A 41584-nucleotide genomic window follows, 5' to 3' on the forward strand; every position below is an offset into this window, starting at 1 on the left:
GTGCCGCGCGCTTCCTGTACATCGACCCGCCCAGGGACGGCAAGGTCGTGCTGGACTTCAACAAGGCCTACAACCCGCCGTGCGCGTTCACTCCGTTCGCCACCTGCCCGCTGGCGCCGCCGGAAAACCGTTTGGATCTGAGAGTGACGGCCGGCGAGAAAAAATACGCTGGCGCGCATTGACAGTTATCGGCGATGGTGGGGCGTGACCTCGCAAATTGCGCTTGACAATTTCGATTGACAGAACTAGTGGTTGCCACGGGTAGGCGTGACTACATGGCTTGCCGGTTTCTTTGAAGTGAGGGATTACTCATGAAACGCGCTGTAATTCTGTTGTCGATGGTGGCTTTTTTGCTGTTCATGGGATCTGCCATCGCGTTTGATTCGCCTGCCTCTGGAGCGCAAGTGGTCCGCATCACTACCACGCGCCATATTGCGGCTGGAACTGCCGAGTACGCACAAGTTCAGGCTTTTCTCCAACATCCAGACATGGATCTTCGAACCAGCCAGAGTGCCATGGGTGACTTCACGCAGCTGGGCGATTTTGTGGTCACATGGTCAAGGCAGGTGAATGGACCTACATTGGTCGGGACAATCAGCCCTCAGGCTTCGGTGCCTGAGCCGCCATTTCCACCCCCGGGAGGTCATCATGCCGTCGGCGATACCTACAAGGTATCGACTTGTCTCTCGGGATATACCCAAGAGTGGGAATACACGTATGTCCATTATCCTGATGGATCGTCCGGTTGGGAGTTGACGGAATACAAGAGGAACGTGACCAACTCCTGCTCGCGTGCGACATAAGCAGATTTTGCGAAACGAGTTGCGGCTCAGCAAAGCGGAGGCCCTGTTGTCTGATGCCCTGATGTAAAGCGGAGGCGCTACCTGCCTTGCGAACTGCGCCTCCGCTCTTGTCACTTGTCCTCGGCGGTTTCAGCGTCCCTTGAACTCGGCCTTGCGTTTCTGCAGGAACGCCGTGGTGCCTTCGAGCATGTCCTCGGTGGAGAACGCCAGTGCGAAGCCCTGCGTCTCGAACTCCAGGCCCTGGTCGATGGCGCTCTCGCCGCCTTGCAGCACGGCGTCGAGGATGCCGGCGGCGGCCAGCGGCGCGGCGGCGGCAAGCTGGTCGGCCAGCGTGGTCACGGCGTCGTCCAGCGCCTCGGGCGCCACCACGCGAGTGACGATGCCCAGCTCGTACGCGCGCTGCGCGCTGATCGGCGCGCCGGTCAGGCACAGCTCCAGCGCGGCGCCACGACCGGCCAGCCGCAGCAGCCGCTGGGTGCCGCCGAAGCCGGGGATCAGGCCGAGGTTGATCTCCGGCTGGCCGAACCTCGCCTTCTCGCTGGCCACGCGCAGGTGGCAGGCCATTGCCAGCTCCATGCCGCCACCCAGGGCGAAGCCCTGCACGCGCGCGATCACCGGCTTGCCGAGCCGCTCGATCGACGCCATCAGGCGCTGCCCGGCGCGCGAGAAACCCTGCGCCTGCACGCTCGTGTAGCCGTTCATCTCGGCAATGTCGGCGCCGGCGACGAAGGCCTTTTCGCCCGCGCCGGTCAGCACCACCACACGCACGGCGTCATCCTGCGCGGCCTGCGCGAACACCAGGCTCAGCTCGTTGAGGGTGTCGCGGTTCAGTGCGTTGAGCTTGTCCGGGCGGTTGACGACGATCGTGCGGACGGCGCCGCGGTTGCTGATTTCCAGATTGCGGTAGGCCATGGGCCGGCTCCTGACGGTGGTTAGTCCGCGATGGTAGCAGTGGGAACCTTTGCCGCCGCGGGGTTTCTCAAGCCACGAACGCCGGCGCTGCACGAAGCGCGCTGACCGCTTAGGATGAACCGTCAGGATCGACTGTCCGATAGGGAAGGGCCCGGTGGAGAAAGGCATGACACATCTGCGTTGCGGGTTGCTCGGCGCAGCGCTGTTGCTGGGCGGCGCGGCACATGCGCAGAGCGCCGCGTCGGCGCCGGCAACGAAGCCCGACAAGGTGAAGTTGTCGTACGCGATCGGCTACCAGATCGGCAGCCAGTTTGCCGACGGCAAGCCGGACGTGGAAATCCCGGTGCTGCTGCGGGCGATCCAGGATGCCTACGCCAGGCGCCACCCCAGCGTGTCGATGCAGGACATGCATCAGCAATTGCAGCGGCTCGACCAGCAGATGCACGCCGATGCGCTGGCCGAGTTCAAGCGGGTCGCCGCCGCCAACGCGCGCAAGAGCGCGCAGTACCTGGCGCAGAACCGGCAGCGGCCCGGCGTGGTCCAGCTGCCGTCGGGTATCCAGTACGCCGTGCTCAGCGCGGGCAGCGGCAAGGCCAGCCCCACGGTGACCAGCACGGTCACCGTGAACTACCGCGGCATGCTGGTGGACGGCACCGAATTCGACAGCACCTGGGCGCATGGCGCGCCGGTCAGCTTCACCGTCGACAAGGTGATCCGCGGCTGGCAGGACGTGATCCCGCGCATGCATGTGGGCGATCGCTGGAAGGTGGTGATCCCGCCGCAACTGGCCTACGGCGAAACCGGCGCGCTGCCGCGGATCGGGCCGAACGAGGCGCTGGTGTTCGAGATCGAGCTGCTCGCGATCAAGCCGGATACGGGCAAGCCCTGAAAGCCGACGCCAACCCCGCGGTGGTAGCATGGCGGGGCATGTCGAACACCCCGCATCCCGCCGAACCGCCGCCCTTGACGCCCTGCATCGGCACCTGCCGGCTGGACGCGCGCGGCTATTGCGTCGGCTGCCGGCGCACCGGCGAGGAGATCGGCCGCTGGCGTGCGATGGGCGACGCCGAACGGCTGCGCGTGATGCGCGAGATCCTGCCGCTGCGCAGGGTGCCATGATCGACCAGCTGGTCAGTGCACTGCGGCCGTTGTCGACGCCGCCGATCGGACCGGGCTGGAACCACGCGGACATGTCCCGCTTGCTCGGCAACAGCGAGCGCCTGCCGGCCGCGGTATTGATGGGTTTTCGCGAAGGCGTGCAGCCGCGGCTGGTGCTGACCGTGCGCACCGACCACCTGCAGGCGCATGCCGGCCAGGTGGCGTTTCCCGGCGGGCGCAGCGATCCCGGTGACGGCGACGCGCTGGCCACCGCGCTGCGCGAAAGCGAGGAGGAAATCGGTCTCGATCGCACGCTGGTGACGCCGCTGGGCTACCTCGACCGCTTCGAGACGATCAGCGGCTACTGCATCACCCCGGTGGTGGCGCGGATCGCCGCCGAGGCCAGGTTGTATCCGGCGCCGGCCGAGGTGGCCGAGGTGTTCGAGGTGCCGCTGGCGTTCCTGCTGGAACCGGCGAACCTGCGCCGCTACACCATGGAGTTCCGCGGCCATCGCCGGCCGATGGTGGAATTCGTCCACGGCGGCCACCGTATCTGGGGCGCCACCGCCGCGATGCTGTACAACCTGCTCGAAAGGATGGGACGGACATGACGCTGAAAACCACCCTGATCGACGTCGCCGCGCTGGCCGCGTTGCCGGCGAGCGACGTGCTGATCGTCGACTGCCGCGTCGACCTGGTCGACCGCGCGCAGGGCGAGCGCAGCTACCTGGCCGGGCACGTTCCCGGCGCCGTGTTCGCCGACCTGGAGCGCGACCTTTCCGACATGTCGCGCGTGCCCGCGGGACTGGGCCGGCATCCGCTGCCGACGGCGGCGGCGTTCAGTGCCGTGCTCGGCCGCTGGGGCTGGGTGCCTGGCCTGCAGGTGGTGTGCTACGACACCGGGCCGGGCGCGTTGGCGGCGGCGCGGCTGTGGTGGCTGCTGCGCCTCGCCGGCGTACGGGAGGTGGCGGTGCTCGACGGCGGTTTCGCCGCATGGCAGGCGGCCGGGCAGCCGCTGGAAACCGCCGCCCATCGGCGCACGTCCACCGCGGTGGCGCTGGCCTGGGATGCGCGGCAGGTGATCGTCGATCACGCCGCCCTGCATGCCGCGCCGGCGCCGCTGCTGCTCGATGCCCGCGCCGCCGCGCGCTACCGTGGCGACGTCGAGCCGCTGGATCGCGCCGCCGGCCACGTGCCCGGCGCGCGCAACCGGCCGTACCTCGACAACCTGTGCGCCGACGGCCACTTCAAGCCGCCGGCGCAGCTGCGCGAGGAATTCGCCGCGGTGCTGGGCGATACCGCGCCCGACCGGGTCGTGCATATGTGCGGCTCCGGCGTCACCGCCTGCTACAACCTGCTGGCGATGGAACACGCCGGCCTGCACGGCTCGCGGCTGTACACGCCGTCGTGGAGCGGCTGGGTCAGTGATCCGTCGCGGCCGGTAGCGACAGGCTGACGGGCAGGAGCGCAGCCTGTCCCCAAGGGACTTCCTTCGCTCGTGCGCGATGCTCTGATGTCGATCGGAGCGAAGAGCATCGCGCGCCGGGTGCGCTCCTGCAGCGCATTCATTTCTTCTCTTTGAGCCGCGCGACCAGTTGCTGCAGCACCGCCTGCGTCTGTGGATGGAAGAACGCGTCGACGAAATCGTCCAGCGGCAGCGCGTCCATGTCGGCGTAGGCGGCGGCGAGGTCGGCGCGGGCCAGCGCGCGGGTGGTCAGCATCGCGTGCGAGGGCAGCGCCAGCAGGTCGCCGAGCCAGCGGATCGCGCGGGTGGCGACCTGGTCGACGCCGGTGAGCTCGTCGACGAAGCCGCAGGCCAGCGCCGCGGATGATTCGATCATTGCGCCGGCGACCAGCAGCCGTTCGGCGCGGTAAGTGCCGACCACGCGGCGCAGCGCCAGCTGGATCGCCTCGGGCACGATCAGCCCAACCTGCACCTCGTTGAGGCCGATCCGGTACGGCCCTTCGGCCATCACCCGGTAGTCGCAGAACAGCGCCAGCACCGCGCCGCCGGCCGGGCTGTGGCCGGTGATCGCCGCCACCAGCGGGATCGGCGCACGGGCGAGCGTGCCGCACAGTGCGAAGAACTCGCGCCAGTATTCGCGTACGCCGGCGCGGTCGCGCTGCAGCAGGGCCGGCACGTCGACGCCGGCGGAGAATAGCCCCGGCGCGCCGGACAGCACGATGCCGCGCACGCCGCCCTGCACGGCATCGTCGACGGCGGCACGCAGCGCGCGCAGCAGTTCCAGGTTCAGTGCGTTTACCGGCGGGCGGGCGAGCTGGATCTCGCGGATGCCGTGGTCGTGGTTGCCGAGGTTGAGCATGAAAAACTCCGGTCGGGGTTATTGCGGTTGTTCGTCGGCGGTCCAGCGGTAGCGCACCGCATAGTCCAGCGCGGCCTTGCCGCCGGCCGGCACTTCGATGCGGAACTCCAGCGTGTCCGGCGTCTGTGCGCTCGGCTTGCTGCTGGAGGAGACCAGCGTCCACTGGCGCCAGCGGCCGGGATGCTCGCGCACGGTCACCGTGCGGGCGCTGTCGCCGGCGTTGCCGAGGGTGATGCGGAACGTCTCGTCCAGCGTGCGGCCGGCCTTGTCCACCTGGAAGGCGGTGCGCTCGCGTGTCGCGCGCAGGTCGAAGGCGGTGCCCAGCGTGATGCTGGCGTCGCTGCCTTTCGGGGTGTCCTCGATGCGGCCTTCGCCGATGAATTGCGGCGTGCCGTGGCGGTCGGCGGTGAGCACGCGCAGGTAGCCGGCCGGCAGGCTGTCGAACGCCTTCAGCTTCAGCGTGCTGACGATGGCGCTGCCGCCGCCCGGGTTGTAGTCGCGTTCGAGGATCGGCCGTGGCGGCTGGTAGCGGTTGCCGTTTTCGTACAGCGCGGTGCGTTCGCAGTCCAGCGTGCGGTCGACATACAGCGGCACCTGGCTGACGCTGCCGTCGGGCAGTTCGACCGTGCCGGGCAGGGTGTAGCTGCGGTAGTCGCCGAGGCTGTCCTGCTGCGGCAGGGTTTCGGCCTTCGCGCTGTAGCCGCGCGCCATCGACGCCATCGGCCGCGGTGCCGAGGCCTTGGCCATGTTCGGTTCGCCGGCAATCAGGGTGACTTGCGCATCGTGCCAGTCGCGGCCGCTGCGGTTGGCGATGCTGGCGCGCGACTCGAAGCGCATGCGGCAGGCTGCGCCGGGCTGCAGCGTGGCCACGTACGCGGCGCGCCAGCCGAGGCCGGCGGTGGGGTAGCTGAGCACGGCGCGGGCCTGGCCAGCACGCGCAGCGTCCACGCGCAGGCTGAGGCTGGAGCCGAGCGGAAAGCCGCCTTCGGCACTGCGCACGGCGGCGTAGTCGCGCACCAGCGTGGTGCCGGTGGTGCCGCGCACCAGCAAGCCGTTGCCTGCGCGCAACAGGGTACCGCCGGCCAGCGCTTCGCCGCTGCCGCCGAGCACGCTCACCTCGTGTCCGACCAGACCGCTCAGCGCTGCGCCCGCACCTTGCGCCAGCAGCAGGCGCTGCGAGATCACCTTCGCGTTGCCGTCGGGAAAGCCCAGCGCCAGCGCCTCGGCGTCGAGCGCGTTCGGCAGGTCGCCGACCACCACGTCGTGGACGCCGGCGGCGAGGTTCAGCGAACGCTGCTCGCGTACCACCGCGTAGCCTTCGTCGACGTCGCCGCCGCCCTGGCTGGCGTACAGTGCAGGGCTGTCGCTGCGATACAGGGTGAGTGCCGTGCTGTCGGTGGCCCGTGCCGTCGATGCGCCGGCCAGGGCGGCCAGGCAGGCGAGGGCAAGAGCGGGGCGATGTGCTGTCGTCATGAGGCGCCTTCCATCGTGGGGACCGAATCGCCATCATAGCGACGGCGCGGGCAGGCCGTGCGTCGATCGCGTCACGCGTGTCCGGGATGCGCCCGGCCGCGGGCCCGGTGCACCGCCGGTCAGGATTGTCCAAGCGTCGAGGGCACCGATTCACTATCGTGCTGCGCGAATTCCCACCGGCGAGCGGACATGCCTGCACCTTCGACGATCGACATTGCGCCTGCCCGCCTGCCGGACGACATCGAGCTCGTGCGCGGCTTGTTCGCGGAATACATCGCCGGTCTCGGCGTTGATCTTTCCTTCCAGGATGTGGGCGCGGAACTGGCGCAACTGCCCGGCAAGTATGCGCCGCCGCGCGGCGTGATCCTGGTTGCGCGCGACGACGCGGGCGCGGTGCTGGGCTGCGTGGCGTTGCGACCCCGGCCGCAGCCAGGCGTGTGCGAGATCAAGCGCCTCTATGTCAGGCCTGTGGCGCGGGGGCAGGCGCTGGGGCGGCGACTGGCCGAGGCCGTGATCGCCTGGGCCGCGGAGGCCGGCTACGCGCGCGTGCTGCTGGACACCTTGGCTTCGATGCAGGCGGCCCGGCATCTTTATGCCGCGCTGGGTTTTCGTGCGGTGGCGCCGTATTACGACAACCCGGTGCCGGGCACCCTGTACATGGCGCTGGAACTCACGGCCGGAGCGGCCTAGGCGACCCTGGCCCAGCCTGCGCGGAAGGCGGCCGGGGTCAGGCCGAACGTCCTCACGAATTCGCGGTTGAGATGGGCCTGGTCGTAGAAGCCGGCATCCAGCGCGGCCTCGACGATCGACGCGTGGTGGCGCAGCCGCGCCTTTGCCTCGTGCAGGGCCAGCAGGAGGTGGAAGTTGTGCAGGCTGCTGCCGGTCGCGCGACGGAACGCGCGCGCCAGGTGGCCGACGGAAACCGCGCAGGCCTGCGCGATCGCTTCCACGTCGGTACGCAGCGAAGGCCGCCCGGCCAGCAAGGCCATCGCGCGTGCGCCGAGCGCATCGCGGCAGCCGGGCGTCGCCGCGTCGTTCGCCGTGGGCGGCACGAAGCGCGAACTGAAGGCCCAGCCGCTGCCGTCCACCGGCTCGAAACGATGGATCACGCCGGCCGGCACCACGACGGTGTCGCCGGCGGCGACTTCGCGGCAGGCATCGGGAAGGCGCAGTCGCGCCCGCCCGGTCAGCACCTGCACGACTTCGTCGCCGGCATGGAAGTGCGGCCGGAAACGCCAGGCATGGCGCGCGCCGGCGATCGTCTCGACCGGGCCGGATCCGCCCAGGCTGACCGCGAACGACGTGCGGGCGCGGGTGGTGTGCACGGGTCGCCTACGCCACCGCGCCGCGGATCGCCTCGGGCAACGGCACCGGCTTGCCGCTGGCCGGATCCATCCACACCATCACCACGTGGCCGTCGCAGTACAGCTGGTCGGGGTGTTCGGCGTCGAGCACTCGATGGGTGATCGTCATCGAGCTGTTGCCCATGCGCTCGCAGAACAGCTGCACCTGCAACTGCGCCGGCCAGGCGATCGGGCGGCGGTAGTTGACCTGGCTGGCGGCCATCACCGGCATCGCGTGGTCGTCGAACCACGGCCCGGGTACATGGCTCAGCCACTGCAGCCGAGCCTCTTCCAGGTAGGTGAGGTAGTTGGAGTTGTTGACGTGGTTGAACGCGTCGAGGTCGCGCCAGCGCACGCCGAGCGAGGCGACGTACAGCGGCTTGCCGGTTTCGGCTTCTGCCGCGGCAGTGCTCGCCGCATCGGCGACCGTGGTGGATTTGCGTGGATTCATGAACGCTTCTTCTTGCTGCCGCGCATCGGTTTGTACTTGTCGGCCGAGGCGATGTGCCTGGTGGCGGCCTTGACCCGCGTGGCGGCGCCCGGCTTTTTCGGCTTGGCCGGTTTCAGGTGCGGCGCGAGGAAGTGGCCGGTGTGTGATTCGGGCGTAGCGGCCACGGTCTCCGGCGTACCGGCAACCAGGATGCGGCCGCCGCCGGCGCCGCCCTCGGGGCCGAGGTCGACGACCCAGTCGGCGGTCTTGATCACGTCCAGGTTGTGCTCGATCACCACCACGGTGTTGCCCTGGTCGACCAGCTGGTGCAGCACGTCGAGCAATTGCTCGATGTCGTGGAAGTGCAGTCCGGTGGTGGGCTCGTCGAGGATGTACAGGGTGTTGCCGGTGTCGCGCTTGGACAGTTCCTTGGACAGTTTCACGCGCTGCGCCTCGCCGCCGGACAGCGTGGTCGCGCTCTGGCCGAGCTTGATGTAGTCGAGGCCCACCGCGCGCAGCGTGTCGAGCTTGCGCGCGATGGTCGGCACGTTCTCGAACAGCTTCAGCGCGTCCTCCACCGTCATGTCGAGCACGTCGGCGATGGTGTGGCCCTTGTACAGGATCTCCAGCGTCTCGCGGTTGTAGCGCTTGCCGTGGCAGGCGTCGCAGGGCACGTAGACGTCGGGCAGGAAATGCATCTCGACCTTGAGCATGCCGTCGCCCTCGCAGGCCTCGCAGCGGCCGCCGCGCACGTTGAAGCTGAAGCGGCCCGGCGTGTAGCCGCGTGCGCGCGCCTCGGGTACCTGCGAGAACATGTCGCGCAGCGGAGTGAACAGGCCGGTGTAGGTGGCGGGGTTGGAGCGCGGCGTGCGGCCGATCGGCGACTGGTCGATGTCGACCACCTTGTCGAACAGCTCCAGCCCGGTCACCGACTGGAACGGCGCCGGCTGCGCGCTGGCGCCGTTGAGTTCGGCCGCGGCAAGGCGGAACAGGGTGTCGTTGACCAGGGTCGACTTGCCCGAGCCGGACACGCCGGTGACGCAGGTGAACAGCCCGGCCGGGATCGCCAGGTCGACGTTCTTCAGGTTGTTGCCGCTGGCGCCGTTCAGGCACAGCCAGTAGGCGTCGTCGTTGGGCAGGCGGCGCTGTTTCGGCACCTCGATCGCCCGCTCACCGGAGAGGAACTGGCCAGTGACCGAGCGCGGCGAGTCGAGCATGTCCTGCACGCTGCCCTGCGCCACGATCTCGCCGCCGTGCACGCCGGCACCGGGGCCGATGTCGAGCACGTGGTCGGCCATGCGGATCGCGTCCTCGTCGTGCTCGACCACGATCACCGTGTTGCCGAGGTCACGCAGGCGGGTCAGCGTGCCGAGCAGGCGTTCGTTGTCGCGCTGGTGCAGGCCGATCGAGGGTTCGTCCAGCACGTACATCACGCCGACCAGGCCGGCGCCGATCTGGCTGGCCAGGCGGATGCGCTGCGCCTCGCCGCCAGACAGCGAGTCGGCCTGGCGGTCCAGGGTGAGGTAGTTCAGGCCCACGTCGTTGAGGAAGCTCAGCCGCTCGCGGATTTCCTTGACGATCTTCACCGCGATCTCGCCGCGCCAGCCGGCGAGCTTCAGCTCCTCGAAGAACGCCAGCGCGTCGTCGATCGAGCGCGCGGTGAGCGAGGGCAGGGCGTGGTCGGCCACGAACACGTTGCGGGCCGAGCGGTTCAGCCGCTGGCCGGCGCACTCCGGGCAGGGCTGGTCGCTGATGTACTTGGCCAGCTCTTCGCGCACCGCGGCGGATTCGGTTTCCTTGTAGCGCCGCTCCAGGTTCGGCAGGATGCCCTCGAACGCGTGCTCGCGGGTGACCTTGCCGCCGCGTTCGGTGATGTAGCGGAACGCGATCCTGTCCTTGCCGCTGCCGTACAGGATGGCCTTCTGGACGTCCGCGGGAAGCTTGTTCCACGGCGTGTCCACGTCGAAGCCGTAGTGCGTGGCCAGCGACAGGATCAGCTGGAAGTAGTGCGCGTTGCGCCGGTCCCAGCCGCGCACCGCCCCGTTGGACAGCGGCAGTTCGGGGTGGCCGACCACGCGCGCCGCATCGAACACCTGGGTCACGCCCAGGCCGTCGCAGGACGGGCAGGCGCCGATCGGCGAGTTGAACGAAAACAGCCGCGGCTCCAGCTCGGGCAGCGAGTAGTCGCAGACCGGGCAGGAATAGCGTGACGAGAGCATCTGCTCCTTCGCGTTGGCACCGGCGTCCATGTTGGCCAGGATCACCAGTCCGTCGCCCAGCCGTAGCGCGGTCTCGAACGATTCGGCCAGGCGCTGCTTGATGTCCTCGCGCGGACGGAAACGGTCGATCACCACCTCGATGGTGTGCTTCTGCCGCAACGTCAGCGGCGGCACCGCATCCAGGTCGAACACGGTGCCGTCGACGCGCGCGCGCACGAAACCCTGTGCACGCAACTGCTCGAACACCTGCACATGCTCGCCCTTGCGCTCGCGGATCACCGGCGCCAGCAGCATGTAGCGCTGCTCAGGGTCGAGCGCCAGGGTGGCGTCGACCATCTGGCTCACCGTCTGCGCCTCCAGCGGAATGCCGTGATCGGGGCAGCGCGGCGTGCCGACGCGGGCGTACAGCAGGCGCAGATAGTCGTACACCTCGGTGATCGTGCCGACGGTGGAGCGCGGGTTGTGCGAGGTGGATTTCTGCTCGATCGAGATGGCCGGCGACAGGCCTTCGATGTGGTCGACGTCGGGCTTCTCCATCATCGACAGGAACTGCCGTGCATAGGACGATAGCGACTCGACGTAGCGGCGCTGGCCTTCGGCGTAGATGGTGTCGAACGCCAGCGAGGATTTGCCGGAGCCGGACAGGCCGGTGATCACGATCAACTGGTCGCGTGGCAGGTCGAGGTCGATGTTCTTGAGGTTGTGCGTGCGTGCGCCGCGGATGCGAATGGTGTCCATGGACGCCGGATATGGGGGGGAACGCGCACTATACCAACCTGGGCAGGTCAGTTATTGCCGCTTCAGCCGGAAAGTTCCGGTGGGCGGCGGCGTATGGCCTAATGCGAGGCTTCCCGGCCGCCACGCCGCTACCTCGGAGATCACTGCCCATGCGTACCCGGATCCGGATCGGCGCCTTGCTGTGGCTGCTCGTCAGCTGCGGAGCGGCCACGGCTGCCGTGACCGCCAGCGAGCAGCAGGTGCGTGACCTGTTCAAGGTGATGCGGGTGGAACAGACCCTCGGCCAGATGAACACGCAGATGGCCGCGCAGATGCGGCAAAAGCTTCCCTGCGTGCCGGCGGAATACTGGCAAGGGTTCGTCGACGGCGACGGCGCCACCGCCGTGGTGCAGCGCATGGTCCCGGTGTTCCAGCGCCATTTCAGCGGCGAGGAGATCGACGGGCTGCTCAAATTCTACCGCTCGCCGCTGGGCCAGAAGGTGCTGACCGAAATGCCGGCGGCCATGGCCGAGGCGACCCAGGCCGGCCAACAGTGGGGGCAGGAGCGCGCCCGCACGATGCTGCAGGAGCTGCAGAAGAAGGGCAGCCTCGACGCACAGGGCCGCTGTCCGGCGGCGCCGGAGGCGGCCGACGAGGGCGAGGCCAAACCCGCGGCCCGGCCGGCGAAGAAGCATGTCCGGCACAAGCCGGTGCACCATCACAAGCCGGCAGCCGAGCCCAAGCCGGCGACACCGGTGCCGGTGAAATCCGCGGCGCCGGCGGCACCCCAGTCCTGACCGGCTGGTCAGGAATTGACCAGCAGCCGGTGGCCTCGCTATACTTCTGCGTTCGTTCCGGCCGGTTCGGGGCGAAACACCCAAGAGAATAACGACAGAAGGGCATTTCCATGAGTTATGCAGTCATCAAGACCGGTGGCAAGCAGTACCGTGTGCAGCAGGGCGACGTGCTGCGCGTGGAGCTGCTGACCGCCGACGAAGGCGCCACGGTCAGCTTCGACCAGGTGCTGCTGGTCGGTTCCGGCGAGTCGGTCACCGTTGGTGCGCCGGTCGTCGAAGGCGCCACCGTCAGCGCCACCGTGCGCAAGCACGGTCGTGCCGATAAGATCCGCATCATCAAGTTCCGCCGCCGCAAGCACTACAAGCGTCAGCAGGGCCATCGGCAGCATTTCACCGAAATCGAGATCACGGGCATCAACGCCTGATTCAGCCGGAGTAGAAAGTCATGGCACACAAGAAGGCAGGCGGTTCCACCCGCAATGGTCGCGATTCGAACCCGAAGTACCTCGGCGTGAAGATCTACGGTGGCCAGGCCATCGAGGCCGGCAACATCATCGTGCGTCAGCGCGGCACCCAGTTCCATCCGGGGGCCGGCGTGGGTCTGGGCCGCGATCACACCTTGTTCGCACTGGTCGACGGTACCGTCCAGTTCAAGATCCGCGGCGCGAAGAATCGTCGTTTTGTCGACGTCGTCCAGGCGTAAGCCTTCCGCGATGCGACAGCGAAGGCCCCGCTTCGGCGGGGCTTTTGTTTTTTGTCACGGGATGTCGAGATTCGGGCCTCGCAGAAGCCAGCACGCGTCCCGTCCCGTACCATGTCCACGATGGGCTGCTCTTCCCAATCCCCAATCCGGAATCCCGGTTCTCCAATGAAATTCGTCGACGAAGCAAACATCAAAGTCCAGGCCGGTGACGGCGGCAATGGCTGTATCAGCTTCCGCCGCGAGAAGTTCATCCCGTTCGGTGGCCCCGACGGCGGCGATGGCGGTTTCGGCGGCTCGGTCTGGCTGGTGGCCGACGAGGGCCTGAACACCCTGATCGACTTCCGCCACCAGCGCAGCTTCAAGGCGCAGCGCGGCGAGAACGGCATGGGCAGCCAGATGTACGGCAAGGGCGGCGAGGACACCACGATCCGCGTGCCGGTCGGCACCATGATCACCAATGTCGACACCGACGAGGTGATCGGCGACCTCACCGCCCATGGCCAGCGCATGCTGGTGGCGCAGGGCGGCAAGGGTGGCCTGGGCAATATCCATTTCAAGACGTCGGTGAACCGGGCGCCGCGCAAGGCCACCCCGGGGACCCCGGGCGAGGTGCGCGAGCTGAAGCTTGAACTGCGCCTGCTGGCCGACGTCGGCCTGCTCGGTTTCCCCAACGCGGGCAAGTCCACCTTCATCCGGGCGGTGTCGGCGGCGACGCCGCGAGTGGCGGACTACCCGTTCACCACGCTGCATCCGAACCTGGGCGTGGTCAGCCTTGGCACCGACCAGAGCTTCGTGATCGCCGACATCCCCGGCCTGATCGAGGGCGCCTCCGAAGGTGCCGGGCTGGGCATCCAGTTCCTGCGCCACGTGGCGCGCACCAGCCTGCTGCTGCACATCGTCGACATCGCGCCGATCGACGGCGCCGACGTGGCCGGCCAGGTGCGCGCGATCGAGCAGGAACTGCAGAAATTCAACCCGGAGCTGCTCGAACGCCCGCGCTGGCTGGTGTTGAACAAGGCGGACGTACTGCCGGAGGACGAACGCCAGGCGGTGGCGCAAGGCATCATCGACAAACTGGGCTGGAGTCAGCCGTGGTTCCTGGTCTCGGCCATCGCGCGCGAGGGCACGATGGCGGTGTGTCAGCAGGTGCAGCGCTTCTTCGAGTCGCAGCGTGAGGCCAGCGTGGAGCGTACCGACATGCTGCCGAACGACGTACGTCTGCGCGGGGAAGCGCCACAAGGCTGATTCAGGCTGCCGGCGCCGCGTCGCGGGTCCGGATCGACGCAAGGCGGTTCGCGCCTGCCGGCATGACGGCGGGCGTGGCCGAGCGATGCCGACTGGCGGCATGCCGAACGATCGGGTATCATGCGCCCATTGAATGAGAATGACTATCAGTCATTTACCCGAAACACAGGAGCACTCCCATGCCACGCCTGCTGCCGTTCGTGTTCGCCCTGTCGTTGCCGCTGCTGGCCAGCGCGGCTGACACGACCAGCTACACGCTGACCTTGAAGGATCACCGCTACCAGCCCAGCGAGCTGCGCATCCCGGCGGATACCCGGGTCAGGCTCGAACTGGTCAACCAGGACGCCTCGCCGGAGGAGTTCGAGAGCGATGACTTCCCGGCCGAGAAGATCGTGATGCCGAACAGCCGCACCAGCTTGTTGATCGGCCCGTTCAAGCCGGGGCACTACCGCTTCTATGGCGATTTCCACCAGCCCACCGCGCAGGGCACGTTGGTGGTGGAGTAGCGCCATGGGAGCCGTAGCCCTGCTGGTATTTCGCGAAGTGCTGGAGGCGGCGCTGATCGTCAGCGTGGTGGCGGCTGCCACCCGTGGCGTGCCCCGGCGCGGCTGGTTTATTGGCGGCGGGATCGCGCTGGGAGGCTTCGGTGCGGTGCTGGTGGCCTTGTCGGCCGACCTGCTGGCCGCGGCGTTCAGCGGCGTCGGGCAGGAACTGTTCAATGCCGGCGTGCTGCTGGCGGCGGTGCTGATGATCGGCTGGCACGTGCTGTGGATGTCCAGCCACGGCCGCGAGCTGAGCCGGCAGATGCAGTTGCTGGGCAATGCGGTGCACAGCGGCGCCAGTTCGCTGGGGCTGCTGTTGGCGGTGGTGGCACTGGCGGTGCTGCGCGAGGGCTCGGAGGTGGTGCTGTTCCTGTACGGCATGCGCGCCGGCGGTGCCGAGCACCTGTGGGCCGGCCTGGCGATCGGCGTGGTCGCCGGTGCGGCGCTGGGCTTCGCGCTGTACGCGGGCCTGCTGCGCATCCCGCTGCGGCACTTCTTCGGCGTGACCAACGCCATGCTGGTGCTGCTGGCCGCGGGCCTCGCCTCGACGGCCGCGCGTTACCTGATCCAGGCCGACTTGCTGCCGGCTTGGGGCAACCAGCTGTGGGACAGCTCGTGGCTGCTCGGCAACGGCTCGGTGCCGGGCCAGACCGCGCATATCCTGGTCGGTTACGATGCGCAGCCGGCCGGCATGCAGCTGGTGTTCTACGCCTTGACCCTGCTCGCGTTGTGGATGGGCGCGCGTTTCGTCAAGCGCCAGCCGCCGACGCGGCCCCTGGATGGCCGGCCCGCCGTGCACCCGGCCTGCTGACGACGGGTTGGCGGCCCGGGTCATCCCGCTTCGGCGCTGCGCTGGCGCTGCTTCCGCAGGTCGGCCGTCCAGGCCAGCATGGCCAACGCGGCGATGATCTCGCCGAAGGACACCAGTTCACCGCCCCGCCCGGCGTTCAGTACGCCGTGCAGCACGGGAATGGCCAGCAGGCTCATCAGCCGCACGTGGCCCGAGCGAAGCAGCGCGTGCCGACTCGCGTGGCGGTACCAGTAGCGACGCACGGCCAACCAGAAGGCCGGCGCGATCAGGACGAGACCGAACCCGTCCAGCCCTTCTGCGCCAAGGACCACGCCGCCCGCGCACAGCGCCGGCACCAGGTACGCGCGCACGGAGCGGCGCGCGGTCATGCATTCGGGCCGGAGATACCAGGAAACGAGCAGCGACCAGGCCATCCACAGGGCCCACAGCGCGCTGGGGATCATCAGCATGCCGATCGCGATCAGCATCGTTTGAAACGACATGCGGCCGCTGAACCACTGGCTCAGCAGTGGCGCCAGCAGCATGCCGAGCAGCAGCATCGCCGCGCTGCGTGCGCCGCCGAGGATCAGTCGCGGGCGAGTGACCCGATCGCGTTCGGCCGCCGCGCGCCAGAAGGCAAGCTGGCGACGGTTGATGGCGGCGGGAAGATCCTCCGGATGGTTGTCGCTCACGCCGTCGACGAAGTCGGCGATGAGTCCGGCATTGGCGCTGTTCATGCCGACGAACAGCACCCGCGGCCAGCGGAACGGACGCATCAGCAGCCGCACGATCCAGTGCGCCCGCCGGCGCTGCGAGGAGCTGCGGATGGCCAGGCGCGCGGCCAGGACCTCCCGGTCGGCGACTTCCAGTTGCCAGGCCAGTCGTGTGCGCCGCTCCAGTTGCAGCAGGGCCAGCGGATCGTGCCCGGCCAGGGCGTGGTCGAGGTCGAAGAAACGCAGCAGGGTTGCCAGGCAGTCGGCCGGCATCGGCGGGACCTGCCGGTAGAGCTTTTCCATCAGGGCATGGCCGGTGTGGGCCTTGCGCTGCAGCGACCACAGCTCCGGCCGGCCGGCCAGCCATGCCTGCAGCGCCGGCGCGTCGCCGGCCGCGGCGAGTTCGAACGCGGCGGTGCAGAAGGCGTCGGGGTTGACATGCGGAAGCGTCGGTGGCTCCGGCGCGGCGGGCAGGGGCTCCGACCGTGTCGGCACGAGAACCGATCGGTCCATCGGCGGGTTGAAAGACGCTGCCAGTTCGCCGGTCATGCATGCCCGGCAGTGCTGCAGTGCCGCCTGGTAGGCGGCATGCAGGCGCTGGAACCCCTGCGGGTCGTCCTCCGGGCGGGTGGCCCGCAAGCGCTGCGCATAGGCACGCTTGATCGCGCGCTCGTCGGCATCCGCCGCCAGCCCGAGCAGCTCGAACGGCGACATCAGGCGGACTCCAGCGTGTCCAGCGCGCGGGCGAACTCGCGGCGATGCTCGCGGATGAGGGCGTCGTCCTGGCTTTCCAGCGCGGCGCGGAAACGCGCGATCCACTCCTGCAGCTGGTCCCGTGCAAGCAGGTGTTCCTCGTACAGGCGCTCGGCGCGCGCCAGCACGGCGAGGTTTTCCTGCTTGCTGCGGGGATGCATCTTGATGTCATTCAGCGCGGCCAGACGCTCGCGGATCTGCTGCGCATCGAGCAGGCCGGGGTTCTGTTCCAGCAGCAGTTCGTAGCGGCGGTCGTCGGCATGCACGCGCGCCTCGACCTGCAGCACGCCGTTGATGTCGTAGGTGAAACGTACGGTCACCGCGTTCTGCGCGATCGGCAGCGCGGGGTCGATGTCTACCGTCAATGCGCCCAGCTTGATGTTCTTTTCCACCAGCGGGCTTTCGCCTTGGTAGACGTCCAGTTGGAGTTGCCTCTGGCGTTCGTGGATCGGCCAGAAGGTTTCCTCGCGACTGACCGGTACGCTGTTGTTGCGCTGGATGATCGGCTCGAAGAATCCCGTCACCACGCGCCCCCGTTCGTCCCGTCGCGCCACCTCGGTACCGAGCGAGTAGGGGCAGACGTCGGTGAGGATGACCTCCTCCAGCTGCTGGTCGCGCGATTTCAGCCCGGCGGCGATGCAGGCGCCCAGTGCGATCGCCCGATCCGGATTCACGTGGCGCAGCGGCAGCCGGCCGAACATGCGCGATACCGTCCTGGCGACCAGCGGCATGCGGCTGGCGCCGCCGACCAGCACGATTTCGTCCAGCTGTTCCGGCTTCAGGCGGGCGTCGCGCATCGCCCGTTCCAGTGGCGCGCGCATGCGCTGCACCAGCGGGTCGGCAAGCCGGGCGAAGCGGTCCTCGTCGATCTGCCATGCCAGCTGCCGGTCACCCAGCGAGAGCTCGACCTGTGCCTGGCCACGGCTGCCAAGATCGCGCTTGGCCGCTTCCAGCCGGCGACGCAACTGGCCACGCTGGCTTGCGTCCAGCGCGCTGTCGGCGAGCTTCAGGTCGGCGCGGCAGGCCTGTTCGAGCAGGTCGAGGAAGTCCTCGCCGCCGAGGAAGTTGTCACCGGCGCTGGCGTGCACTTCCACCACGCCCTCGAACATCTCCAGCACCGAGACGTCGAAGGTGCCGCCGCCCAGGTCGAAGACGAGGAAGCGGGCGCCATCGGCTTTCTCGCGCAGGCCATAGGCCAGCGCGGCAGCCGTGGGCTCGTTGATCAGTCGCTCGACGCGGATGCCGGCCAGTTCGCCCGCCGCGCGGGTCGCCTTGCGCTGGGCGTCCGAGAAGTATGCCGGCACGCTGATCACCGCTTCGTCGATCCTTTCCCCGAGCGCCGCCTCGGCATCGGCGATCAGCGAGCGCAGGATCAGGGCGGAAAGCTCTTCCGGACGGAAGCTGTGCGCGCCAAGCCGTGTTTCGCGCGGGCTGCCCATCCAGCGCTTGAAATTTGCCACGCTGGCCTGCGGATGGCTGACCATGCGGTCGCGCGCGGGCTGGCCGACGACGACCTGGCCGGACGCGTCCATGCTCACCACCGAGGGCGTCAGGAACTCCCCCAGTGCATTCGCAAACAGCCGTGGCCCCGTCGCGTCGTGGCAGCCGATCAACGAATGCGTGGTCCCCAGATCGATGCCGACGATCATCCCTGACTTCCCCCGTGAAGTCGTCTCGCGTGGAGCGAAAGCTTACATGCGGAACACGCCGTAGTGCTGCGGCTCGATCGGCGCGTTGAGCGAGGCGGAGATCGCCAGGCCGAGCACGCGGCGGGTATCGACCGGGTCGATGACGCCGTCGTCCCACAGCCGCGCACTGGCGTAGTAGGGGTGGCCCTGGCGTTCGTACTGCTCGCGCAGCGGCACCTTGAACGCTTCCTCCTCGGCGGCCGACCACGCGCCGCCCCTGGCCTCGATGCCGTCGCGCTTCACGGTGGCGAGCACCGACGCGGCCTGCTCGCCGCCCATCACCGAGATGCGCGCGTTCGGCCACATCCACAGGAAGCGCGCGCCGTAGGCGCGACCGCACATGGCGTAGTTGCCGGCGCCGAAGCTGCCGCCGATCACCACGGTGAATTTCGGCACGTGCGAGCAGGCCACCGCGGTGACCATCTTGGCGCCGTCCTTCGCGATGCCGGCCTGCTCGTATTTCTTGCCGACCATGAAGCCGGTGATGTTCTGCAAAAACACCAGCGGCACGTTGCGCTGGTTGCACAGCTCGATGAAGTGCGCGCCCTTGAGCGCGCTCTCGGCAAACAGGATGCCGTTGTTGGCGACGATGCCCACCGGGTAGCCGTGGATGTGCGCGAAGCCGCACACCAGGGTCTTGCCGTAGCGCGCCTTGAACTCGTGGAACTCCGAGCCGTCGACGATGCGCGCGATCACCTCGCGGATGTCGAACGGGCGGCGGGTGTCCTGCGGGATCACCCCGTACAGCTCCTCGGCCGCATACTTCGGCTCGACCGGCGCGCGCAGCGCCAGCGGCATCGCCTTGGTGCGGTTCAGATGGCCCACGATGTCGCGCGCGATCGCCAGCGCGTGTGCGTCGTTCTCGGCAAAGTGGTCGGCCACGCCGGAGATCGACGTGTGCACGTCCGCGCCGCCCAGCGTCTCGGCGTCGACCACCTCGCCGGTGGCGGCCTTTACCAGCGGCGGGCCGCCGAGGAAGATGGTGCCCTGCTCGCGCACGATGATCGTCTCGTCGCTCATCGCCGGCACGTAGGCGCCGCCGGCCGTGCAGCTGCCCATCACCACCGCGATCTGCGGGATGTTGAGCGAGGACATTCGCGCCTGGTTGTAGAAGATCCGCCCGAAGTGCTCCTTGTCCGGGAACACCTCGTCCTGCAGCGGCAGGAACGCGCCGCCGGAGTCAACCAGGTAGACGCAAGGGAGGTTGTTCTCCAGCGCCACTTCCTGCGCGCGCAGGTGTTTCTTCACGGTGATCGGGAAGTAGGTGCCGCCCTTGACGGTAGCGTCGTTGGCGACCACCACCACCTCGACGCCGTTGACCCGGCCGATGCCGGTGATCAGGCCGGCGGCGGGCGCGGCATCGTCGTACATGCCGTGCGCGGCCAGTGGCGACAGTTCCAGGAACGGCGAGCCGGGGTCGAGCAGGGCGCGGATGCGCTCGCGCGGCAGCAGCTTGCCGCGTGCCACGTGCTTTTCGCGTGCCTTGGCGCCGCCACCCTCGGCGCTGCGCACCAGTTCGCGCTGCAGATCGTCCACCACGGCGCGCAGCTGGCGGCTGCTGGCCTGGAATTCGGCGGAACGCGGATCAACCTGCGATGCAATGACGCTCATGGATGCGGACTCACGGATAGGCTGCCATCAAGGCCAAACCACGGATGATAGCGGGCGTCGGCCGGCGGCCAAAATCAGTGGCGGAGCGGCGAACCATGGACGAAAAAAAACGGCCGCGCGAGGCGGCCGTTTTTTCAGGAAACCAGCAAGGGATCAATGACCCTTCACGGCGTCCTTGGCCTTGTCAGCCGCGTCCTTGGCCGCACCTGCGGCGTCCTTGGCAGCGTCGGCAGCCTTGGCGGCAGCGTCGACTGCGGCGGCGGCCGGAGCGGTGGTGGCGGCGGCCGGGGTCGCAGCGGTGGTGGCCGGAGCCGCAGCCGGAGCGGCAGCGGTGGTGGCCGGAGCCGCAGCCGGAGCCTCAGTCGGAGCCGCTGCAGCAGCCTTCTGCGCGGTGTCGGCCGCCTGCTGGGCGGTGTCCGCCGACTTCTGGGCGTCTTGCGCGGAATCCTGCGCGCCGTTGCTGCATGCCGCCAACAGCGCGACGAGCGCGGCGGCGAGTAGGGTACGCGTAAACTTCATGGTGGATCTCCTTTGCCGTGGAATGCCGTTTGGCCGTGTATTAATAGCGCTTTCGCGGTAATTGCGCCACATCTTTGTCGTGGCGCTTCAGGGCGTATTAAAAACAGATTTATCCAGCCGTCATCTGGATATCACGCGCTGGTCATGGATCGGCGTCAGTCGATGCATTCCACCGCAATCGCGGTCGCCTCGCCGCCGCCGATGCACAGGGAGGCGACCCCGCGCTTGAGCCCGCGCACCTTCAGCGCGTTCAGCAGGGTCACCACCAGGCGCGCGCCGCTGGCGCCGATCGGATGGCCCAGGGCGCAGGCGCCGCCGTTGACGTTGAGCTTGGCGTGCTGGATGCCGAGTTCCTTCATCGGGGTCATCGCCACCACCGCGAACGCCTCGTTGATTTCGAACAGGTCGACCTCGTCGACCTTCCAGCCGGCCTTGTCCAGTACCTTCTGGATCGCACCGACCGGCGCGGTGGTGAACCACTCCGGTTCCTGCGAGTGGGTGGCGTGCGCCACGATGCGCGCCAGCGGTTTCAGGCCGCGCTTGTTCGCGTCGTCGGCCGACAGCAGCACCACGGCGGCCGCGCCGTCGGAGATGCTGGAGGAGCTGGCGGCAGTGATCGTGCCGTTCTCCTTGCGGAAGGCGGGCTTCAGCGAGGGAATCTTGGCCACGTCGGAGCGCCCGGGCTGCTCGTCGGTGTCGACCACCACGTCGCCCTTGCGGCCGCTCACCGTCACCGGCACGATCTCGCCGGCGAACGCGCCATTCTGCTGCGCGGCCTTGGCCCGGTTGACCGACTCGATCGCGAACGCGTCCTGCGCTTCGCGGGTGAAGTGGTACTTGTCGGCGCACAGCTCGCCGAACACGCCCATCGCCTTGCCGTCGTACGGGTTGGTCAGGCCGTCCCAGGCCATGTGGTCGACCAGCTGGCCGTCGCCGTAGCGGATGCCGGTGCGCGCCTGCACCATGTGCGGCGCATTGGTCATCGACTCCATGCCGCCGGCCACCACGATGGCCGCCGAGCCGGCCTTGATCAGGTCGTGGCCCAGCATGATCGCCTTCATGCCTGAGCCGCACACCTTGTTGATGGTGGTGCAGCCGGTGCCGGCCGGCAGATCGGCGCCCAGCGAGGCCTGGCGTGCCGGCGCCTGGCCGAGGTTGGCCGGCAGCACGCACCCCATGATCACCTCGCCGACGTCGGCCGGGGCAACGCCCGACTGCTCCAGCGCGGCGCGAATCGCGGTGGCGCCGAGCTTCGGGGTGGGCACGCCGGTGAACTGGCCGAGGAAGGAGCCGATGGCGGTGCGCTTGGCACCGACGATGACGACGCTGACATCCGACATGGGTAACTCCGCTTGCGAGACGTGAGGGGCGCGAACGCCTGACAGACAACCGGGCAATTATCGCAGCCCGCCGCAAAACTCGGCAAACGGCCGCAAATCCTTGCGTCGTGAGGATTTGCGCGCGTTTCATTGGATTTTCGTTGTGCCAAGATGCGCGGCGGGGAAGCATCGCGGCGTATCCGTCGCGCCGGCGATGCATGGGGTCTGACGGTATCGACAGGGGAATTGATGAATATGCTCGACTCGGGCTTGCGGCGTCGCGAAATGGCCTGGCTGGTGGCCATGGCACTGGGATTGAGTGCCTGCGGTGGAGGCGGCAACGTCAAGCCGACGTCACCGCCGACGGTACCGAGTTCGCCGCCGCCAGGCACGCCGACCGGCCAGCCGCCACTGGATGCCCAGTTGTCACTCACCAACGCCTACGCCGCGCACAGCCTGGGCTACACCGGCGCGGGCGTGACCATCGGCGTGGTCGACAGCGGCATCATGCGCAACCACCCGGCACTGGTCGGGCGAGTCAAGCAGGAGTTGCTCTACGTCGACCCGACTGCCAACAACACGGCGATCGACGACGTGGTCGGCCACGGTACCTGGGTCTCGCAGATCGCCGCCGGCGGGGCGTTCGACAAGTTTCCCGGCGGCATCGCACCCGCTGCCAGCCTGGTTTCGGCACGTATCATCAGCGACGTGGCGCCGAAGGACGATGGCTCGGGTCAGGGCAACGCGGTCACCGCCGCGGATGCGGCCTTCTTCGCGCAGACCCTGAACCCGGACCTGATCACCGCCGGCGTGCAGGTGATGAACAACTCCTGGGGCGGCATCTACTGGGACACCACCAAGGCCTCGATCAACCAGGCCTTCGCGCAGGCCTACGAGCCGTTCGTGCTGCAGCATGGCGGGCTGGTGGTGTTCGCGGCCGGCAACGACTCCCGCAGCGACCCCAGCGACATCGCCAGCCTGCCCAGCCTGGCGCCGCAACTGGGGCCGGGCTGGCTGGTCGCGGTGGCGGTCGACAGCAATCACCCGACCCAGCTGGCGAGTTACTCGAACGCCTGCGGCAGGGCGATGAACTATTGCCTCGCCGCACCGGGCGATGTGATCGTCAGCGACAAGGGCGCGGTCGCCGGCGTCAGCCCGAGCTACTGGGTGGTCAGCGGCACCTCGTTCGCGGCGCCGGAGGTTTCCGGCGCGGCCGCACTGGTGTGGCAGGCCTTCCCGTACTTCAGCAACGACCTGGTGCGGCAGACCCTGCTCGGCACCGCCGATGATCTCGGTGCCACCGGTCCGGATCCCGTGTTCGGCTACGGCGAATTGAACGTGGGCCGCGCGGTGAATGGGCCGATGAAGTTCGACTGGGGCGATGTCACGGTGAACTTCAGCGGCACCTCCAACTGGAGCAATCCGATCAATGGTGCAGGCGGCCTGATCAAGCAGGGTAGCGGCACGCTCAATCTCATCCAGCCGGCGAGCTATACCGGCCTGACCCAGGTGCAGGGCGGCACCTTGAACGCCAAGTCACTGGCCGGGAGCGTCAGCATCGGGGCGGCCGGCACGCTGGCCGGCGCACAGACCATTCTCGGCGATGTCACGAATGCCGGCGTATTCGGAATCAGCGGCATTGCCGTCGGCAGCGACGTCGTCGTGGGCGGTAACTACGTGCAGCAGGGCAATGGCCGACTGGCGGTATCGCTGGGTTCGTCGCTGCGAATCATCGGCACGGCCAGCCTCGCCGGCGGCGACCTCTACGTGATCGGCACCAATCCGGGTTACGTCGTCAATTCGCATACCAATGTGCTCAGTGCTGGCGGCGGATTGAGCGGCACGTTCAGCGCCTTGAACAAGGCGAGCAACGTCGTCCTGCTCGATGCCACGCTCAACTACGACGCCAGCAGCGCATGGCTCGACGTGACCCAGGTACAGGCTACGGCGGTGCAGGGCATGACGTACACCGCCGCTTCGTATGGCGCTGCGCAGCGGGTGGACGGCGCGTTCGGGCTGATCAATGCCCAGCTCGGCTCCGGTACGGCTGCCACGGGTGCCACGCCGGTGGCGACGGCGTTTGTCGCGGGTGCTGCCAGCCTGCAGCAGTCGGCCTCATTGGCTACGGCGCAGCATTCGCTGGAAAGCCTTTCCGGCCAGTTGCATGCGGCCAGTGCGGCGATGACCTTCGAGGCGATCGACGCCGGCACGCGGGCGCTGTCCGACCGTTTCGACAGCCTGCTCGATGCACCGCAGGCCGGGGCCTGGACGCAGGGTCTTGGCTATCACGGCGGCATGTCGCGTGGCGGCTACGAGCACGTCGGCTACGACCTCAGCGGCGCACTGGTCGGGCAGGATCTGCGCGTCGGCGGCAACGGCGTCGCCGGTTATGCACTGAGCCAGAGCCAGGGGCTGGGACGACTGGCCGAGAGTGCGGATCAAGGGCGCAGCTACGCCCTGGAGGGCATGCTGTATGGCGGCATGATCCGCGGCTCGTGGTACACGATGGGACGCTTCGGCATCGGCAACTATCGCGAGACCATGCGTCGCCAATTGCAATTGGGCAACCAGTTCGCCGGGGTCGCCAGCGACGTCCATGGCCGCTACGGCGTGGCCTATGGTGAAAGCGGCTACCGCTTCGCCCTGGGCCGCACGCAGCTCACCCCGTACATGAACCTGCAGTACGCGCAGATCCGGCGCGATGGTTTCAACGAGCTGGGTGCATACGGCTTTGGCCTGAAATCGGCGGCGCAGAGCACGGCGCGCTGGCAGGCCGGCGCGGGTCTGCGTGCCACCCGCGAATGGGCGCTGGCCGGAGGCGGGAGCCTTGCCCTGCAGGGGCGCATGCTGTGGCAGCAGTCGTTCGGTATGCGCGGCGAGGTATTCGATGCCAGCTTCAGCGGAATCAACCAGTTCGCCCCGGTGGGGGGTATCGGCCTGTCGCGTTACGGCGGCATGCTCGGCACCACGCTGGACTGGAAGATGACACCGCACGCCAGCCTGCAACTGGGTTACGACCGCTACTTCGGCGATCGCCAGCAGGCGCAGATGGGTACGGTGAATTTCAGCTGGGCGTTCTGAGCGCATCGGTGCACACAGAAGAAAGGCCCGCATGGTGCGGGCCTTTCCTCTTCCGATTGCGGCGGAATCATGCCTTGCCGTGGAACAGCTCGCGGCCGATCAGCATGCGGCGGAATTCGGTTCGGTGTGCCGGCGCCGATGCCTTTGTCGGCGCATGTTCCTCACGCCTTGCCGTGGAACAGCTCGCGGCCGATCAGTATGCGGCGGAATTCGGTTCGGTGTGCCGGTGCCGATGCCTTTGTCGGCGCATGTTTCTCATGCCTTGCCGTGGAACAGCTCGCGGCCGATCAGCATGCGGCGGATCTCGTTGGTGCCGGCGCCGATCTCGTACAGCTTGGCGTCGCGCAGCAGCCGGCCGGCGGGAAATTCGTTGATGTAGCCGTTGCCGCCGAGCGACTGGATCGCCTCCAGCGCCACCTGCACCGCGTTGACCGAGGCGTTGAGCAGGCAGGCGGCCGGGTCGATGCGCGACTTCACCCCGGCATCGAACTGCTGCGCCACCATGTAGGCGAAGCCGCGCGAGCTCTGCAGCGCGGTGTACATGTCGGCGACCTTGGCCTGCATGATCTCGAACGTGCCGATCGGCGCGTTGAACTGCTTGCGCTCGCGCACGTAGGGCAGGGTGATGTCGAGCGCCGCCTGCATCAGGCCGATCGGGCCGCCGGACAGCACCAGCCGTTCGGTGTCCAGCCCGCTCATCAGCACGCGCACGCCCTCGTTTACCTCGCCGACGACGTTTTCGGCGGGGATCTCGCAGTTGTCGAACACCAGCTCGCAGGTGTTGGAGCCGCGCATGCCGAGCTTGTCCAGCTTCTGCGCGGTGCTGAAGCCCTTCATGCCCTTCTCGACGATGAAGGCGGTCATGCAGCGGCTGCCGGCCGGCCGCGGCGCGGTGCGCATGTAGACCAGCAGCACGTCGGCGTCGGGGCCGTTGGTAATCCACATCTTGTTGCCGTTGGCGACCCACACGTCGCCACGCAGCTCGGCCTTGCAGCTCATCGAGCCGACCACGTCGGAGCCGGCGCCGGGCTCGCTCATCGCCAGCGCGCCGACGTGCTCGCCGCTGCACAGTTTCGGCAGGTACCTGCGACGCTGCGCCTCGTTGCCGTTGTGGAAGATGTTGTTGAGGCACAGGTTGGAATGCGCGCCGTAGGACAGGCCGACTGAGCCGGACGCGCGCGAGATTTCCTCCATCGCCACCATGTGCGCGAGGAAGCCCATGCCGCTGCCGCCGTAGGTCTCGGGGATAGTCACCCCGAGCAGGCCCATCTCGCCGAACTTGCGCCACAGGTCGGCGGGAAACAGGTTGTCGCGGTCGATGCGGTCGGCACGCGGGGCGATTTCCTTTTCCGCAAAGGCATGCACGGACTCGCGCAGCAGGTCGATGTCTTCTCCGAGCGGAAACGGACGCATGGCGAACTCCTTGGATGCAGACCGGCGATTTTAGCGCACGCCGCACCGCCTGGCCCGTGTGCGCTCCTACAGCTGCGATTCGATCGGCAGCCAGCTGATCAGGCGGGTGATCGTGCGCAGCCACCAGCCGGCCTCGGGCTCGTGCTCGAGCACGAGCGGCGGTTGCACGCTGCGGTCCAGCCACTGCGGCGAGCCGTCCGCGCCACGGCGCAGCTGGTAGCTCAGCTCCGGCATGGCCAGCCGCAGGTACTCCTGGCGCAGGTCGCGGGCCAGGCTGGCGTCGTCGAACAGCACGCCCATCTCGGTGTTGAGGTTGGCCGAGCGTGGGTCGAGGTTGAACGAGCCGACGAAGCCGCGCGCGCCGTCGATCACGAACGCCTTGGTGTGCAGGCTGGCGCCGCTGCCGAACAGGCCGTGGGTGGCGACCGGGCCGCGGCGGCGGATCTCGAACAGGCCCACGCCGCCATCCAGCAACTGCCGGCGATAACGCTCGTAGCCGCTGTGCACGGCGGGCACGTCGTTGGCGGCCAGCGAGTTGGTGACCACGCCGACGCGGGTGCCGCCGCGTGCCAGCCCAAGCAGGGTCGCCGTGCCTTGCTTGCCGGGAACGAAGTAGGGCGAGATCAGCAGCACCTCGCTGTGCACGCCGCCGAGGTGGGCGGCCAGCCGCAGCTGCAGCCAGCCGCTGCGGTCGGCGGCCTTCGTCTTCAGCGGCGGATCGGACGCCACCGTGATGCTCGCGCTCCAGTGCGGCGACAGTTCGTGGTTGGCCAGGCGCTGCGCCGAGGGCGAGGCGGCGACCCGGTCCAGGTAGACCTGCGCGGCGGCGTCGGCGCACTCGTGGGCGAGCGCGGCCACCAGCCTGTGCAGGTTTTCCGGCGTCTGCGGGTTCAGCGCCTCGATCGGCACGGCGGCGCTGGAGTTCCAGAAGTCGTCGAAGATCGCGCTGGCGTCGGCCACCGCCGGACCGAGCAGCAGCATGTCGAGGTCGCGGAAATTCACGCTGCGATTGGCGTCAAAGTACTCGTCGCCGATGTTGCGGCCGCCGACCAGCGCGATCCGGCCGTCGGCGATCCACGCCTTGTTGTGCATGCGGTGGTTGACGCTGAAGAAGCGCTGCACCATCTCCAGCAAACGCCACACGCCGCGGCGGTTGCGGAACGGGTTGTACAGGCGCACCTCGATGTTCGGGTGCGCATCCAGCGCCAGCAGCGCCGGATCCAGTCCCTTGGTGTTGATGTCGTCCAGCAGCAGGCGCACGCGCACGCCGCGCTCGGCCGCGGCGTAGACCTCGCGCGCCAGCAGGTGGCCGACCAGGTCGTCGTGCCACATGTAGTACTGCAGGTCGAGGCTGCGCCCGGCCAGGCGCGCGGAGGCGGCGCGCGCGGCGAACGCGTCCAGGCCGTCGGGCAGCAGGGTCGCCGCGGTCTCGCCCGGGTGCGCGGCCAGGTACGGGGCCAGCTCGCGGTCGATCGGGGTCTGTGCCGGCTCCGGCGGCAGTGCAGTGCTCGGTGTGCCGGTGGCGCGCGGGGTCAGGCGGTCGGCCAGCAGCAGCCCGCTGGTCACCAGCAACACCAGTGCGAACAATCCCCAGCCCAGCCAGATCATCATCCTGCGCACCCTCGGTCCCCTTGCCTGCGATTATTCGATCAACCGCCCCGCATAAGCAAAGGCCTGCCGCGGGTGGCGGCAGGCCCTGGTTGAAACCGGGGGGCAGGCCGAAGGCCGGCTTGCCCGTATCGGTGCGGCTTACTGTCCGCGCATGCGGCCCTGGAAACGGGTGCCGCCGTTGCCCATGTGCGACAGCTTCAGCTTGCCGATCGCGCTGATGCGCTCCTCGGCCAGGCGGTCGGCCGCCTTGTAGGTCGGGATGTTCTCGGTCTTGGAGATCTCGAAGATGCGGCCCAGGTTGTAGTAGATCGTGCGCATCATGCGCATCGCGCGCTCGCGGTTGTAGCCGTCGATCTCCAGCGACACGTTCATCACGCCGCCGGCGTTCACCGCGTAGTCCGGCGCGTACAGCACGCCGCGGCGGTTCAGCTCGTCACCGATCGCGTCGGTGGCCAGCTGGTTGTTGGCCGGGCCGCAGATGATCTTGGCCTTGATGCGGTCGATGGTCTGCTCGTTCAGCGTGCCGCCGAGCGCGCACGGCGAGTACACGTCGGCGTCGACGTCGTAGATCTCGTCCAGGCCCACCGCCTCGCAGCCCAGCTCGTCCACGCAGCGCTGCACCGCTTCCTTGTTGATGTCGGTGACGAACACCTTGGCGCCCTGTTCGCGCAAGAGCTTGATGAACTCGCCGCCGACGTGGCCGGCGCCCTGCACGGCGTAGCTGTATTTGCCCACGTCCTCGTTGCCGTGCTTGAACTGCAGCGCGGCCATCAGGCCCTGCAGCGAGCCGTAGGCGGTGAACGGCGACGGGTCGCCCGAGCCGCCGTGCACCTGGTGCACGCCGGTGACGTACTCGGTCTCGCGGAACACGTATTCCATGTCGTTGACGTCGATGCCGACGTCCTCGGCGGTGATGTAGCGGCCGTTGAGCGAGTTGACGAAGCGGCCGAACGCGCGGAACAGCGCCTCGGACTTGTCCTTGCTCGGATCGCCGATGATCACCGCCTTGCCGCCGCCCAGGTTCAGGCCGGCCACGGCGTTCTTGAAGGTCATGCCGCGCGACAGGCGCAGCACGTCGTTCACCGCCTCCTGCTCGGTCTTGTACGGCCACATGCGCAGACCGCCGAGCGCGGGGCCCAGCACCGTGTTGTGGATCGCGATGATGGCCTTCAGGCCGGCGTCCTTGTTGTGGCAGAAGACGACTTCTTCGTGACCCGTGTTGGCGATGGTTTCAAAGATCATTGGAACGGTGACTCCATGATTTACGGTGCCGGTGGGCATCGACAGAGGGTGGCGGAAGAGACCGCGGGAATCCGCCGGAGGGTGATGAAAACGCCTGAAACTCATCGCCCCGACCGGAGCCGGGGCGATGAATCAAAGCGACAAGTTTAGTACGTCGCCCCCGCAGGTGGTGACGCGACGCAACAAGCCACGGGCGTATGGACGAGATCCGGCAGGCCCGTGCCAGGGTTTCAGCGGCCCCAGTAACCGGGCCGGAAGCGCCACTGGTGGCCGTGGCGCACCCAGTGCGCCGGCCGGTAGTGGCGACCCGGATGCAGCCTGACCCAACCGCCGCCGACCCACACGTGGCGATGGGCGTGCGGGCTCCAGCGCCAGTAGCCCGGCGCCCAGACATAACCGCGACGTGGCGGCGGCAGCCGCTCGAAACGCGGCGGCGGCGGGGCCACGCCGATGCTGATGCCGACCGCCACCTGGGTGCGCGCGGCGGCGGGCGGCGCATACATGGCGCCAGCGAAAGTCAGGCCGAGTCCGGCCAGCAGGGCCAGCTTGAGCGAGCGGGTCATCGTGTTCTCCGTCAGCGCCGCGAAGCGCGGCAGGCAGGACGGAGAACGAAAGACAACGCATGCAGTTGACGGCGTGCCGCGCCTCGTTCAGCCGGTGCTGACCGCCGAACCCGCCTACAGCCGGCAGTTCGGCGCGTGGCTGCTGGCGCGCGCCTGCTGGTACACCGGCAGCAGTTGCTGCGCCTGCCGGTCCAGTGCCTGCGCGCGGTTGCCGGAAGACGGGTGGGTGGACAGGAACGCCGGCGGCTTGCTGCCGCCTTGCGCACCCATCTTGTCCCACAGCGTCACCGCCGCGCGCGGATCGAAACCGGCCTGCGCCATGTAGCGCTGGCCCAGCGTATCGGCCTCGCTTTCCTGGGTGCGCGAGAACGGCAGCAGGATGCCCACCTCCGCACCTACGCCGAGCAGGGCCGCGGCGTTGCCGGCGTCGCTGCCGCGCGAACCGGCGTAGATGCTGCCGGCGGCCACCGCCGCCTGCGCCGCCATGTTGTCGGACACGCGCTCCGCACCGTGCCGCGAGACCACGTGCGACAGCTCGTGGCCGAGCACCACCGCCAGCTGGTCCTGGTCGGTGGCGAGCTTGAACATGCCCCGGTTCACGCCGATCCGGCCGCCGGGCAGGGCGAACGCATTGGCCGTGTCGTCGCCGATGATCTGCACCTCCCACTGCTGGGCGTTCCACGGCGGCGGCAGCACCGCGATCAGCGCGTTGGACACGCAGGTGGCGTAGGCGCGTTCACGCGGCGCGTCGACGAACTTGCCCTGCTTGCGCATGTCGTTGAACGCACTCAGGCCCATCTGGCTCATCTGGCTGTCCGACACCATCATCAGCTGCGAGCGGCCGGTCGGCGAGGTGACGCAGGCGGCCAGCAGGGCGGTGGCCAGCGGGATGCTCAGGTTGCGGATGTTCATGCGGGATCCTCCTTGGCGTGCAGCGGCAAAGCATACCTACAAGGTCTGCCGAGGCCGCGTGACTGTCGCTTGATATAGAACGAACGATCGTGCTATTTATGCAGCCATGACGATCGCAACCCACCCCGGCAAGCGCGCGGCCACCCGCGACACCATCCTCGACCACGCCTACGCGCTGGCCTGCAACGGCGGGCTGGAAGGCCTGTCGATCGGCGGCTTGGCGGTGGACGTGGGCATGTCCAAGAGCGGCGTGTTCGCCCACTTCGGTTCGCGCGAAGACCTGCAGCTGGCCGTGCTCGACACCGGCCGCCAGCGCTTCGTGACCCGGGTGCTGCTGCCGGCGCTGCAGCAGCCGCGCGGCCTGCCGCGGCTGCGCGCGATCGTGGCGAACTGGTTCGAGTGGGGCCGCGAGCACCAGAGCGGCTGCGTGCTGCTGTCCGCCGTCAGCGAATACGACGGCCGCGACGGCGCGCTGCACGACGGCGTGGTGCGGCAGCAGGCCGGCTGGCGCGACGAACTGCAGAAGGCGATCGCGCAGGCGGTCGAACTGGGCCACCTGCGCAGCGACACCGACGTCGCCCAGCTCGCCTTCGAGATCTACGCCCTGATGCTCGGCCTGCACCACGACGCCGGGCTGTTCGGGTTCGACGAAGCCGGCTGCCTTACGCGAGCGGCCTTCGAGCGCCTGTGGCGCAGCTGGCAAACCTGAGGCGAGACCCATGTCCACCGTCATCGACCGACTCAAGCTCACCACCGTGCGCACCGGCTTCGTGCTGGGCGGCCGGATCGCACCGCAGCGCACGGTGAACCGCGCCGCGCGCCTGTTCGCCACTCCGTTCGCCAGCAGCCGCAGCCGCGCACAGGCGGCGCAGGGCGACACGGAGATGCAGCGCGGCGAGTTGCACGTCAACGGCGAAACCATCGCCACCTACGTCTGGGGCGATCCGTCGAGCCAGCCCTACGCGCTGCTGGCGCACGGCTGGTCCAGCTTCGGCCTGCGCTTCCTGCCGTGGGTGGCGCAGTTGCGTGCGCAAGGCCTGGCCGTGGTCACCTTCGACCAACCCGGCCACGGCCACAGCACCGGCAAGCTGTGCACGCTGCCGGAATTCATCGCCACGATCCGCGCAATCGGCGCGCACTACGGCAACGCCGCGCTGGCGGTCGGCCACTCGCTCGGCGGTGCCGCGGTCACCTTCGCGCAGGACGAGGCGTGGCGTGCCGAGCAGCTGATCCTGGTGGCGCCGGCCGCCGACATGAAGGCGGCGGCGCGGCGCTTCTTCCGCTTCGTGCACCTGGCCGGCTACCTGCGCGAGCCTTTCTACGCATGGCTGCACCGGCGCACCGGTGTGCACATCGACGAGCTGCGGGTGGAACGCAAGTTGCCCATGCTGGGCCAGCCCGCGCTGATCGTGCATGACCTGGACGACGCGGACGTGCCGTGGGGCGAGGGCGAACGCTACGCCCAGCACTGGCCCGGCGCGCGGCTGCACACCACGCAGGGCCTGGGCCACCGCCGCGTGCTCGATGCCCCCGAAGTGATCGGGGCGGCGCTGGCTTTCATGCGCGGCGAACAGGTGGGCACGCGCGTGGTCGGCAGTCCGGACCTCGCGCTCCGCATGTAGGTTTCCCTTCTCCCCCGGAATTTCAGGGGAAATAACGCCGTCATCCCGGCGAAGGCCGGGATCGCACTTCTGGCCTTCGCCGGGATGACGGCGTGGTAGTTCAAAACTCCGCGCTCCCTGTCGATCCACTAGAATCGGCAAGTTCAAGCACCGATGTCGGAGTTGCCATGAGTTCCCCCGCCAAGCACGTCCCCGCCAGCGCCACGCAGGCCGACACCACCCCACTGCGTTTCGTCACCGCGGCCAGCCTGTTCGATGGCCACGACGCGGCGATCAACATCATGCGGCGGATCATCCAGAGCCAGGGCGCGGAGGTGATCCACCTCGGCCACAACCGCTCGGTCGAGGACGTGGTGCGCGCCGCGCTGCAGGAAGACGCCGACGCGATCGCGCTGTCGTCCTACCAGGGCGGCCACGTCGAGTACTTCAAGTACATGGTCGACATGCTGCGCGAGCGCGGCGCCGGCCACGTGCGCGTGTTCGGCGGCGGCGGCGGCACCATCACGCCGGAAGAGATCCGCGAGCTGGAAGCCTACGGCGTGGAACGCATCTACCACCCCAACGACGGCATGCACATGGGCCTCGTGCACATGATCGAGGACGTGGTGCAGCGCGCCGGCAGCGCTGCCGCGAAGCGCGCCGGGTCCGAATCGCACACGCTGCCCAAGGTCGACATCGACGACGAGATCTCGATCGGCCACATGCTCTCGGCGATCGAGGAAGGCAAGCTCGCCGGAGCCGAACTCGAACACCAGCGCAAGCAGTGGAAGCTGGCCGGCCAGCACACCCCGGTGCTCGGCCTCACCGGCACCGGCGGCGCCGGCAAGTCGTCGGTGGTGGACGAGCTGCTGCTGCGCTTCCTGCACGCGTTCCCCGGGATGCGCATCGCCGTGCTCGCGGTCGATCCCACCCGCCGCCGTTCCGGCGGTGCGCTGCTCGGCGACCGCATCCGCATGAACTCGTTGCGCTCCAAGCGCGTGTACATGCGCTCGATGGCCACCCGCCGCCAGCACGCCGCCACCAGCATCGTGCTGCACGACTGCATCGACTTCCTGAAGAGCCAGCCGTACGACCTGGTGATCGTCGAAACCGCCGGCATCGGCCAGAGCGATTCGGAGATCGTCGACCTGGTCGACTTCCCGGTCTACGTGATGACCAGCGACTACGGCGCCGCCAGCCAGCTGGAGAAGATCGACATGATCGACTTCGCCGAGCTGGTGGTGCTGAACAAGTTCGACAAGCGTGGCGCCGAGGACGCGCTGCGCGACGTGCGCAAGCAGTGGAAGCGCAACCACACCGCGTTCAAGGTGGCCGACGAAGACGTGCCGGTCTATCCCACCATCGCCAGCCAGTTCAACGACCCGGGCGTGACCTGGATGTTCGCCAACCTATGCCGGCTGATGCGCGAAAAACTGCATCTTGAACCCTCCCCTTCAAGGGGAGGGCAGGGTGGGGTCGCTCTTGCCGTACCTTGCGACTGGAAACCCGAGCTCGACACCACCCTGAAGGAGCCGCGCGCCACCGTGCTGATCCCCGGCAACCGCGTGCGCTACCTCGCCGAGATCGCCGAACAGGGCCGCGCGATCAACCGCAGCATCGAGACCCAGGCCGAGTACGCCAGCAAGGCGCAGCACTACTACGAGGCGCTGAAGGAACTGGGCGATCCCAAGCTGCCGCGCCCGCTCGACCTCTACGCCAGCGCGGATTTGCACCAGCCCGTCACTACTCCAAACGCCTCAACTCCCCAAACCGTCATCCCGGCGCAGGCCGGGATCGCATCACCCACCGCGCACGAAGCACACAGTGCGAAGGCCGCGAATTCGGCGACGAAGAGCGATTCCGGCCTGCGCCGGAATGACGGCAAAAAAGAACCAGAGCGCGACGAGCATGCAGTGGATCGCAGCATCTTGCTCCTGCGCCAGCGCTACAACGCCGCGCTCAAGGAGCTCAGCCACGAGGCGATCCACCAGCTGCGCGAATGGCCGGCGCTGTACGCATCGGTCACCGCCGACGTCAACGAATACAAGGTGCGCGACAAGGTCATCCGCGTCGACAACTACCGCGAGTCGCTGAGCCACCAGAAGGTGCCCAAGGTGGCGCCGCCCAAATCCAAGGACTGGGGCGAACTGGTCAGCTTCCTTGGCCGCGAAAACCTGCCCGGCCACTATCCGTACACCGGCGGCGTCTACCCGTACCGCCGCAGCGGCGAAGACCCCACCCGCATGTTCGCCGGCGAAGGCACGCCCGAGCGCACCAACCGCCGCTTCCATTACCTGAGTCAGGGCGGTGCCGCCACGCGCCTGTCCACCGCGTTCGACTCGGTCACCCTGTACGGCGAAGACCCCGCGCCGCGCCCGGATATCTACGGCAAGATCGGCAACTCCGGCGTCAACATCGCCACCCTGGACGACATGAAGAAGCTGTACTCCGGCTTCGACCTCAGCGCGCCCAGCACGTCCGTGTCGATGACCATCAACGGCCCCGCGCCGATGATCCTGGCGATGTTCATGAACACCGCGATCGACCAGAACGTCGAGAAGTACCTCAAGCAGGACGAGGCCCGCTGGGGCGCCGCGCAGCGATACATCGACAAGCTGTACGCGAACGTGCCGCGCCCGCAGTACCACGGCGAGCTGCCCAAGGGTAACGACGGCCTCGGCCTCGGCCTGCTTGGCGTCTGCGGCGACGAGCTGGTCGACGTGGAAACCTACGCCCGCATCAAGGCCGACACGCTGACCAAGGTGCGCGGCACCGTGCAAGCTGACATCCTGAAGGAAGACCAGGCGCAGAACACCTGCATCTTTTCCACCGAATTCGCGCTGCGCATGATGGGCGACATCCAGCAGTACTTCGTCGACCACAAGGTGCGCAACTTCTACTCGGTGTCGATCAGCGGTTACCACATCGCCGAAGCCGGCGCGAACCCGATCAGCCAGCTCGCCTTCACCCTCAGCAACGGCTTCACCATCGTCGAGTACTACCTCGCCCGCGGCATGAAGGTGGACGACTTCGCACCCAACCTCAGCTTCTTCTTCTCCAACGGCATGGACCCGGAATACACCGTGATCGGCCGCGTCGCCCGCCGCATCTGGGCGCGCGCCATGCGCGAGCGCTACGGCGCCAGCGCGCGCAGCCAGATGATGAAGTACCACATTCAAACCAGCGGTCGCTCGCTGCACGCGCAGGAAATCCAGTTCAACGACATCCGCACCACGCTGCAGGCGATGTACGCGTTGTTCGACAACTGCAACTCCCTGCACACCAACGCCTACGACGAAGCCATCACCACGCCCACCGAAGAAAGCGTGCGCCGCGCCGTGGCGATCCAGATGATCATCAACAAGGAACTCGGCCTCAACTTCAACGAGAACCCGTGGCAGGGCAGCTACGTCGTCGATACCCTCACCGACCTGGTCGAGGAAGCCGTGTACAAGGAGTTCGAGGCGATCAGCGAGCGCGGCGGCGTGCTTGGGGCGATGGACACCATGTACCAGCGTGGGAAGATCCAGGAAGAGTCGATGTATTACGAGCACAAGAAGCACGACGGCTCATTGCCTCTGATCGGGGTGAACACGTTCCTGCCGAAGGATCATGGCGGGGAGATCGCCACCGAGATCGAGTTGATTCGGTCGACGGAGGAGGAGAAGGGGGTGCAGATTGCCAATGTGAAGCGCTACGGCGAAGCACGCAATGCGCTGGCTTCAGACAGCCTCAAGGTGTTGCAGGGGACGGCGCGGGATCGGCGGAATGTGTTTGAGCAGTTGATCGAGGCGGTGAAATACAACTCGCTGGGGCAGATCTCGCACGCGTTGTATGAGGTCGGCGGCGAATACCGGCGGAACATGTAACCCATGCCGATCATCTCCAGCTTCTTCGGTATCTATGTGCGCATGTACTTTGCCGATCACGCGCCGCCGCATGTACACGTGGAGTATCAGGGGCACGAGGCCTTGGTTGCCATCGAAGATGGCATCATCGTGCAAGGCGAGCTGCCGAAGCGTGCGCTCGCCCTGGTGAAGCAGTGGTGCCTCGACCATCACGATGCGCTGGAGCAGAATTGGGTGCGCGCGCAGGCACTGCAGCCACTTAGCCGTATTCCGGGAGCCGACAATGATTAAATTGATCGCGGTCGAACCAAAAGAGCGGTATCAGCTGTTGCTACGTTTCTCCGACGGTGCTTCGGGTGTGTTCGATTTCTCCAGGTTCGTTGAAGCGGACACGGAGATGACGGCGCCGTTGCGTGATCCGGCGTTCTTTGCACGCCACTTCATCGAGCTTGGTGCACTGGCTTGGCCGAACGGCTTGGATTTCAGTGCGGGGTCGTTGTATCAGCGGCTGCAGGATGAGGGAAGGCTGGTGCGCGGCAAGAAGGTGGCTTGAGTAGCCGAAGTGCAGGAGTGATTCGCGCTGTTCGATTGCAGGGGGCTGCTGGATGAATTACTCGCCGAAATCGCCAACGACAAAGCATGAGGGCGTTCGCGAGCCGCTGGTCGGTAGCGACGTGCTGGATGTCGTGCAGGCGGGCAGGGGTGATCTGTCGGATTGGGTGGATTTGATGGAGGCGGTGGAGGCGTTGTGCCCGGTGTGGCCGAGGGGGAAACACCCGATGGCGAGGCAGTTCGAGTTCAAGCTTTGAAGAACACCAAGGGGGTTAACTTCCTCCGTCCCGTTTTTGGTGCCATGTTGCCCTTATTGTCTGTCAATGCTTTGGATGATCGGGATAAATTGGCGCGCGGCAAACGGATAAAATTTTCCGACGGCGAATATTTCAAAACTCCACTGCGCCCCTTCTGGGTTGCCGAGCGCGACACAGATATAGCAAAGATATTTATCGCATATTTTTCGGCGGTTGCCGCCGTTTGGCCAAACGCTTGGGTATCTCGCGAGCCCGGCGACATATTGCCTAGAACGAACGGTTTTCGAGCCTTGATGCGCTTCTTTAGGCTATGCTATTTAAAACTTCGGCCCGAGTGGGACGCGGGCCAGCCGCTTGCCTCGAAGGAAGATTTTGCTAAGATCCTTAGAAAAATTGACTTGGACGACGACAGCTTTAATATTGAAAATTTCCCGCCAGGGACTTCAGGTGAAAAGCGCTTATTTGATCGTCTGAGGTCGGGCGCAAAATTGTAGTATCAGAAAAACCGGGGCGGAGGATAAGAACTCTTACTCATATAAAGAGGCGAGGTAGAACTTCCTTGTAAGGAACATATATGAGCGATCCTGTAGATCAGCGGGGGTGGCTATATATTTGCATGGACATCAAGGACCCCGGTTCGTGCAAAGTCGGATGCACTAGACGCGCCCTATATAAAAGGATTACCGAGACGGGAAATCCGGACTATATGATTGTTAAAGCATACAAGGTGCCGCCTGAAGAGGCTTTTGCGTTGGAGCGGCATCTGCAGCGGGAAGTTTCTAAAGTCGCCAGACGCAAGCCCCACATACTGAGCGGCAGACGTTCTGAGTGGTTTGAATGCTCGCCAAAAGTGGCTGCTAATGCGTTGGAACACGATCTCGCAAAATGTTTAGGGCTTCAGGACGAAGACGGCAATCCAATGCTGTCCCACCTTATTTTCAAGCCTCATTTGAACTGGGTAAGCCAGATGCAATTGTCCGGTCGCGTTTCTAGTGAGGAGCACTTCGAGAACGTCATCGCCGCCATCAGCGAAGCCTGACCCCAAACAAAGGGTTCAGAAACATTATCCAAGCCATTTGTCTCTGGCACTCCTCAATTTGTTGGAATGACTGTCTACAAAAAATGGGGTGAGGTTCACTTATCAGTTGAAGCGACTTTGCGCGGCCGATGCTCGGGCCGGGTGCCGGCGCAGCTTGGCTTGAACCATTGCGCGGAAGTTGTCGCGGACCCAGGCGCGTTGCGTGCCACTCCAACCTCACCCTGTCATTTCGAATGGAGTTGCCGTGACCGAGCAAGAGACTGTCTGGCCACCATACATCGCCTCGCCTGAGGTGCAACACTCACTTGCCATTGCCAAGCAAGTGGCAGTGTGGAACGAAGAGACGCTTTACGGCATTGAAGTCCCCACAAATGACATATCGCGTCTAGGTATTGCGTCGTTTGCCATGGTGCATGAGCATCAGAAGTCAGCGCTGTTGCTCACAGAATTAGGTCTAATGGCCTCCTCTATGGCCTTGATGCGACCGATGTTTGAAGCTTACGTGCGCGGGCTGTGGCTTGTGTACGCAACCCAAGAAGAATTCAATCAGTACCAAGCTGGACGCGACAGCTTGGACCTGGAGCGCGCCATCAAGCTCATTTTGAGCCGGTCGGGTAAGTCACGCTTCAATGACGCGTTGGAGATGTGGAAGCTGTCCAAGAAGACCTTGCACGGCTACGTCCACAACTCCTTCCAAGCCCTCATTCGCCGCTCCGGCCTCATTGAGCTACCCACAGCAGACGTGGTTTCCACGCTCAACTTCTCTTCGGCGCTGGCAACACTCGCCTCAATTGAAATCACCGAAATTATGGACAGTGATGCCTTGCCGGACAACAAGGCCGCTGTTCGGGCAATCGTCAATTCGTTGCAGGCGGACCTTGTGGCAACGCTTGCAGAAATGGGCCTTATAGCTGTCGCCACGGGAGCACATTAATGTGCTGCTTCGCTGGAACATAAGCGGGCGGAGGGAACTGATCCATGGCGAAAAGCAGCAAAACAAGAACGGGGTCTATCTTCGGATTATGCAGCTGACGAGGCTGTAGTCGAAGGGTAAGCTGGCCCCGGTGGCGAGGGTGTGGCTCATGGGGTTCGCATCTTTCACCGGATGCTCAACTCTGAAATGCCGCCCTCGTCACCACTGCATCATCCCAAAAAAGGTGTCGGGGACAATTTCTATAAAAAGGTGTCAGGGGCAATTTTTGAAATCGGATTAGATTTGAGGTTGGGGATGACACGTGCTTTGCGCGTATTAATGTCATTTTTGTAGGTCGTCATCCTTTGTAAGTACTAAACCCAAGCCGCACTCGTAATTTTCTTTGGAGTGGTTTGCTTCAGTGGTTGTCCAATACACATTGTTTGCTTCCTCAACTGCATGGAGTGCTAACTTCCAACCAGGTTTAAAGTCATAGTTAACGCGTATAATGTGTTGCCACTTGTGCTGAGTGCAGCCTTCAGATCCTTTTACGTAACATTCAGTCCCGCCTGGCAAGGTATTGTCTAAGTTTTTCAGCGTCACCTTTGGCGGGGCTTGCTCGGGACCAAAGTCCATCTTTAATCTATCCCGTATGGTGTCTAGCTGATCCACATTACAGGCATTGTCCGCTGCGGTCCTGTTCGCACCGTGATCGAGAGTGTCGGTATCCGTTCCAACGACCATGTCACGAAAGAACTCAACTTTTGTGACCGTCCCTTTGTTGACCCATTGATAGATTGTCCAGTCCAGATCAGCTATTGTTTTTGGGTAGGTCAGCTGAAGTCCCTGCAGAGAGTCTGTCCACTCTGCACCATATGGGTTCGGTCTTGGTTCTGGGAGCGGCGCGCCTGGCTGCATAACTAACGCTTTTAACCAGTCGGACTGGACTTCAAGCGAGGGCGTTTTCGCCAATTGTGGTTGGGCCACAGTTTCCGTGCGTGCCGGTTCTTTTATCACGGAATCTTTACTGGGTGCGGCCGGCGAAATATCAGGTGGAAGAGGGTGTGGTGCGAGGGCTAGTTCTACTGTGTCAATAAATATATGGCATGATCACGGCATCTTCTAGCAACCTGCGAGGAGGTGGGTCATGGGCATCGGTCTGGAAGGCCGCTTTGAGCGGTATGGCGAAGCGATGGTCATCGCCATGGGGCACGCGGATCGGGTGGCGCCCACGCGCTGGTATCTGCAGGGTTTGATGCTGCCTGGCGGCCGCAAGAGCGTGGAGCCGATGGCGGCACGGGTGCGGCCGCAAGATGTACGGGCGACCCACCAGTCGATGCATCACCTGGTGTCGACGTCGGCATGGAACGACGATGCCTTGCTGGCCGCCGTAGCCGAACAGGTGCTGCCCGTGCTGACGCACGGCGGAACCACACCGTGCTTCTGGATCATTGATGACACCGGCTTTCCGAAGAAGGGTAGGCACTCGGTGGGCGTAGCCCGGCAGTACTGCGGGCAGACCGGCAAGACCGACAACTGTCGGGTGGCGGTGAGCTTGTCGCTGGCGACGGACTCCAACAGCCTGCCGTTGGCGTATCAGCTATACCTGCCGGCCGAATGGACCGACGACCCGCAGCGATGTGCCGCTGTTGGGGTGCCCGCATCAGTCGGCTTTCTGACCAAGAACCAGATTGCGGTGGCGCAGATCCGCGCCGCCGTCGCGGCGGGCGTGCCGCGAGGCGTCGTGTTGGGCGATGCCGCCTACGGCGATGACAGCACGCTTCGCGATGCGCTGAGCACGCAAGACCTGATCTACGCGCTGGGCGTCAGGCCGCTCACGGCGGTGTGGTGGGGCAAGCATCAACCAGCCACGCCACCACCGCCTGCGACGGGTGGTGGACGCCCCCGCGTGCGGGTATGCCGCGATGCGGCGCACCGGCCGATCAGTGTGCGTGCGCTGGCGCAGGCGTTGCCGGCGCGGGCGTACCGCACCATTACCTGGCGGCAGGGCTCCGCCGAACCCTTGTCCGGCCGCTTCGCCCGCGTACGCGTGGTCGCCGCCCACGACGACCGCGATCGCGCGCCCGAATGGCTGGTCATCGAATGGCCTGGCGGCGACGCCGAACCGCTACGCTACTGGTTGTCGACGTTGCCGAAAGCGACGACCTTCAAGGCCCTTGTCGGCACCATCAAGGGCCGTTGGCGCATCGAGCGGGACTACCTGGAACTCAAGCAAGAACTCGGCTTGGGTCACTACGAGGGGCGCAACTGGCGCGGCTTTCATCATCACGCCAGCCTGTGTATCGCGGCCTACGGCTTCCTGACGTTGGAGCGCTTGCGTGGCAGTAAAAAAAACCGTGCACGATTCAAGGCGCCTGCCGTACCCGAAGGCTTCCGCCCGCGTGGGGCTGGGGCCGATGCAGCGCCATCAACCGCTCTCGATCGCGACCGTACACTTTCGTCTCGCCCGCCTGATCGCACGACAGTTGGCGCGATGTCCTTGCTGCGGCATGGCGCATCCGAGCATCAAACGTCTTTAGTGACACAGTAGAA

The 41584-nt window shown here is 66.6% G+C and carries 39 protein-coding genes and 1 pseudogene (1 of these 40 running past the window's edge); 23 read left to right on the plus strand and 17 right to left on the minus strand.

The window, feature by feature from the left end; translation table 11 throughout:
• Positions 1-182 carry the 3' end of a DUF1684 domain-containing protein gene (locus RHOOR92_RS0109535; protein WP_027490135.1) on the plus strand. It extends 724 nt beyond the left edge of the window, so only the last 182 of its 906 coding nucleotides appear in the window; its start codon lies off the left edge, out of view; it ends in the stop codon at positions 180-182.
• A gap of 129 nt (positions 183-311) precedes the next feature.
• On the plus strand, positions 312-803 hold the full coding sequence (locus RHOOR92_RS19595; protein ID WP_155950218.1) for a hypothetical protein: 492 nt from the start codon (positions 312-314) through the stop codon (positions 801-803).
• A 129-nt stretch (positions 804-932) separates the two neighbouring features.
• Here the strand turns inward: RHOOR92_RS19595 and RHOOR92_RS0109540 are convergent, their stop codons facing one another.
• The gene (locus RHOOR92_RS0109540) at positions 933-1715 is read right to left on the minus strand and encodes an enoyl-CoA hydratase-related protein (protein ID WP_027490136.1); all 783 of its coding nucleotides are present in this window, start codon (positions 1713-1715) and stop codon (positions 933-935) included.
• A 166-nt stretch (positions 1716-1881) separates the two neighbouring features.
• Between RHOOR92_RS0109540 and RHOOR92_RS0109545 the strand changes: the two genes are divergently transcribed.
• From RHOOR92_RS0109545 to RHOOR92_RS0109560, 3 genes and pseudogenes are all read left to right on the plus strand, one after another.
• Entirely contained in the window at positions 1882-2604 is a 723-nt protein-coding gene (locus tag RHOOR92_RS0109545) for an FKBP-type peptidyl-prolyl cis-trans isomerase (protein ID WP_015448198.1), read from the plus strand.
• A gap of 38 nt (positions 2605-2642) precedes the next feature.
• Positions 2643-3424: pseudogene (locus RHOOR92_RS0109555) on the plus strand (DUF1289 domain-containing protein).
• A complete protein-coding gene (locus RHOOR92_RS0109560; protein ID WP_027490137.1) occupies positions 3421-4269 on the plus strand; it encodes a sulfurtransferase in 849 nt (282 codons plus the stop codon). Before RHOOR92_RS0109555 ends, RHOOR92_RS0109560 begins: the two are co-directional and overlap by 4 nt.
• Before the next feature lie 109 nt (positions 4270-4378).
• Here the strand turns inward: RHOOR92_RS0109560 and RHOOR92_RS0109565 are convergent, their stop codons facing one another.
• Both RHOOR92_RS0109565 and RHOOR92_RS0109570 read right to left on the minus strand, forming a co-directional pair.
• Positions 4379-5137 carry an enoyl-CoA hydratase/isomerase family protein gene (locus RHOOR92_RS0109565; protein ID WP_027490138.1) on the minus strand — a complete coding sequence of 253 codons (759 nt, stop codon included), beginning with the start codon at positions 5135-5137 and terminating at the stop codon, positions 4379-4381.
• An 18-nt stretch (positions 5138-5155) separates the two neighbouring features.
• On the minus strand, positions 5156-6610 hold the full coding sequence (locus RHOOR92_RS0109570) for a DUF4139 domain-containing protein (RefSeq protein WP_007511953.1): 1455 nt from the start codon (positions 6608-6610) through the stop codon (positions 5156-5158).
• 189 nt (positions 6611-6799) lie between these two features.
• Here RHOOR92_RS0109570 and RHOOR92_RS0109575 point away from each other — a divergent pair, with 189 nt between their 5' ends.
• Positions 6800-7300, plus strand: a complete 501-nt coding sequence (locus RHOOR92_RS0109575) for a GNAT family N-acetyltransferase (RefSeq protein WP_007511951.1) — start codon at positions 6800-6802, stop codon at positions 7298-7300.
• Here RHOOR92_RS0109575 and RHOOR92_RS0109580 read toward each other — a convergent pair.
• From RHOOR92_RS0109580 to uvrA, 3 genes are read right to left on the minus strand one after another with little or no spacing between them, the layout of a single operon-like run.
• Entirely contained in the window at positions 7297-7935 is a 639-nt protein-coding gene (locus RHOOR92_RS0109580) for an AraC family transcriptional regulator (protein ID WP_007511950.1), read from the minus strand. The genes RHOOR92_RS0109575 and RHOOR92_RS0109580 overlap by 4 nt on opposite strands.
• Positions 7936-7942: 7 nt before the next feature.
• Positions 7943-8404: a thioesterase family protein gene (locus RHOOR92_RS0109585; protein WP_007511947.1), complete on the minus strand. Its 462-nt coding sequence runs from the start codon at positions 8402-8404 to the stop codon at positions 7943-7945.
• Entirely contained in the window at positions 8401-11340 is a 2940-nt protein-coding gene (gene uvrA / locus RHOOR92_RS0109590; RefSeq protein ID WP_007511946.1) for an excinuclease ABC subunit UvrA, read from the minus strand. The genes RHOOR92_RS0109585 and uvrA overlap by 4 nt, the downstream gene beginning before the upstream one ends.
• A 149-nt stretch (positions 11341-11489) precedes the next feature.
• Here uvrA and RHOOR92_RS0109595 point away from each other — a divergent pair, with 149 nt between their 5' ends.
• The 6 genes from RHOOR92_RS0109595 to RHOOR92_RS0109620 all read left to right on the plus strand — a co-directional run bounded on the left by RHOOR92_RS0109595 (position 11490) and on the right by RHOOR92_RS0109620 (position 15417).
• On the plus strand, positions 11490-12116 hold the full coding sequence (locus tag RHOOR92_RS0109595) for a DUF2059 domain-containing protein (RefSeq protein ID WP_027490139.1): 627 nt from the start codon (positions 11490-11492) through the stop codon (positions 12114-12116).
• Positions 12117-12226: 110 nt separating this feature from the next.
• Positions 12227-12541 (plus strand): 50S ribosomal protein L21, encoded by a 315-nt coding sequence (gene rplU / locus RHOOR92_RS0109600; protein WP_007511941.1) that lies wholly within the window; start codon positions 12227-12229, stop codon positions 12539-12541.
• Between the two features lie 20 nt (positions 12542-12561).
• Positions 12562-12819 (plus strand): 50S ribosomal protein L27, encoded by a 258-nt coding sequence (rpmA, locus tag RHOOR92_RS0109605; protein WP_007511939.1) that lies wholly within the window; start codon positions 12562-12564, stop codon positions 12817-12819.
• 165 nt (positions 12820-12984) lie between these two features.
• Entirely contained in the window at positions 12985-14064 is a 1080-nt protein-coding gene (gene cgtA / locus RHOOR92_RS0109610; protein ID WP_015448190.1) for an Obg family GTPase CgtA, read from the plus strand.
• Between the two features lie 179 nt (positions 14065-14243).
• Positions 14244-14570: a cupredoxin domain-containing protein gene (locus RHOOR92_RS0109615; RefSeq protein WP_007511935.1), complete on the plus strand. Its 327-nt coding sequence runs from the start codon at positions 14244-14246 to the stop codon at positions 14568-14570.
• A 4-nt stretch (positions 14571-14574) separates the two neighbouring features.
• A complete protein-coding gene (locus RHOOR92_RS0109620) occupies positions 14575-15417 on the plus strand; it encodes an FTR1 family protein (RefSeq protein ID WP_015448189.1) in 843 nt (280 codons plus the stop codon).
• Between the two features lie 20 nt (positions 15418-15437).
• On the opposite strand, the gene RHOOR92_RS0109625 is transcribed toward RHOOR92_RS0109620, so the two are convergent.
• The 5 genes from RHOOR92_RS0109625 to RHOOR92_RS0109645 form a co-directional block, all read right to left on the minus strand.
• Positions 15438-16658 (minus strand): J domain-containing protein, encoded by a 1221-nt coding sequence (locus RHOOR92_RS0109625; protein WP_231378361.1) that lies wholly within the window; start codon positions 16656-16658, stop codon positions 15438-15440.
• A 164-nt stretch (positions 16659-16822) separates the two neighbouring features.
• Positions 16823-18511, minus strand: coding sequence for a molecular chaperone HscC (locus RHOOR92_RS0109630; RefSeq protein WP_027490140.1), 1689 nt, complete (start codon positions 18509-18511; stop codon positions 16823-16825).
• Positions 18512-18553: 42 nt separating this feature from the next.
• Entirely contained in the window at positions 18554-20161 is a 1608-nt protein-coding gene (locus RHOOR92_RS0109635) for a carboxyl transferase domain-containing protein (RefSeq protein ID WP_007511926.1), read from the minus strand.
• A 153-nt stretch (positions 20162-20314) separates the two neighbouring features.
• A complete protein-coding gene (locus tag RHOOR92_RS0109640; RefSeq protein ID WP_007511924.1) occupies positions 20315-20680 on the minus strand; it encodes a hypothetical protein in 366 nt (121 codons plus the stop codon).
• 155 nt (positions 20681-20835) lie between these two features.
• Positions 20836-22020: an acetyl-CoA C-acyltransferase gene (locus tag RHOOR92_RS0109645; RefSeq protein WP_015448186.1), complete on the minus strand. Its 1185-nt coding sequence runs from the start codon at positions 22018-22020 to the stop codon at positions 20836-20838.
• A 228-nt stretch (positions 22021-22248) separates the two neighbouring features.
• Here RHOOR92_RS0109645 and RHOOR92_RS0109650 point away from each other — a divergent pair, with 228 nt between their 5' ends.
• A complete protein-coding gene (locus RHOOR92_RS0109650) occupies positions 22249-25080 on the plus strand; it encodes a S8 family serine peptidase (RefSeq protein WP_027490141.1) in 2832 nt (943 codons plus the stop codon).
• 255 nt (positions 25081-25335) lie between these two features.
• Here RHOOR92_RS0109650 and RHOOR92_RS0109655 read toward each other — a convergent pair whose 3' ends face one another.
• From RHOOR92_RS0109655 to RHOOR92_RS0109675, 5 genes are all read right to left on the minus strand, one after another.
• On the minus strand, positions 25336-26493 hold the full coding sequence (locus RHOOR92_RS0109655) for an isovaleryl-CoA dehydrogenase (protein WP_015448184.1): 1158 nt from the start codon (positions 26491-26493) through the stop codon (positions 25336-25338).
• 66 nt (positions 26494-26559) lie between these two features.
• A complete protein-coding gene (locus RHOOR92_RS0109660; RefSeq protein WP_027490142.1) occupies positions 26560-28104 on the minus strand; it encodes a phospholipase D family protein in 1545 nt (514 codons plus the stop codon).
• Between the two features lie 138 nt (positions 28105-28242).
• Positions 28243-29346 (minus strand): Glu/Leu/Phe/Val dehydrogenase dimerization domain-containing protein, encoded by a 1104-nt coding sequence (locus RHOOR92_RS0109665; RefSeq protein ID WP_007511915.1) that lies wholly within the window; start codon positions 29344-29346, stop codon positions 28243-28245.
• A 230-nt stretch (positions 29347-29576) separates the two neighbouring features.
• Positions 29577-29909 carry a YXWGXW repeat-containing protein gene (locus RHOOR92_RS0109670; protein ID WP_027490143.1) on the minus strand — a complete coding sequence of 111 codons (333 nt, stop codon included), beginning with the start codon at positions 29907-29909 and terminating at the stop codon, positions 29577-29579.
• A gap of 114 nt (positions 29910-30023) precedes the next feature.
• Entirely contained in the window at positions 30024-30821 is a 798-nt protein-coding gene (locus RHOOR92_RS0109675; protein ID WP_027490144.1) for a M48 family metallopeptidase, read from the minus strand.
• Positions 30822-30927: 106 nt separating this feature from the next.
• On the opposite strand from RHOOR92_RS0109675, the gene RHOOR92_RS0109680 reads away from it, so the two are divergent.
• The 9 genes from RHOOR92_RS0109680 to RHOOR92_RS19030 all read left to right on the plus strand — a co-directional run bounded on the left by RHOOR92_RS0109680 (position 30928) and on the right by RHOOR92_RS19030 (position 39052).
• Positions 30928-31530 (plus strand): TetR/AcrR family transcriptional regulator, encoded by a 603-nt coding sequence (locus RHOOR92_RS0109680; protein ID WP_007511907.1) that lies wholly within the window; start codon positions 30928-30930, stop codon positions 31528-31530.
• 10 nt (positions 31531-31540) lie between these two features.
• Positions 31541-32443: an alpha/beta hydrolase gene (locus tag RHOOR92_RS0109685; protein ID WP_027490145.1), complete on the plus strand. Its 903-nt coding sequence runs from the start codon at positions 31541-31543 to the stop codon at positions 32441-32443.
• Between the two features lie 167 nt (positions 32444-32610).
• Entirely contained in the window at positions 32611-36291 is a 3681-nt protein-coding gene (locus RHOOR92_RS0109690; protein ID WP_027490146.1) for a methylmalonyl-CoA mutase family protein, read from the plus strand.
• Positions 36292-36294: 3 nt separating this feature from the next.
• Positions 36295-36561, plus strand: a complete 267-nt coding sequence (locus RHOOR92_RS0109695) for a DUF4160 domain-containing protein (RefSeq protein WP_027490147.1) — start codon at positions 36295-36297, stop codon at positions 36559-36561.
• Positions 36554-36823, plus strand: coding sequence for a DUF2442 domain-containing protein (locus RHOOR92_RS0109700; RefSeq protein ID WP_027490148.1), 270 nt, complete (start codon positions 36554-36556; stop codon positions 36821-36823). Before RHOOR92_RS0109695 ends, RHOOR92_RS0109700 begins: the two co-directional genes overlap by 8 nt.
• A gap of 52 nt (positions 36824-36875) precedes the next feature.
• Entirely contained in the window at positions 36876-37079 is a 204-nt protein-coding gene (locus RHOOR92_RS0109705) for a hypothetical protein (protein WP_027490149.1), read from the plus strand.
• A complete protein-coding gene (locus tag RHOOR92_RS19600) occupies positions 37076-37573 on the plus strand; it encodes a hypothetical protein (RefSeq protein ID WP_155950219.1) in 498 nt (165 codons plus the stop codon). Before RHOOR92_RS0109705 ends, RHOOR92_RS19600 begins: the two co-directional genes overlap by 4 nt.
• Before the next feature lie 80 nt (positions 37574-37653).
• Complete coding sequence (locus RHOOR92_RS19260; RefSeq protein ID WP_081660225.1) at positions 37654-38118, plus strand: GIY-YIG nuclease family protein; 465 nt, start codon at positions 37654-37656, stop codon at positions 38116-38118.
• A 244-nt stretch (positions 38119-38362) separates the two neighbouring features.
• Complete coding sequence (locus tag RHOOR92_RS19030) at positions 38363-39052, plus strand: hypothetical protein (protein WP_051281177.1); 690 nt, start codon at positions 38363-38365, stop codon at positions 39050-39052.
• 321 nt (positions 39053-39373) lie between these two features.
• Here RHOOR92_RS19030 and RHOOR92_RS19605 read toward each other — a convergent pair whose 3' ends face one another.
• Positions 39374-40048, minus strand: a complete 675-nt coding sequence (locus RHOOR92_RS19605; protein WP_155950220.1) for a hypothetical protein — start codon at positions 40046-40048, stop codon at positions 39374-39376.
• 175 nt (positions 40049-40223) lie between these two features.
• Between RHOOR92_RS19605 and RHOOR92_RS0109725 the strand changes: the two genes are divergently transcribed.
• Entirely contained in the window at positions 40224-41582 is a 1359-nt protein-coding gene (locus RHOOR92_RS0109725; RefSeq protein ID WP_155950204.1) for an IS701 family transposase, read from the plus strand.
• The last annotated feature ends 2 nt before the right edge of the window (positions 41583-41584 follow it).

Source organism: Rhodanobacter sp. OR92 (genome assembly GCF_000427545.1).
GTDB classification, from domain to species: Bacteria; Pseudomonadota; Gammaproteobacteria; order Xanthomonadales; family Rhodanobacteraceae; genus Rhodanobacter; species Rhodanobacter denitrificans.

Coding starts and splice junctions, on each gene's coding strand:
- rplU (WP_007511941.1), top strand. CDS start 12,227: ATGAGTTATGCAGTCATCAAGACCGGTGGCAAGCAGTACCGTGTGCAG.
- RHOOR92_RS0109650 (WP_027490141.1), top strand. CDS start 22,249: ATGAATATGCTCGACTCGGGCTTGCGGCGTCGCGAAATGGCCTGGCTG.
- RHOOR92_RS0109560 (WP_027490137.1), top strand. CDS start 3,421: ATGACGCTGAAAACCACCCTGATCGACGTCGCCGCGCTGGCCGCGTTG.
- RHOOR92_RS0109620 (WP_015448189.1), top strand. CDS start 14,575: ATGGGAGCCGTAGCCCTGCTGGTATTTCGCGAAGTGCTGGAGGCGGCG.
- RHOOR92_RS0109645 (WP_015448186.1), bottom strand. CDS start 22,020: ATGTCGGATGTCAGCGTCGTCATCGTCGGTGCCAAGCGCACCGCCATC.
- RHOOR92_RS0109695 (WP_027490147.1), top strand. CDS start 36,295: ATGCCGATCATCTCCAGCTTCTTCGGTATCTATGTGCGCATGTACTTT.
- RHOOR92_RS0109575 (WP_007511951.1), top strand. CDS start 6,800: ATGCCTGCACCTTCGACGATCGACATTGCGCCTGCCCGCCTGCCGGAC.
- RHOOR92_RS19260 (WP_081660225.1), top strand. CDS start 37,654: ATGAGCGATCCTGTAGATCAGCGGGGGTGGCTATATATTTGCATGGAC.
- RHOOR92_RS0109660 (WP_027490142.1), bottom strand. CDS start 28,104: ATGATGATCTGGCTGGGCTGGGGATTGTTCGCACTGGTGTTGCTGGTG.
- RHOOR92_RS0109615 (WP_007511935.1), top strand. CDS start 14,244: ATGCCACGCCTGCTGCCGTTCGTGTTCGCCCTGTCGTTGCCGCTGCTG.
- RHOOR92_RS0109585 (WP_007511947.1), bottom strand. CDS start 8,404: ATGAATCCACGCAAATCCACCACGGTCGCCGATGCGGCGAGCACTGCC.
- cgtA (WP_015448190.1), top strand. CDS start 12,985: ATGAAATTCGTCGACGAAGCAAACATCAAAGTCCAGGCCGGTGACGGC.
- RHOOR92_RS0109630 (WP_027490140.1), bottom strand. CDS start 18,511: ATGATCGTCGGCATCGATCTGGGGACCACGCATTCGTTGATCGGCTGC.
- RHOOR92_RS0109625 (WP_231378361.1), bottom strand. CDS start 16,658: ATGACCGGCGAACTGGCAGCGTCTTTCAACCCGCCGATGGACCGATCG.
- RHOOR92_RS19595 (WP_155950218.1), top strand. CDS start 312: ATGAAACGCGCTGTAATTCTGTTGTCGATGGTGGCTTTTTTGCTGTTC.
- RHOOR92_RS0109685 (WP_027490145.1), top strand. CDS start 31,541: ATGTCCACCGTCATCGACCGACTCAAGCTCACCACCGTGCGCACCGGC.
- RHOOR92_RS0109705 (WP_027490149.1), top strand. CDS start 36,876: ATGAATTACTCGCCGAAATCGCCAACGACAAAGCATGAGGGCGTTCGC.
- RHOOR92_RS0109655 (WP_015448184.1), bottom strand. CDS start 26,493: ATGCGTCCGTTTCCGCTCGGAGAAGACATCGACCTGCTGCGCGAGTCC.
- RHOOR92_RS0109690 (WP_027490146.1), top strand. CDS start 32,611: ATGAGTTCCCCCGCCAAGCACGTCCCCGCCAGCGCCACGCAGGCCGAC.
- RHOOR92_RS0109640 (WP_007511924.1), bottom strand. CDS start 20,680: ATGAAGTTTACGCGTACCCTACTCGCCGCCGCGCTCGTCGCGCTGTTG.
- RHOOR92_RS0109565 (WP_027490138.1), bottom strand. CDS start 5,137: ATGCTCAACCTCGGCAACCACGACCACGGCATCCGCGAGATCCAGCTC.
- uvrA (WP_007511946.1), bottom strand. CDS start 11,340: ATGGACACCATTCGCATCCGCGGCGCACGCACGCACAACCTCAAGAAC.
- RHOOR92_RS0109595 (WP_027490139.1), top strand. CDS start 11,490: ATGCGTACCCGGATCCGGATCGGCGCCTTGCTGTGGCTGCTCGTCAGC.
- RHOOR92_RS0109670 (WP_027490143.1), bottom strand. CDS start 29,909: ATGACCCGCTCGCTCAAGCTGGCCCTGCTGGCCGGACTCGGCCTGACT.
- RHOOR92_RS0109700 (WP_027490148.1), top strand. CDS start 36,554: ATGATTAAATTGATCGCGGTCGAACCAAAAGAGCGGTATCAGCTGTTG.
- RHOOR92_RS0109635 (WP_007511926.1), bottom strand. CDS start 20,161: ATGAGCGTCATTGCATCGCAGGTTGATCCGCGTTCCGCCGAATTCCAG.
- rpmA (WP_007511939.1), top strand. CDS start 12,562: ATGGCACACAAGAAGGCAGGCGGTTCCACCCGCAATGGTCGCGATTCG.
- RHOOR92_RS0109540 (WP_027490136.1), bottom strand. CDS start 1,715: ATGGCCTACCGCAATCTGGAAATCAGCAACCGCGGCGCCGTCCGCACG.
- RHOOR92_RS0109545 (WP_015448198.1), top strand. CDS start 1,882: ATGACACATCTGCGTTGCGGGTTGCTCGGCGCAGCGCTGTTGCTGGGC.
- RHOOR92_RS0109680 (WP_007511907.1), top strand. CDS start 30,928: ATGACGATCGCAACCCACCCCGGCAAGCGCGCGGCCACCCGCGACACC.
- RHOOR92_RS0109725 (WP_155950204.1), top strand. CDS start 40,224: ATGGTCATCGCCATGGGGCACGCGGATCGGGTGGCGCCCACGCGCTGG.
- RHOOR92_RS0109570 (WP_007511953.1), bottom strand. CDS start 6,610: ATGACGACAGCACATCGCCCCGCTCTTGCCCTCGCCTGCCTGGCCGCC.
- RHOOR92_RS0109675 (WP_027490144.1), bottom strand. CDS start 30,821: ATGAACATCCGCAACCTGAGCATCCCGCTGGCCACCGCCCTGCTGGCC.
- RHOOR92_RS0109665 (WP_007511915.1), bottom strand. CDS start 29,346: ATGATCTTTGAAACCATCGCCAACACGGGTCACGAAGAAGTCGTCTTC.